Below are 47,165 nucleotides of genomic sequence, written 5' to 3' on the forward strand. Positions count from 1 at the left end.
GGGGGGGGGGGGGGCGCGGGGGCGGCCCCCGCAACAAAACCCCAAAATGGGGGCGGGGGGGGGGGGGTCTTGGTGGGGGGGGGGGGGGGGCGGGGGGGGGGGGGCCGGGGGCGCCCCGCCACACCTCAGTTCTGATGGACCGTCACATGTCGGTCACGGCCGTCAGCGCGGCCATCTGCTGCACCGCGACCGGATCGGCCGCGCCGCTGTAGACCCGCACCTCGTCGATCGCGCCGGCGAAGTACTCGCTCGCCCCGCGCAGCGAACGGCCCACCTGGAGACCGCCGGTGGCGGACCACAGGGTGTTGTCCGTGCCGTAGGCGCCGGCGACGAGCTGGCCCTCGACGTAGAGGCGGATCGAGTTGGCGAAGGCGTCGTAGACGACCGCGAGGTGCTGGCCGGAGCCGCCGGTGTCGGGGAGTTCCTGGTCGTCGGTGAAGGTGACGACCGAGGGGGCGGCCACGTCCGTCTTGGCCACCGCCAGCTCCCACTGCCCGGTGGTCGCCTGGTAGCGGACCTGGACGCGGTTGGCGTTGGCGCCCGGCAGGGACAGCACCGTCTGCGACTTCTCCGGGTCCAGCGAGGTGAGCTGGGCGCGGGCGGTCACGGTGAAGCTGCCGGCGCCGGTGACCGGGGCGGTGGCGGTGGACGCGTAGTCGCCGTCGCCGTCCAGGACGAGGTTGCCGTCGCCGACCAGGGCGGCGGTGTCGAACAGCGGGTCGGCCGGGCGGTAGATGGAGGCGTTGCCCGCGAGGGTCAGCGCCTGGCCGCCGCCGGTCTCGGCCACCGAGCCGTTGGTGGCCTGGTCCAGCTGCCAGTAGGCCTTGCGCACCGGCATGATCGTCATCAGCTCGGCGACCTGGGCCGCCGGCAGGACCCGGTCGAAGACGCGGATCTCGGCGAGGTCACCGGTGAAGTGGTCGCGGTAGCCGCTCTTGGCCGTCGAGCGGCCGATCTGCAGCGGTCCGTACGACTTCCAGGTGGAGCGCCGGGTGGCCGATCCCTTCAGGTCCTTGTTGATGTAGAGCTGGAGCTGGGGGCCGCCGCTCTTCTGCGCGTCGTACACGCCGGTCAGCAGGACCCACTGGTCCTTGACCACGGTGATGCCGGTGGAGACGGCCTTCCACTCGCCGAGCGAGTCCACGTCGTTGACCGGGACGGAGAACTTCCAGGTCTTCGCGGTGGCGTCGTAGCCGAGGGTGAAGCCGGGCTCGCCGGTGCCGTCCTGGCTGACGACCGTCATGTCCTTGTCCAGGGCGGTGGGCCGCACCCACGCGCTGACGCTGAAGCTCTTGGCGGTGTCCAGCACCGTCTCGCCGGCGTCGAGGTAGGACTCGGCACTGCCGTCGAAGCGGGCCGCCTTGTCGACCTTGCCGCCGGGGCCGTCCGCGCCGAAGGCGACGGCGGTGCCGGCGGTCGCCGAGAACTCGCCGCTCTCGTCGTGCGCCTCGGTGTCACCGGCCTGGTCGGCGAGGTTCCACTGGGCGACGACCGGCTTGCCCTCGCTCACCAGGAAGTCGTACGGCGTGCTGCTGGCGTGCGCCGCCTTGTCGATGGCGACCACTTCCAGCACCTGGCGTCCGGACCGGGTCGGCATCCACTGGAGGGAGACCGAACCGCCCGGCGAGGCCGGGGTGAGGGTGGTCATCGCCGCGCCGTTGAAGGAGTACTGGTACTTGACGACGTCGTTGTCCGGGATGGAGTCGTTCGGGTTCGGCGAGAAGGTGAAGGTGCCGTAGGTGCCCACGCCGTCGTGGTAGACGGTGTCGGACGGGTACTGCTTGGACAGCACGAGCGGCTTGCCGGGCCAGGTCTTGTCGTAGACGAACTCGCAGCGCTGCGGGGTGTCGCCCTCCGAGCTCCACGGGCCGTAGCCGTCACCGTCGTACGCCCGCGCGCTCCAGTAGATGGGGGTGTTCTGCGGGATGATCGACTTGACGGTGTGCTCGAACTTCGTGCTGGTCGTCGGGGAGAGCCAGTCCCGGGTGGTGTAGGTGTAGGAGCCGGGCGTGGCCCCGCCCCACTCCACCTTGAACTCGACCTTCACCTTGTCGGTCTGGCCGTTGCCGTGGTCCGGGTCGCTGGCGATGGCCCGGAGCTTCGGCGGCACGTCGGTGGTGGGACGGCTCGCGCCCCACTTGCACACCCCGCCCGGGTCCGAGGACATGTCCGAGGTCTTGATCTGCCGCGGCAGGTTGTTGTACTTGATCGACAGGTAGGCGTTGCCGCAGATCCGCTTCCACTCCGCGAAGCGGGACTCGTCGGCCGCGCGCAGGCCCAGCGTCATCGCGTTCCAGCCGCCCGCGGCGGCCGTCTTGACCTCGGTGGTCAGCTCGCCGGTCGCGCCGCTCTCGAAGTGCAGGTTGGCCTGGCTGGAGCAGGAGGTCGGGGAGATCGCCTTGTCGACGGTCTGGAGGTAGTCGTCCCAGTCGTCCGAGGTGTTGGACCAGTTGCTGGACGAGGTGAGGCTGTAGTTGGCGCCGCCGATCCGGTAGAGCTGGATGGGTTCGGCGGTCGGGGAGGCACTGTAGATGTGCTCGACACGGGCGGAGAAGGTCGCGCCCAGGATCTGCTTCCCCTTGTAGAAGGAGAGCGGCATCGTGAACATGACGCGCCGGGTGCCGACACCGTTGCAGGAGACCGGGTTGTAGTCGGTGGGGCACTTGCCGACGCCCGCGCTGCCCGAGTACTTCCAGTCCTGCTCACTGGGCATCCCGGACATGACGCCGGTCCAGGAGGTGCGCGAGGTGGTGCGCTGGATCGGGTCGATGACGACGGGGAAGACGGTGTCCTCGCCCTTGAGGAGCTTCTGGTCGGGGACCAGGCTCAGCTTGTCCTTGCCGACCTCGACGCCCAGCGGGGCGACGCGGCCACCGCCGCCGGGGCCTTCGAGGGCGGGCTCGGGGGCGGCCTGCGGGCCGGGGGCGGCGGTGGGAGTCGCGGCAGCGGTGGCAGCGGTGGAGGAGGCTGCCGAAGCGGCCGCCGCCGCGCCCGCCGTCGCCGACCTCAGCGCCTTGGCGACCGCCTTCGGGCCCTGCTTGCGCGCCGCGCTCTCCTTGACGGCCGCCGAGTCCCACATGGCCGGCTTCCCGGCCTGGAAGACGGTGCCGCCGACGACGGCGTCCTCGGCGAGGATGGCTCCGGTGGCGTCCTCCGCGACCTTCAGGCCGTCGGTGGTCATGCCGAGGTCGAGCCGGGCCAGCCGGGGGTCGGCCGCGGCCTCGGGCGTCTTGACGACGATCAGGTGGCCGAAGCCGTCCGCCTCCGCCCGTACGGTGAGGTCGACGCCGGGCAGCACCTCGGCGTAGGTGGCGGTGTCGCCGTCGACGCGGGGCGCGGGCAGCTTGCCGTACGGCCAGGTCAGGGCGAACTCGCGGCCCGCGCGCCGCATCGTGACGAAGGGCTTGCCCGCCTGTCCGGCGGAGAAGGCCAGGTCGACGGTGGCGGCCTTCGGACCCCAGGTGCCGTCGGCGTGCCTGACGAGCGTGGGGTCGACGGAGACCCACTTGCCGCCCTGGACGGTGCGGACGGGCTCGGTGTACTCGCGGGCGGTGAAGGTGCCGTCGGGCTCGGCGAAGATCTCCCTGCGCTCGGTGCGCATCCCGACGACCTCGGCCCGCTTGCCGCTGTCCTTCGCGGAGGCCATGGCCTGCTGCTCGGTGACCAGCGGCTGGTCGGCCGAGACGGGGGCGGGGCCCCGGTCCGGTCCGCCGCCGTTCGGGAGCGCCGCGGCGCCGGCCACCACGGCGCCGGTGACGGCCGCCGCGACGGCGGCGCGCAGCGCGAGGCCGCGCCGTATCGGTCTGGGTCTTTCTGCGGACACGCGTCCACTCTCCCGTCGGTTCATGTCTGTCTGGGAAGTCGAGGGGCCGCGGGCACGGGTTGGGCGCGCCGGACCCTCGGTCCGCGGGCCGTCACCGGAGCGTCGCCACGAGAGGGGACGCCGTCTCCCCGGGCCCGGCATCTGCGCGCCGGCCCGTTGACACGGGAGGCCGTGCGCGGTTCGTCGAGGTGGGTGGTGACGCGGTGGCCGGCCGGTTCCGGGCCGGCCACCGCGCGGGCGTCGTCAGCGGACGGTCGTCCCGAACGCCACGCCGGTCGCGGGCAGGCCGCCCTCGCCCGGCTTGATCGTCACCGTCGGTGCGCCGCCGGACGCCACGTTCCACGGGAAGCCGTGGACCGCGCGGGCCTCGGCGGGGCCGTAGGGCATGCCGACGTAGAGCAGCGCGGGGGTGGCGGCCAGCGAGAGGCCGGCGAGCTGGCGCGGGGCCGGGGTGCCCGGAATGCCGTAGCCGGGGTCGATCCACTGGTCGGAGGCGCCGGGCGCGCCGACCAGCGGGACGATCTGGACGCCGCCCTTCTCCGGGTGCTCCTCGGACGACTCCTCACCCGGCACGCCGATGGCGAGGCGGGTGGTGGTGGCCGTGGAGGTGGCGTTCGGCGAGGTGTTGACGGCGGCGAGCCGCTTGCCGAAGAAGTCGCCGGCCTCGGCCTCCTGGTCCACGTCGGCGGTGTTCTGGTCGATCCAGGCGACCTCCGTGAAGGTGCCGGTGGCCGTCAGCCGGAAGACCTGGACGGCCCCCGCGTCGACGGTCGTCGACAGGTCCTCGCCGGGGACGCCGACCGCGAGCAGCGACTCGGTGGTGGAGGTGGCGCCGGAGGGCCGGTAGGGGACCATGGCGAGCGCGGAGCCGAACTGGTCTCCGACCTCCTCGGCGCCGCTGATCGCGTCCTGGTCCTGGGCCAGTCCCCCGAGCGGCTTGGGGTAGCCGGAGGTGAGCGTGTGGTTGAACCAGGCGACACCGCCGGCGAAGGTGGTGGTGTCGAGCGCCTCACCGGGTGTGCCGACGGCGAAGTGCGTCGGGGTCGCGGCGAGCGCGGAGCCGAAGCGGTCGTCCTTCTCCGCCACGCCCGCCACGGCGCCGGCGGCCTCGGTGTCCTGGTGGGTGAAGGTGGCCGTCAGGGCGGTGCCGCCCACGTAGTAGAAGCCGCCCGCGTCCTCGACGGTGCCGATGGACTCGCCCGGGTCGCCGATCAGCAGGTACGGCGTGCCGGCCGAGGTCTTGCCGGCCGCGAGCGCGTAGCCGACCCAGTCCTCGGCCTCCGGGGCTCCGCCCAGTGGCTTGTCGGTGCCCTGGTACAGCTCCTTCACGGCCTTGCCGCCGGCGTTGAGGCCGCTCGTGGAGCCGTAGACGATGTGCACGAACCCGGAGTCGGGCGCGGTGCCGATGTCCTCGTAGGGGGCGCCGATCACCAGGTCGCTGCACCCGTCGAGGTCGGCGTCGTAGACGGCCAGCGCGTAGCCGTACTGGTCGCCGGCCTCGGGCGCGCCCGGCACGTCGTCGGGCGCCTGCGAGAGGGTGAGTGTGCCCTTTCCGCCGCCGTAGACGACGTGCACCTCACCCGCCTCGGGCACCCCGTTGACGGTCGCCTCCGGATCGGCGATCGCCGTGTCGCGGACGCCGTCGCCGTTGAAGTCCGAGTCGACACCCGAGGGACACGCGACCGCGGCCGCGGCCGGTGTGCCACCGGCGCCGAGACCCCAGGCCAGCAGTGCCCCCGTCATGACCGCGGCAGCGCTGTGCCGCCATCTTCTTCCCCCGGTTAACACAGCCCTGCCCCCATAGATAAAGAGACTTTAAGTAAAACGCCACCGGATCATCGCTTCGAGTGACGTGCTCATGCAATAGGTCACTTGATCACCAGAACATGACAAGAATCACAGGAAAAACACACCGGCTTCACGGCTCCGGCCTGTGCGGGGACCACGGCCGGCCGCCCCTGCGGGGGACGGGCCGATCCCCGTATGCTCGCCCGGACGTCAGACACCGGAAGGCATCGAAGTGAACTACAGGGTCCAGCCCAGCGCTCAGGTCGACGACACCGCCGAGATCGGCGCCGGCAGCAGCGTCTGGGATCTGGCGCAGGTCCGCGAGGGCGCCCGCCTCGGCGAGGGCTGCGTGATCGGCCGCGGCGCCTACGTCGGCACGGGCGTACGCATGGGCGACAACTGCAAGCTCCAGAACTACGCACTGGTGTACGAACCGGCCGAACTGGGCGACGGTGTCTTCATCGGCCCCGCCGTGGTCCTCACCAACGACCACAACCCCCGTTCCGTGGACCCCGAGGGCAAGCAGAAGCGCGGCGGCGACTGGGAGGCCGTCGGCGTGAAGATCGCCGACGGCGCCTCCATCGGCGCCCGGTCGGTGTGCGTCGCCCCGATCGAGATCGGCCGCTGGGCCATGGTCGCGGCCGGTGCCGTCGTCACCAAGGACGTCCCCGACTTCGCGCTGGTCGTCGGCGTCCCGGCCCGTCGGATCGGCTGGGTCGGCCACGAGGGCGTCCGGCTGGTCCCGCGCGAGGACCGGCCCGGCGTGTGGGAGTGCCCGAAGTCCGGCCGCCTGTACCGGGAAACGGCCGAGGGGACACTCACCGAGTCGGAGTGAGCCGAGCAGCACCAGGAGGGTGGGAACCGGCCCGGGGCACCCCGGGCCGCCCGGTCCTCCAGCCCGTGACGGCCCCCGGACCACGCGGCGGGGCGCCCAGGACACACAACGAGGACGACACATGTCTCAGACCGACGTCAAGGTTCCGGCACCGCAGGACGCGGCCGGCACCGAGGACGCGCCCGAGCCCGCGCCGCCCGCGCCCGCACGGGCCCCGCGGCTCTACGCACTGGACGCGCTGCGCGTCGTGGCGGCGCTCTCCGTGCTGCTCTTCCACTTCACCGGCGTGGACGCGGCGACCAAGGCCAACTGGGGCATCAACCCGAAGGCACTGTTCCCGTCGATCTTCCCGTACACCTCCTACGGCTCGTACGGCGTCCAGCTGTTCTTCATCATCAGCGGCTTCGTCATCTGCCTGTCCGCCTGGGGCCGCACCCCGGGCCAGTTCGTCCAGGCCCGCTTCCTGCGCCTCTTCCCCGCCTACTGGTTCTCGGTCGTCGTCGCCGTCCTGGTCTGGCGCGGGCTGCCCGACGGCGAGCGCAAGGCGCCGAGCTTCAGCGAGTCGCTGACCAACCTCACCATGGTCCAGGCGCCGCTCTCCGCCCGGCACCTGGTCGGCGCCTACTGGACGCTGTGGGTGGAACTCACCTTCTACCTCATCTTCCTGGTGGTGCTCTGGAAGGGGCTGGACTACGTCCGGGTCTCCGTCTTCTGCTGGCTGTGGCTGCTCGCGAGCGTCCTGGTGCAGAAGGAGGAGATCCCGCTGGTCGGCATCTTCGCCCAGCCGCTGAACACCGCGCTGTTCGTCTCCGGCATCGCGATGTACCTGATGTACCGGTTCGGCCCCGACCTCAAGCTGTGGGGCCTGCTCGCCGCGGGCTGGCTGGTCATGCAGGGCGACCTCATCCAGCACGCCGACCACGTGCGCGACGACCAGGGCATGGACCGCTCGCCGTACGTCGCCCTCGCCCTGGTCACCGTCTTCTACCTGATCGTCCTCGCCGTCGCCCTGCACAAGTTCGACCGGCTCGAATGGAAGTGGCTGACCACGGCCGGCGCCCTGGTGTACCCGCTCTACCTGCTCCACGAGGAACTGGGCTGGGCCATGATCCGCAAGCTGTACGGCGGCGGCCACCTGGGCGCGTGGGCCACGCTGGCCACCACCACGGCCGTGCTGGTCGTGCTGGCGTGGCTCGTCCACCGGTTCGTGGAGAAGCCGTCCCAGCGGTGGCTGCGCAACCGCCTGGCCAAGGAGTCAGGCCGGCACACGGCTGCGGCGCGCAACTGATCCGGAAACGACAAAGGGCCCGGCGCCACCTGCTGGTGGCGCCGGGCCCTCTCGTCGTTCCGAGGATCCGGACGGGTCCGGCCGGACGTGTCAGCCGCCGATGACGACCCGCCGGACGCCCTTCCAGGCCTGCGGGTCGGTCGTACGGCGACCGTCGACGAGGACCGTGACGTCCGGCAGGTCGGCCGGCGTCAGGGAGCGGTACTCGGCGTGGTCGGCCTGCAGGATCGCGGCCGTGACCTTCTCGCCCGCGTGCGGGGTGAGACCGTGCGCCGCGAGCTCCTCGGCCGTGTACATCGGGTCCGAGACGAACGGGACGGCGCCGCGCGCCTTCAGCGCCTCGACGGTCGGGAACACGCCCGAGAACGCGGTCTCCTTCACGCCACCGCGGTAGGCGGCGCCCAGCACGAGCACGTTCACCCCGGTCAGGTCGCCGTAGGCGGCGGCCAGCAGGTCCACGGCGTACTCCGGCATCGCCGCGTTCGCCTCACGCGCGGAACGCACGACGGTCGCCGCCGGGTCGTTCCACAGGTACATCCGCGGGTAGATCGGGATGCAGTGGCCGCCGACGGCGATGCCGGGCTGGTGGATGTGGCTGTACGGCTGCGAGTTGCAGGCCTCGATGACCTTCTTGACGTCGATGCCGTTGCTGTCGGCGAAGCGCGCGAACTGGTTCGCCAGACCGATGTTGACGTCCCGGTAGGTGGTCTCGGCGAGCTTGGCCAGCTCGGAGGCCTCCGCGGTGCCCAGGTCCCACACGCCGTTGGCCTGCGGCAGGTCGGCACGCTCGTCGAAGTCGAGGACCTGCTCGTAGAACTCCACACCGCGGGCCGTCGACGCCTCGTCTATGCCGCCGACCAGCTTCGGGTAGCGGCGCAGGTCCGCGAAGACCCGGCCGGTCAGGACGCGCTCCGGGGAGAACACCAGGTGGAAGTCCTCACCCGCGGTCAGGCCGGAGCCCTCGGCCAGCATCGGCGCCCAGCGGGTGCGCGTGGTGCCGACCGGCAGCGTGGTCTCGTACGAGACGAGCGTGCCCGGCTTCAGCCCCTGGGCGATGGCCTTCGTCGCCGAGTCCATCCAGCCGAAGTCCGGCACGCCCTCGGCGTCGACGAACAGCGGCACGACCACGACGACGGCCTCGCTCTCGGCGACCGCGGACGCGGTGTCCGTCGTCGCGCTCAGCAGCCCGGCGTCGACGGCCTGCTTCAGCTTGACGTCGAGGTCGTGCTCACCGGGGAAGGGCTCGACGCCGGCGTTGACCAGCTCGACGACCTTCTCGTTGACGTCCGCGCCGATGACCCGGTGGCCCTTGGACGCGAACTGCACGGCCAGCGGAAGCCCGATCTTGCCGAGCGCTACTACACAGATGTTCATGGACGGTGGCTACTTCCTTCTGGAACCCGTTCGGCTTCAGGAACCGTTCGACTTCGACTTCTTGGAACCGTTCGACTTCGAGCCGACGGAGCGGGACTTCACCTTCCGCGCCAGACGCCCGAGCGCCCGCCGCACCAAAGTCCTCTTCGGGGGATACAGCTGGGCCGTGTCGATCACCACACGCCCCTTGTCGTTCACGATGGCAGACGCGCGGTACGGATCGTCGTCCCGGCCCCATCGCCGGGCGAGCGGCATGGGCAGTCCCGCACCGCGCACCGGGATCTCGTACGTCCGGCCGGCGAGGTCCAGGTACACCCGGACGCCCCGCTTGGCGGTGACGTACTCCAGCGGCACCCGGGCGTGCAGCACGCTGGCCGCGCCGTCCCGGGCCGGCTCCACCCGCATCTCACCGACCGGCGCGGGCAGCGCGTGCCCCGCCTTGAGCCGGCGCGCGCCCGGCTTGTCGGCCGACTTGGGCATGGCGCCCTCGGCGAGCCGCAGCACCGCCCCCGCACCGTCCGGCCGCCCGGTCACGGGTACCCGTACGGACGCCGTGTAGGCGAGCCGGTCGCCCTGCTGCTCCCAGTCGGAGGCGAGCAGCTCGGTGCCCTGGGCCAGGCGGCCCGGGACCGACTCCCCGATCAGCTCGTAGACACGGTCGGGGAGCCCGAGGAGCGGGTCGCGGAAGCCGGGGTAGCGGGCGTAGGCCCGGCCGTCCTCGACGACGAACGGCGGCGCCCCGTGTTCCTGCTCGGCGCTGATCGCCTCGGACAGCGCGTCGACCGCCCCCGCATGGGCCAGGGCGATGCGCACCCGGCGCTTGACGTCCATGGCGTCGCGGATGCCGTCGGTGAAGTAGGTGTCGGCGAGCCGCGCGATACCCGCGCAGAGCTGCCGCTGCAGCTCGCGGTCCAGGCCGGGGAAGTCGTCCTGGACGAGCTTGGCCAGCTCCCAGGTGAAGTGCCGGCGCAGGACGGCGTCGCGCTCGGGGCCCGCCCCGATGAGCCCGGCGGTGAAGTCCATGATCTCCGCGGCGGCCCGCAGCCGCGCCAGGTGGTCGGCGCGGTAGGTGATGTTGCTGGCGTCGCCGCGCTTGACCGCGAAGTAGCAGATGTAGTCGGCCACCACCGAGATCTTCCGGGCGCGCACGCACGCCTCGATGGTGAACGGCTGGTCGCTGCCCACGGGCAGGTGCTCCGGGAAGCGCAGCTTGTGCTTCTCGACGAGGTCCCGGCGGAACAGCTTGGTGTTGGCGAGGGTGAACGGCAGCGCGGAGTCGTACAGGCTGACGTCCGGGTCGTTCTCCTTGTACAGCGCCTGGTGGACGTACCGGCCGTTGGTGCCGACCATCTTGCCGACCACGACGTCCGAATCGTTGCGGTCGGCGCACTTCACCATGCGCTCCAGCGCTTCCTCGCCGAGGTAGTCGTCGGAGCCTATGAAGTACACGTACCGCCCGGTGGCCACCTCCAGCGCCCTGTTGCTGGGCGCGGCCGGGCCACCGGAGTTGGGCTGGTGGAGCACCTTGACGGTGTCCGGGTACAGCGCCGCGAACCGGTCGAGTTCGCGGCCGCTGTCGTCGGTGGAGCCGTCGTCGACGGCGACGATCTCCAGCCGGTCACGCCCGATGCTCTGCCCGACGAGGGAGTTCAGGCACTCCGTCAGGTACGGCATCGTGTTGTAGACGGCGACGACGACAGTGACGTCGGGAACGGCCCCGTTCATGAACCCGCCTTCGAGGATCTGGAGACCAACCGGGTGTACAGCCCGTCCAGCACCTCGGCCTGCGCCTCCCAGGTCCAGGTGTCGAGCAGCCCGGGCTTGTCGTAGGCGGCCGTGTACCTCTCCGGGTCGGCCAGTACGGCCTTGATGGCGCGGGCGAGATCGTCGACGTCCTCGGCCCGGCAGACCTCGCCCTGTCCGGTGGAGCGGGTCACCTCGGACATGGTCCTCACATCGCTGACCACCAGCGGCAGCCGCGCGTGGGAGTACTCGAAGAACTTCGTGATCAGGGCGATCTCGTGGTTCGGCCAGTGGTGGATCGGGATGCAGCCGACGTTCGCCGCGGCCAGGAAGCGGACCACCTGCCAGTGCTTGACGTACGGCACGGCGTGCAGCCGGTCGCCCACCCCGAGTTCCTGCGCACGGCGCAGCAGACCCTGTATGTAGCCGGCGGCCGGTGCCGGGACGACGAACGCCATGTGGACGCCGTCCAGCTTCGGCAGGGCCTCCACCATGTCCCCGAGGCCGCGCTGCGGGCCGGGCGAGCCGCTGTAGACGACCAGCGGGACGTCCGGTCCGATGCCGCACAGGGCGCGCAGGTCCGGCTCCGGCTCGGCGTCGTCGTCGTCGAGCACCGGGTCCCGCTCGACGGGCCGGTCGGGAGCGTTGAGGACCACGGTCGGCTGTTCCTTGAGACCGTGGCGCTCCACCAGCAGGTCGGCCAGGCCCTCGGAGACGGTGACCACGGCGTCGGCGAACGGGGCGTACTCGCTCTCGTGCGCGGTGTTGCCGGGAATCCAGTGGGCGTTGTCCTCCCAGGGGCGCACCCCGGGCAGGAACTCGTGGGCGTCCCACACCAGCTTGACCGACCGGCCGGCGGCACGGGCCCGCACCGCGGCACGGGCGCCGACTCCGAGCATCCGGAAGTCGTTGGCGTGGATGAGATCGGGCTTGAGGGCGTCGATCTCCTTGCCGTAGGTCAGCTCGTAGTCCCACAGCACGGGCTCCAGGCGACGCCAGGCACGCCTGCCCTTGGCCGCCTTCCACAGGGCCGTGAAGGCGCGGTCCACGGGCCCGCGCAGAGCACGGCCCGCCTTCTGCGCCTGGCTGCTCTGGCGGGCCCGGAACTCGATCCACTTCTGCAGGAACCGGGAGACCGGTCCGGCCACCACGAGGCGCAGCTTCTCGACCCGGCGGAACAGCGGGCTGCCCACGGCCTGCGGTGCCACCTTCAGGGCGGCCCGGCGGGCGGCCAGATCCGCACGCCACGCCTTGGCCCACTGCCGGCGGTAGGCGGCCAGCGGCCCCGGCGGGTAGGCGAGCGGACGGCGCAGCGGCGAGCGGTGCCGCTCGGCGTGCCGCTTGGCCAGCGGCGTCTTCAGCGGCAGCAGCCGCACCTCGGCGTCGCCGAGCTTCCAGGTGCGCCCGTTGCCCGAGCGGACGAGGCCGAGGAGCACCACGTCCCAGCCGGCGGCCGCCGCGGACTCCGCGGCCTTCTGCACGCGCGAGTCGCCGTCGACCTTGTTGTCGACCAGCATGACGACCCGGCCCTTGGTCGGGCGGGGCGCGTCGGTGCGCTGCGCTTCCATGAACAGCCTTTCTGAACCGGTCACTTCAGGAAATCGCTCAGGACCTGGGCGGTCCATGTGCCGTCGTGGTAGGTGCGGGCGAACTCGAGGGACTGCCGGCCGATCCGGGCCGTGCCCTCGGGGTCGCCGACGAGGCCTTCCAGCACCTCGCGGAGGGTCTCGGGGGTGGCGCTGACGATGGGCAGGGCGCCGTCCGTGGCGAGCTTCACGCTGTCGCTGATGTAGGCGACGACGGGCTTGCCTGCCGCCATCGCCTCCACGGCGAAGGTGCCGTAACTACCGGTGGTGAACTGGTCGAGCACGAGGTCGCAGCTCTGCACCAGCTCGCGCATCTCGGCCCACGGGATGCCCTCGGCGAGCCGGAACTCGATGACGCCCTTGTCGTGCAGCTCGGTGAGGACCGGCATGATCCGGTCGGTGCCCTTGGTCCACCGCTTCGACGGGGCGTGCAGCACCAGCGGCCGCTTGCGCTCCATGACCGGGCGGTCGGTGGCCCACTTGTCGATGTCCACGACCAGCGGCAGCCACTTCGCCGTCGGGAGGTCCTCCAGGAGGTCGGGCGTGGTGACGTAGAGCGGCAGTCCGGCCTCGGCCGCGATCCGCTTGTTCACCTCGGCCTTGGCCTGGAGCTTCTTCGCGATGCCGTCGGGGGCGTCGTGGAACAGCGAGAAGGGGTGGCGCGCCATGTGGTGGGCGGGGTGGCGGATCTCGCTGCCGTGGGCGAGCAGCGCCACCTTGATCCTGGCCTGCTTCAGGGCGTCCAGGTCACCGGCGATGCTGGTGCCGTTGAGGTGCCCGAACACGGGCATGAAGGCGTCGACCAGCAGATGGGTGAAGCGGCCGATGACCCGCTCCATCTGCTGGACCTGCACGTCGAGGTCGCGCAGCCGGTCCGCGTCCACGTACACGTCGGCCGGGTAGTCGAAGGACTCCGGCCGCTTGTTCATGACGACCTCGGCGGACACGTCCGGGTTGCGGCGCGTGACAGCCTGCGCGAACGCGGCGCCCTGGCCCGCGTAGTTGGCGGGGCCGAGGCCGAGGCGGACCCGGGTGTCGCGGAGCTTGCGCCACAGCGGACGGCCGTCGGCGTCGGTGTTGTCCGCCGTCCGTACCGCCTCCGGGGTCTCCTGGACCGTCCAGGACACGTCGGGCCGGGGGCCCGGCGGGGTCTTCCTCGACAGCTCCCGGTACAGCTGCAGCAGCTTGCCGCTCTGCGCCTCCCAGGACAGGTCGGTGAGGACGTCCTCGGTGATCGCGTCGGCGAGCTTGCCGCGGTTCTCCATGGCCCGCGCGGCGGCTTCGGCGAACGTCTTGGGGTCGTCCCACGTCCACACCTCGCCGAGGCCGTGCTGCTCCACGTACGCCTTGATGACCTTGACGTCGCTGGTGACCAGCGGCAGCCCGGCCTGGAGGTACTCGGAGACCTTCGTCGGCAGCGACACCTCGCAGTTGGGGACGCGCCGGAAGGGGGTGAGGCCGAGGTCGGCGGAGGAGAGGTAGTCGGCGACCTCGTGCTGCGGCACGTACGGCACCAGGTGGATCCGGTCGCGCACGCCCAGCGTCTCGGCCCGCGTGAGGAGTTGCTCCAGAAGGGGCGTCATCCGGCCGTGCACGAGGGCGAGATGGAAGCCGGGCAGTTGCGGCAGACCGTCGATGACGGCGTCCACGCCGCGCTCCGGACCGATCCAGCCCGAGTAGACCATCAGCGGGACCTCGGGACCCAGACCGCAGGCCGCACGCACCGACGAGGCGGCCGTGCCGCCCCCGATCACCTCACGGACCGGCGCGTTGCCGACCACCAGCGGCGCCTTCGCCAGCCCGTGGTCGTTCTTCAGCAGTTCCGCCATCTGGCTGGAGACGGTGACGACGGCGTCGGCCCGGCCGATGAACTCGGCCTCCACCGCGGGCAGCGCGTACGCCTGGCGGGGGTGCGGCCACTCCACGCCCTTGACGTACTCGTGCGCGTCGTACAGCCAGGCGCACTTGCGGCCCCGGGCGCGCAGCCGGGCGGCGCTGAGGGCGGCCGTCGCGATCATCGTCACGTCGTTGGCGTGGATGACGTCCGGCTCGAGTTCCTCGATCACCGGGCCGAAGGCGAGGTCGAGGTCGACCACCTGCGGCCAGTCGATCCGCCAGTCCCTGGCCAGGTCGTCCTTGGACTTGCGCCGCTGCTCCCACTTGAACGCCTGCACCCGGAGCCGGTGGACCGACCGGCGCGCCCGGAGCACCGCCTTGATCGACGTACGGCGCGGAGCGCTCGCCCAGTTGCTCTCGGCCGACTTCTGCCGGACCCAGGCCCGGTACTCCGCGGTGTAACGGTTCAGAGCCGCCTGGTCCGGAAGATGGAACTGGGTGGCCGCGGCCCGCAGGGAGCGCTCCCTGCGCACCTTCACACCGCGCAGGTAGTCCGAACTCACCGGCACCCGGATGACGTCGATCGGTCCCATCTTCGACCGCTGGACACGCTTGGTGTCGCTCCGGCCGATCAGGGTGACGTCCCAGCCGTCTCGGGCCGCGGCGACGGCTGTCTTCTGGACACGGGAGTCACCCGTGATGCCGTTGGCGACGATCACTGCGATCCTCGGCCTGCGGGCAGGGGATTCCATTACGTACTTCCTCCGGGGGTACAGGAGCGCGGCCCCCCCTGTTCCAGGGGGGGCCGGCGGGTGGCAGTGGCGCGCACCGGAAGCTACCGGGCAGCCACGTGCTCGACCGGGTCGATATGGACGGTACCGCCGTTGGTCGCCGAAGCGAGAACCGCCGCCGCGACCTCCACGGTACGCATGCCCTGCCGCAGGGTGCAGATGTCGGCGGGCTCGCCGAGCACCGCGTCCCGGAACAGCTCGTGCTCCACCTGGAGCGGCTCGCGCTTCGGGATGGCGTAGCGGATCATGTCGCCCTCGGAGACACCGCGGAAGGCCTGCAGGGCCTCCCACTCGGTGGTCACCGCCGCGTTGGAGTGGAAGGTCAGGTCGGCGGTGAGGGTGTCGGCGATGAAGCAGCCGCGCTCTCCGGTGACCGAGGTGAACCGCTCCTTGAGCGGGCTCAGCCAGTTGACCAGGTGGTTGACCATGGTGCCGTCGTCCAGGCGGCCGACCGCGGAGACCATGTCCTCGTGCTCACGGCCGCTCTTGGAGACGGTGTGCGCGGCGATGGACACGTACTGACGGCCCGTCACCCAGCCGGTGAGGTCGATGTCGTGCGTGGCCAGGTCCTTGACCACGCCGACGTCGGCGATGCGGTGCGGGAACGGGCCCTGGCGGCGGGTGACGACCTGGTAGACGTCACCCAGTTCGCCGGCCTCCAGACGGGCGCGCAGCGAGCGCAGTGCCGGGTTGCACCGCTCGATGTGACCCACGCCGGCCACCAGGCCGCGCGACTCGAAGGCCTCGACGAGCCGGCGGGCGCCCTCGACGGTGTCGGCGACCGGCTTCTCGATCAGCGCGCAGACGCCGGCCCCGGCGAGCGCCAGACCGACCTCCTCGTGCAGATGGGTGGGGCAGGCCACGACCGCGTAGTCCACCCCGAGGGCGATCAGCTCCTCGACCGTGTTCAGGACCGGCGCACCCTGCGCGGCACCGAACTTGTCGCCCATCGGGTCGACGACGCCGACGAAGTCGACGCCGTCCAGGCCCGCCAGGACACGGGCGTGGTGACGCCCCATCGAGCCGAGGCCGACGAGTCCGGCCCGCAGAGGCTTGGTCACAGCTGCTCTCCCAGCGCGTTCACGGCGGTCACGATGCGCTCCAGGTCCTGCGCCGACAGCGCGGGGTGGACGGGCAGCGAGACGACCTCGGCGGCCGCGCGCTCCGTCTCCGGCAGGTCCCAGGAACGGCCCGCCTTCTGGTCCGGCTCCCAGTACGGCTTGAGCCGGTGGATCGGGGTCGGGTAGTAGACCGCGTTGCCGATGCCGGCCTCGGTCAGCTTGGCCATGGCGGCCTCGCGGTCACCCTGGATGCGCACCGTGTACTGGTGGTACACGTGGCGCGCGCCCTCGGCGACCTCGGGAGCCACCACGTTCGGCGCGGTGATGTGCTCGGTGAGGTAGGTGGCGTTGGCGATGCGCTGCTCGGTCCAGCCGCCGAGCTTGGCGCGCTGCACGCGGCCGATCGCGGCGGACACGTCCGTCATCCGCACGTTGGCGCCGACGATCTCGTTGGCGTACCGCTGCTCCATGCCCTGGTTGCGCAGCAGGCGCAGGGTGCGCGCGACCTCCGCGTCAGCCGTGGAGATCATGCCGCCCTCGAGGCTGTGCATGTTCTTGGTCGGGTAGAAGCTGAAGGTGCCCGCGGAGCCGAACGCACCGACCGGCGTGCCGTGCAGCGCGGCCGAGTGGGCCTGGCAGGCGTCCTCGACGACGGCGAGCCCGTGCGCTTGCGCGATCGCCATGATCCGGTCCATCGCGGCCGGGTGGCCGTAGAGGTGGACGGGCATGACGGCGGCGGTGCGCGGGGTGATCGCCGCCTCGAAGGCGGCCGGGTCCAGACAGAAGGTGTCGGCCTCGATGTCGGCGAAGACCACGTCCGCGCCCACCAGACGCACCGCGTTGGCGGAAGCGGCGAACGAGAACGAGGGGACGACGACCTCGTCGCCCGGACCGATGCCGAGAGCCAGCAGCGTCAGGTGCAGCGCCGAGGTGCCGGAGTTGACGGCCACACAGTGGCGCCCGTCGACCAGCTCCGAGAACTCCTCCTCGAAGGCGGCCACCTCGGGCCCCTGGACGACGCGGCCGCTGCGCAGCACGCGGACCGCGGCCTCGATCTCCTCCTCGCCGATCACAGGCTTGGCGGCCGGTATGAACTCATGGGCGTCGGTCATCGACATCCCCTCCTCTACGGCGACCTCAAAGGCGCGTCGTGCTTCGTCGGGAAGGGGCCGCGTCGAGATCAGCACGGCCGCATCCCTGGGTGTTCACCGCTGCCTGTGGGCGGGCGAACGGCTTGTACACAGGACCCCGCCCCCCGAGGGTTCCTTGCGGGAATACAGCCGTATCCGAGCCGGAGGGCCGGAGGTGCTGGTCGGCTGCGGTCACGGCGGGCATGACTGTCGCCACCGGGACCACGGTTCACGTTACCAGCACGGAGACGGCGATTTTCCCCAGGGTTACCACAGAGAAACCTGTCCTTGAGGTCCACTTCGTCACAAGCGAGAGACAGGTTAGCCCGCGCACGAACGCCGGGCGACGCGGCACGACAGGAGCGGCGGCGGGCACCACCCGGTTGCCACCGGGCGTCACCCGCCGCCGCTGTCCGGCCGGCCGCGGGGCCGGCGGGACGGTCAGTCCTCCGTGGTGGCCGAGACGGACGGCACGGCCTGCTGCGCCGCCGCGGTCGTCGTCTTCGACGCCGCCGACTTCGCCGCCTTCTTGGCCGTCGTCTTCTTGGCCACCGTCTTCTTCGCGGCCGTCTTCTTCGCGACGGTCTTCTTGGTGGCGGCCTTCTTGGCCGTGGCCTTCTTCGCCGTCTTGCGGGCGGCCGTCTTCTTGGCCGGGGCGCCCTCCTCCGACTCCTCGACGGCCTCCGCCGGAGCCTCGGCCGAAACCTCCGCCGGAGCCTCGACCGGGGCCGCCGTGGGAACGTCCACCGAGGCCTCCGCCGCAGCCGACGGCACGACCACGACGGCCGCCTCCTCGGGCGCGGTGGGCGCGGTGGCCTTGCGCACGGCGCGGCGCCGCGGACGGGCCGGGGGCGCGCTCCCGACGACCGGCTCGGCCACGGGCTCCGCGGCCGGCTCGGTGACGGACTCGGCCTGCTCCTCGGCCTGCTCCTCGGTCCGCTCCGCCGGAACCTGCGCGGGCGCCGGCTCGGCGACCGTCACGACGGCGGCTTCCGCTCCGGCGGGCGAACCTGCCGGCGCGGACACCTTGCGCGTGGCCCGCCGACGCGTACGGCCCTTGGGCGCCGCCTCCTCGACGGCGGGTGCCTCCTCGACGGCGGGTGCCTCGGCCACGGCGGCCTCGACCACCGGGTCCTCGACGGCCGTCGGCGCGGCGTGCGCGACGGCGGCCTCGGCCGGCTGCACCGGGCGCTCGGCCTCCGCCTCGGCGGTCACGTCCTGCGCCGTGGGCGCCTCCGCGACCGGCTCGGAAACAGCCCCCCGCTTCGGCGCGCCGCTCCTCGGCGCACCCGCGGGAGCCGAGGCCCGGCGGCTCGACCGGCGACGGCCACGACCGCGGCCGGCGGCGGCCTCCGCCTCGGCGACGCTGCTGTACAGCTCCTCGTCGGGCTCGAACTCGGGCACCTCCAGGGCGACCGGCTCGGCCACCTCGGCGGCGACCTCGGCCGCGCTCTCGGTCTCCTCGCAGGAGCTCACCACGGTCTCGGCGCCGACGGTCTCGTGCTCGTGCTCGTGGGCGTCGCCGCCCCGACCGCGCTTCTTGCTCCGCTTGCCGCCGCCACCGACGGCGGCCGGCTGGTCGAGGTGGACGATCACACCGCGGCCGTTGCAGTGGACGCAGGTCTCGGAGAACGACTCCAGCAGGCCCTGGCCGACCCGCTTGCGGGTCATCTGCACCAGACCCAGCGAGGTCACCTCGGCGACCTGGTGCTTGGTGCGGTCCCGGCCCAGGCACTCCAGCAGGCGCCGCAGCACCAGGTCCCGGTTGGACTCCAGCACCATGTCGATGAAGTCGATCACGATGATGCCGCCGAGGTCGCGCAGCCTGAGCTGACGCACGATCTCCTCGGCCGCCTCCAGGTTGTTCCTGGTGACCGTCTCCTCGAGGTTGCCGCCCTGACCGGTGAACTTGCCGGTGTTGACGTCGACGACGATCATCGCCTCGGTCCGGTCGATCACCAGCGAACCGCCGCTGGGCAGCCAGACCTTGCGGTCCAGCGCCTTGGCGAGCTGCTCGTCGATCCGGTAGGTGGCGAAGACGTCGACCTCGGAGGTCCACTTCGACAGCCGGTCGGCCAGGTCCGGAGCGACGTGGGAGACGTAGCCGTGGATGGTCGACCAGGCCTCGTCGCCACTGACGACGACCTTGGTGAAGTCCTCGTTGAAGATGTCGCGCACGACCCGGACGGTCATGTCCGGCTCGCCGTACAGCAGCGTCGGGGCGTTGCCGCTCTTGGCCTTCTTCTGGATGTCCTCCCACTGCGACTGGAGCCGCTCGACGTCACGGCGCAGCTCGTCCTCGCTCGCGCCCTCGGCGGCGGTGCGCACGATGACGCCCGCGTCCTCGGGGACGATCTTCTTGAGGATGCTCTTCAGCCGGGCCCGCTCGGTGTCGGGCAGCTTGCGGCTGATGCCGGTCATCGAACCCTCGGGCACGTACACGAGGTAGCGGCCCGGCAGGGAGACCTGGCTGGTCAGACGGGCACCCTTGTGGCCGATCGGGTCCTTGGTGACCTGGGTGAGGACCGGCTGGCCGGACTTCAGGGCGGACTCGATGCGGCGCGGCCCGTTGGCCATGCCCAGCGCCTCGAAGTTGACCTCGCCCGCGTACAGGACGGCGTTGCGGCCCTTGCCGATGTCGATGAAGGCGGCCTCCATCGACGGCAGCACGTTCTGGACCTTGCCCAGGTACACGTTGCCGACGTAGGAAGTGGCCTGCTCCTTGTTGACGTAGTGCTCGACGAGCACGCCGTCCTCCAGCACGCCGATCTGCGTGCGGTCGCCGTGCTGGCGGACGACCATCACGCGCTCGACGGCCTCGCGGCGGGCCAGGAACTCGGCCTCGGTGATGATCGGGACGCGGCGGCGGCCCTGCTCACGGCCCTCGCGGCGGCGCTGCTTCTTCGCCTCCAGACGGGTCGAGCCCTTGATGGACTGGACCTCGTCGGACGGCTCGCCGGCCTTGCGCGGCTCGCGGACCTTGACGACGGTGCGCTCCGGATCGCCGGCGCCCGGCTCGGCGTCGGTCGAGGAGTCCCCGGCACGGCGGCGACGACGGCGGCGACGGCGGCTGCCCGCGGTGGAGCCCGTCTCGTCGTCGGCGGGGCCCTCCTCGGCGTCCTCGTCCTCCTGCTCGACGGTGTCCTCGGCGTCCTGCGCGGCCTGCTCGGCGGCCGGCTCCTCGGCGTCGACGTCACTGGAGTCGCCCTCGGCGCTGTCACCGCGACGGCGGCGACGGCCACCCCGGCGGCGACGGCGGCGCGACGCGCCCTCGTCGGTGTCGTCGTCACCCTCGGCGGCCTCGTCGGCCTCCTCCGGCTCCGCCTCGTCCTCGGCGGCGGGCTCGGCGACGAGCTCGGCGGCCCTGACCGGCTCTGCGGGCTCCTCGGCGGGACCGGCGGCCCGGCGCCTGCGGCGGCGCCGCGACCCGGCCTGCTCCTCCACAAGCTCCTCGGCGGCCTCGACCGGCGCCACGGGCTCCTCGACGGGCTCCTCCACCTCGGCGCCGGCAGCAGCGGCCTCGGCGGCGGCGCGCTCGGGCGTCTGGAAGCGCGGCTCGGTGAACACGGGCGCCTGGAACACGGCGACCGCGGGACGGGCGGGACGACGTGGGGCGTCCTCCTCACCGGCCGGACGCGGGGGCGCGGAGAACCCGACGGCGGCCTTGCGGGTGACGCGCCGGCGCCCACGGCGGGGGCCGGCCTCCTCCTCGGCCTGCGGCGCGGGCGCCTCGGGCGCCTCGGGCGCCTTCGCCTCCACGACGACGGGCTCGGTGGGCTCGACGGGCTCGGTGGGAGCCTCGGCCTGCTCCGGCGCCTCGGCGGGCGCGGCGGCGGCACGGGCGGCCCGGCGGCGCGTACGGCCCTTGGGCGCCGCCTCCTCGGCGGCGGGCGCCTCTGCGGGCTCGGCCTGCTCGGCCACGGCGGGCGCCTCGGCGACCTGGGCGGCGGTCCCGGTGACCTCGGTGGCCTCGGCCTCCTGCGGAGCACCGGTGGGCGCCGTCGCCCGGCGCGTGGCCCTGCGGCGGCTCCGCCCGGCGGGCGCGGCCTCGGCGGGCTCCTCAGCCGTCACGGCGGCCTCGGCCGCCTCGGGGACCACGCTCCCGGGTGCCACCGTGGTGGTCTCCGGGGTCTCGGTCTGCTCCACGGCGGCGGGTGCCGTCACGGTGCGGGTGGCCCGGCGGCGGGTGCGGCGCGGTGCGGGTTCCTCGGCGGGGGCCTGCTCCGCGGCGACGGCCTCGGCCGGCTCCACCGGCGCGGCGGCGGTCGCAGGCACCACGGTCTCGGCGGCCTCGGCCGCGGCGGAGGCACCGGCCGGAGTACCGGCGGGCGCGGACGCCCGGCGGGTGGCACGACGGCGCGGACGGGCGGCGGGCACAGCCTCCTCGGCGGGCGCGGCGGCCCCGACGGCGGTGTCGGCCGTCGGCTCTTCCTCGGTGTCCTCCGCGGCCAGGTCGGCGGCGGTCTCGGCGGCCGCCGCGGTCGGCTCGACGGTCTCGGCGGAGGCCTCGGCGGCGCCGGCCGGCGGGCCCGCCGGCCGGGAGGCGGCACGGCGCCGGCGACGCGGCGGCAGGGTGTCGCTCGGGGTGTTCGCTGCGGAGTCCGGAACGGACTCTGTGGATTCGGTCGGTTCGAGCATGCGGGCGTATCTCCCGTCAGGCTCCCGGGCGCCGCGCTGGTCCGGTGCCGATCACGGTGGATCGGTCGCCGTTGACGTCCGCGGCTCGCGCTGTGCGCGGTGCCGCCGTCCGGGGCGCGGGCGCCGCACGGGAGCTCTCTAGTGTCCTGTCTCGCCGGTTCCGTACACCGAATGTGCACGGCCTGGCGAAAGTCTTGTGGTCGGTGCGCTGCCCGACCCAGGTGGCTCCCGAGTGCGAGGGCTGCGCTACGACGTGCGTCCCTGTGCGGAACCTTCCTTACGCCGGCGCCTTCGCGGCGGCAGTCACATCGGCCGTTGTCAGGGCCTCGGCTGCCTCGCGGTCGGGCGCGAGCGGGTCGGTCACCGCGCCGGTCTCTTCATCGAACAGCCCCTGCGCCAGCCTGGTCACCCCTGCGGGGACCGGCGGCGCGAGGTCGGCCACGGCGCGAAGACCGGACAGGACGTCGTCGGGTCGAACGGCAGGCGTCACGTGCCGAACAACCAGCCGCAGTATCGCACAGGGCTGGTCCGTCGGCCTATCGGCCTGTGGATCCAGTGCTTCGAGGTGCACGACGGCGGAGCGGGCGTCGAAGGTGCGGACGCCGTTCTTCATCAGCCGCTGGACCTCGACGGTGTCGGCCGCGACGAAGGCGGCCACCGCGCGGTCGGCTTCCGCGGGCTCCACGCCGGGCAGGCGCATCTCCCACACGGAGGCCGTGAGCCTGTCGGCGAGCCCGGACGTACGGGCCTCGACCGCGTCGACGATGTCGAGCCCGGTGGGCAACGACTCGTCGAGCAGCTCACGCAGCTTCTGCGGATCCCGCGCCTCGGTGAGCGCGATCTCCAGGTACTCCGCCTCGCTGCCCGTGCCGGTGGGTGCGGCATTGGCGTACGACACCTTCGGGTGCGGCGTGAACCCCGCCGAGTACGCCATCGGCACCTCGGCACGGCGCAACGCGCGCTCGAAGGCACGCTGGAAGTCACGGTGGCTGGTGAACCGGAGGCGGCCGCGCTTGGTGTAGCGCAGGCGGATGCGCTGCACCGCGGGTGCGGGCGGCGGGCCTTCGGGCTGTCGCTTGCCCAGTGTCGTTCAGTCCTTCGTGAGAGCGGTCGTACTGCTATCAAGAGTACGTGTCCCGCGCCCGGAAGGTTCCCTCCGGGCCACGGGCTCCGGCTGCCGGGGCCCGCCGAACAGCAGCCGTCGCACGTCGGCGCGTGCCTGCCGCACGGACGCGCGGGCGGCTTCCAGGGCCTGCCGTCCGGTGCGGCCCACGGCACGCGCGGCCTCGGCGGCGGGCCGCAGCACGACGTCGCGGACGAGGTGCCCGACCGGCGTCAGCACGCTGCGGTACACCCGGCGCACCGGCTCCACGAAGATCCACCGCAGGAGGGTCCCGAGGATTCGCCCGACGGCGAGCGAGAGGCGGCCGGCGATCCGCCAGGCGTGCCGGAGGGCGTCCCACACCTCCCGTCCGACGACGGCGAGGACACGGCCGACCGGCACGAGGACCCACCGCCACAGGGCCGACGCGGGCAGCGCCACGAGGACGACGAGGGCGCGGACGGCCCAGTACAGGACCCGGCCGATCCCGGTGACGAGCAGGGCGAACAGCCACCACACCCCCCGTACGCACCAGGCGATCGCCCGCCCGGCAGGGGCCAGGACCCGGCCGTACAGCCAACGGGCGGGCAGGGCGACCAGATACCGCGCCAGCCAGGCCAGGGCGGCTCCCAGGCCGATGGCCGCGGGGGTGAGGACGTGCGCGTACAGCCAGGCCAGGGCATGGCCGACGGGGGTGAGGAGGCAGCGGTGGCACCACACCAGCGGGGCGACGACCAGCACCCTCGCCAGCCGGGCCAGCGCCTTGCCGAAGGGGACGGCGACGTACCGCCACAGGCCCGCCAGGGGCAGGACCACGATGACCCTGCCCAGCCACAGCAGGGCCCGGCCGAGCGGACGCAGCAGGGTGCGGTTCAGGAAGCGGCCGGCGACGACGAGCGCGTCCCACGCCATGCGTACCGGCAGGACCAGTACGAGCGCGACGATCCGCACGGGCAGCCTGATCGCGACGACGAGACACCCGTCGGGCTGCCGGGGCACGGGCTGCCGGACGGACGGTTCGCCGGACGGTTTGTCGAGGTCCATACCCACGAGGACGCCACGGCGGCCCGTCCGGATCCCGTGGTCCCCGCCTTGCGCGCCCCGGCTCGGCGCCGCGGCCCGGAAGACCGGCGCCGTCGGCCGCCCGGCACGCCCGCCCACGCACGAGGGCCCGGCCGCACCGTTCGGTGCGGCCGGGCCCTCCCGCGCGCGGTGGCGCTACTTCACGACCGTCAGCGGCAGCAGCTTCTTGCCCGTGGGGCCGATCTGAATTGAAGTGTCCATGGCAGGGCACACGCCGCAGTCGAAGCACGGCGTCCAGCGGCAGTCCTCGACCTCCGTCTCGTCGAGGGCGTCCTGCCAGTCCTCCCAGAGCCAGTCCTTGTCGAGGCCGGAGTCCAGGTGGTCCCAGGGCAGGACCTCCTCGTAGCCGCGCTCGCGGGTGGTGTACCAGTCGACGTCCACGCCGAGGGGGGCCAGGGCCTTGTCGGCGCAGCTCATCCAGCGGTCGTAGGAGAAGTGTTCGCGCCAGCCGTCGAAGCGGCCGCCGTCCTCGTAGACCGCGCGGATGACGGCGCCGATGCGGCGGTCGCCACGGGACAGCAGGCCCTCGACGATGCCGGGCTTGCCGTCGTGGTAGCGGAAGCCGATCGAGCGGCCGTACTTCTTGTCGCCGCGGATCTTGTCGCGGAGCTTCTCCAGGCGGGCGTCCGTCTCCTCGGCGGAGAGCTGCGGCGCCCACTGGAAGGGGGTGTGCGGCTTGGGCACGAAGCCGCCGATGGAGACCGTGCAGCGGATGTCGTTGGCGCCGGAGACCTCGCGGCCCTTCTGGATGACGCGGGTCGCCATGTCGGCGATCTGCAGGACGTCCTCGTCGGTCTCCGTCGGCAGACCGCACATGAAGTACAGCTTCACCTGGCGCCAGCCGTTGCCGTACGCGGTGGCGACGGTGCGGATCAGGTCCTCTTCCGAGACCATCTTGTTGATGACCTTGCGCATGCGCTCGGAGCCGCCCTCGGGGGCGAAGGTGAGGCCGGACCGGCGGCCGTTGCGCGTCAGCTCGTTGGCCAGGTCGACGTTGAAGGCGTCCACGCGGGTCGAGGGCAGGGAGAGGCCGATCTTGTCTTCCTCGTAGCGGTCCGCGAGGCCCTTGGCGACGTCGCCGATCTCGCTGTGGTCCGCGGAGGACAGCGACAGCAGGCCGACCTCCTCGAAGCCGGTCGCCTTCAGGCCCTTCTCCACCATCTCGCCGATGCCGGTGATGGAGCGCTCACGGACCGGGCGGGTGATCATGCCGGCCTGGCAGAAGCGGCAGCCGCGGGTGCAGCCGCGGAAGATCTCCACCGACATGCGCTCGTGCACCGTCTCGGCGAGCGGGACGAGGGGCTGCTTCGGGTACGGCCACTCGTCGAGGTCCATGACCGTGTGCTTCGACACCCGCCACGGAACGCCGGACCGGTTGGGCACGACGCGGGCGATGCGGCCGTCCGGCAGGTACTCGACGTCGTAGAAACGCGGGATGTACACGCCGCCGGTCCTGGCCAGGCGGAGGAGGACCTCCTCGCGGCCGCCCGGCCGGCCCTCGGTCTTCCACTCCCGGATGATCCTCGTCATGTCGAGCACGGCCTGCTCGCCGTCGCCGATGACCGCCGCGTCGATGAAGTCGGCGATCGGCTCGGGGTTGAAGGCCGCGTGGCCGCCGGCCAGCACGATCGGGTCGTCGAGACCGCGGTCCCGGGCCTCCAGCGGGATGCCCGCCAGGTCCAGCGCGGTCAGCATGTTCGTGTAGCCCAGCTCGGTGGAGAAGGACAGGCCGAACACGTCGAAGGCCTTCACCGGGCGGTGGCTGTCCACGGTGAACTGCGGGACGCGGTGCTCGCGCATCAGGGCCTCCAGGTCCGGCCACACGCTGTACGTGCGCTCGGCGAGGACGCCCTCCTGCTCGTTGAGGACCTCGTAGAGGATCATGACGCCCTGGTTGGGGAGCCCGACCTCGTAGGCGTCCGGGTACATCAGCGCCCAGCGGACGTCGCAGGACTCCCAGGGCTTGACCGTGGAGTTGAGTTCGCCGCCGACGTACTGGATCGGCTTCTGCACGTGCGGGAGCAGAGCTTCGAGCTGTGGGAAGACCGACTCGACAGACATCGCGAGGTTACCTTCGTGAGCTGGCTGGGGGCACCCCCGGCCGGAGGGGCTGGGGGAGGGTGACCATCTAGCCTAACCCGCTCACGAGGTGTCCCCGAACGCCGGAAGGGCCCGGTGTCTCAGACCGCCGCCGCCGCGCCGGTCGTCTCCCACGCCTGTGGCAGCGCCGCCTCCGCCGCTTCCGCCCGCCGTTCCTCCCTGCCGTGGAGCAGTCCGTAGGTGAAGGCGCTCTCGTCCGCCGGTGCGGCGCCGCAGGGTGAGGGAGGCGGCGGAGAGCCGCGCGTCGGCGGTGTCGTAGTAGGTGGCGTCCGGTTCGGTGACGCCCTTGTCGGTGACGGCGGCGACCCCGGGGACGCGCGTCAGATCGGGCAGCCCGCCGTCATCGGATTCGTACTTGCGCTCGACCTCGCGTTTCGTCTCCGTGATGACCCGAATCTAGTGGCGGTCGAGCCCGGGACGGCAGGGCCGACCGGGCTCGACCTCCCCCCGCGCGCGGGGCGCGGTGAGTGCCGTGGTGTGCGGGCCGCTCAGGCCGACATGGGCCGCTGGACCCGGATCGACTGCAACAGTCCGACCGCCACCCACACCGCGAACATCGACGTGCCGCCGTAGGACACGAACGGCAGGGGCAGGCCGGTGACCGGCATGATGCCGAGGGTCATGCCGATGTTCTCGAAGGCCTGGAAGGCGAACCAGGCGACTATCCCGGCGGCGACGATCGTGCCGTACAGCTCGGTAGTCTCGCGGGCGATGCGGCAGGCCCGCCACAGGACGACGCCGAGCAGCACGATGATGAGGCCGCCGCCGACGAAGCCGAGTTCCTCGCCGGCGACCGTGAACACGAAGTCCGTCTGCTGTTCGGGCACGAACTGGCCGGTCGTCTGCGAGCCCTCGAACAGCCCGGACCCGGTCAGGCCGCCCGAACCGATGGCGATGCGCGCCTGGTTGGTGTTGTAGCCGACACCGGCGGGGTCGAGGCTGGGGTTGGCGAAGGCCGCGAAGCGGGCGATCTGGTAGTCGTCCAGGATGTGCAGCTGCCAGACGGCGAGCGCACCGGCGGCGCCCGCGCCGAGCAGCCCGAAGACCCACCGGTTGGAGGCGCCGGAGGCCAGCAGTACGCCCAGCACGATGATGACCATGACCATGACCGAACCGAGGTCGGGCATCAGCATGACGATCAGCATCGGTACGGCGGCCAGGCCGAGGGCCTGGAGCACCGTGCGGTGGTCGGGGTAGAGCTTGTCGCCGGCGTCGACCCTGGCCGCCAGCAGCATGGCCATGCCCAGGATGATCGTGATCTTCACGAACTCCGAGGGCTGGAGCGAGAAGCCGCCGCCGAGCTGGATCCAGGAGTGCGCGCCGTTGACGGTGGAGCCGAGCGGGGTGAGCACCAGCAGGATCAGCAGGACCGACAGGCCGTACAGGACCGGTACGGCGTTGCGCAGCGTGCGGTGGCCGAGCCAGACCGTGCCGATCATCAGGGCGAGCCCGATGCCGGTGTTCAGCAGGTGCCGCATCAGGAAGAAGTACGGGTCGCCCTGGTTGATCTCGGTGCGGTTGCGGGTCGCCGAGTACACCAGCAGGGAGCCGATCAGCGACAGCGCGATCGCCGCCAGCAGTATCGGCCAGTCCAGGCGCCGCGCCAGCGAGTCGCGGGCGAAGAGCCGCGTCCAGCCGGCCCGTTCGGGCCCGTACCCGGAGACGGAGAAGCCGTTCGCGCCGGTCATGTGCACTTCCTCCGGCTTCCCCGCCGGCGTCCTCGCCGCCGCGTGTCACGGTTGGTGGCCTCGGGTGAGGCGGTGGTGGCTCCCTGCTGCGTCCCGTCCGGGGCGGGGGTGCCGGTCGCGGTGGCCTTCTGGTAGGTCTGCTGCTCCTTCGCCGGGTCCTTGGAGATCTTCGGGGACGCGATCGTGCCGTCCGTCTTGATCTTCGGCAGGGTCTTCTGCGGGGTGGGCAGCAGCGCGTTCTTCTTGTTGATCACGCCGTCGTCGGAGATGCCGTACAGAGCGTCGTATATGTTCCGCACGGCCGGGCCGGAGGCACCGGATCCCGTACCGCCCTGGGAGATCGTCATGACGATCGAGTAGTCCTTGGTGTACGTGGCGAACCAGGACGTCGTCTGCTTGCCGTAGACCTCGGCGGTACCGGTCTTGGCGTGCATCTCGATCTTGTCCTGCGGCCAGCCGCCGAAGCGCCAGGCCGCCGTACCGCGGGTGGCCACGCCGGCAAGGGCCTCGTCCATCTGGGCCAGGGTCTGCTTGCTGACGGGCAGCTTGCCGTGCGCCTTCGGCTCGATCTCCTGGACCGTCTTGCCGTCGGGGCTGATGATGGCCTTGCCGACCGTCGGGTCGTACAGGGTGCCGCCGTTGGCGATGGCCGCGTAGATGGTGGCCATCTGAATGGGTGTCACCAGGGTGTCGCCCTGGCCGATGGAGTAGTTGATCTCGTCACCGGCGCGCATCTTGTTGCCCTCGAGGCAGTTCTCGTACGCGATCTTCTCGACGTAACTGCCGTCCTTCTTGCCGGTCTTGCACCAGCCGGCCTTGTTGGCGTCCCAGTAGGACTGCTTCCACTCGCGGTCGGGGACGCGACCGCTGACCTCGTTGGGGAGGTCGATGCCGGTCTCCTTGCCGAGGCCGAACTGGTGGGCGGTCTTGTAGAAGTAGTCCTTCGGCTTGCCCTTGGGGTCGATGCCGCCGTCCTTCTGCCACTGCTGGTGGGCGAGGGAGTAGAAGACGGTGTCGCAGGAGACCTCCAGGGCCCGGCCGAGGCTGATCGGGCCGTGGTTCTGGGACTCGAAGTTCTTGAAGACCTGGCCTCCGACCGAGTACGAGCTGGAGCAGTTGTACCGTCCGTCGAACTCGTAGCCCGCCTGGACCGCGGCGGCCGTGGAGACCACCTTGAAGATCGAGCCGGGGGCCGCCTGACCCTGTATGGCCCTGTTGAGCAGCGGGTAGTTGGAGGACTTCCCGGTGAGCTTCTTGTAGTCCTTGGCGGAGATGCCGCCCACCCAGGCGTTCGGGTCGTAGTTCGGGTTGGACGCCATGGCGACCACGCGGCCGGTCTTGGCCTCCATCACGACGACCGCGCCGGCGTCGGCCTTGTAGTTCTCGCCGGTGTTCTTGTCGAACTGCTTGCGGGCTTCCTTCATCGCCTCGTTCAGCTCGTACTCGGCGACTCGCTGGACGCGGGCGTCGATGCTGGTGACGAGGTTGGAGCCGGGCTGTGCCGGGTCGGCCTCGGCCTCGCCGATGACCCGGCCGAGGTTGTCGACCTCGTAGCGGGTGACGCCGGCCTTGCCGCGCAGTTCCTTGTCGTACTGACGCTCCAGCCCGGACCGGCCGACCTGGTCGGAGCGCAGGAAGGGCGAGTCGGTGTCCTGGGCCTTGGTGATCTCCTCGTCGGTGACCGGGGAGAGGTAGCCGAGGACCTGGGCGGTGTTGGCCGCGCCGGGGCTGGTGTAGCGGCGCACGGCCTCGGGTTCGGCGGTGATGCCGGGGAAGTCCTCGGCGCGCTCGCGGATCTGGAGGGCCTGCTTGGGCGTGGCCTCGTCGGTGATGGGGATGGGCTGGTAGGGCGAGCCGTTCCAGCAGGGCTGGGGGGTCTTCGCGTCGCACAGCCGGACCTTCAGCGTGACGTCCTCGGCGGTCATGCCGAGGACGTCGGCGAGCTTGGCCAGGACGGCCTTGCCGTCGTCCTTCTGCTTGAGCAGTTCGGTACGGGAGGCGGAGACGACGAGCCGTGTCTCGTTGTCCGCGAGGGGGACCCCTCGCGCGTCCAGGATGGAGCCGCGCACGGCGGGCTCGACGACCTGCTGGACGTGGTTGCCGGAGGCCTCCTTGGCGTACTCCGCGCCCTCACGGATCTGGAGGTACCACAGCCGGCCGCCGAGGGTGCCGAGGAGGGAGAGGACGAGGATCTGGATCACGACGAGCCGGATCTGGACCCGTGGGGTCCTCCCGGTCTCGGGAATGTTGGTCACTGCGGCTGTCTCCCCCTCTCAGTGCGCGGACGTGTGTGCCCGGATGCGAGTGCCTGTGGATGTGCGTGTACCGGTGGATGTTCGTGTACCGGTGGTGGATGCGGGTGTGCGTGTGCCGGTGGCTGTGCGTACGCATGATGAACGATCAGCCTGTGCGGCCCCGTTCCACCGCGGTGACCCCGTTCGGGTGAACCCGCGGGCCTCACCCGCGCACGGGACGCGACCGGCGCCGTCTCCCGCGTCACCCGTCCTCGACTCCCCCGCGATCACAGCCGCTTGACCCCCTTGATGCGCCCGGCACGGGCCATCCGGGAGCGGGCCGCCTTCATCTTCAGGCCGCCGCGCTGACCGCCGATCCGCAGGCCGGTGCCGGAGGAGAGCCACCCGGAGGAGATGTCGGGCGTCTTGGCGGCGGAGTTGGTCTCGGCGAGCGGGTCGTTGTCCGCGCGCCGGGCCAGGAACATCACGCCCGGCACGACGAAGGGGGCGAGCAGCAGGTCGTACAGGGCCGCCGAGAACAGCAGGCCGGTGAGGCCGACGTGGCGGGCGGCGGTGTCGCCGACGAGGGCACCGACACCGGCGTACAGCAGGGTGGAGCCGATCGCGGCGGCGACCACGACGAGCATCGGAGCGGTGGCCGACTTGATGCGGCCGGTCTCCGGCTTGACGAGCCCGGCCAGGTAGCCGATGACGCACAGCACGAGGGCGTAGCGGCCGGCGGCGTGGTCGGCGGGCGGGGCGAGGTCGGCGAGCAGTCCGGCGCCGAAACCGATGAGGGCGCCGCCGACGTGGCCGTAGACCAGGGCGAGGCCCAGGACGGTGAGGAGGAGCAGGTCGGGGACGGCGCCGGGGAGGTGCAGGCGGGCGAGGACGCTCACCTGGATCACCAGGGCGACGACGATCAGCGGGACGGAGAGCAGGATCCGGTTGACGCGCATGGGGTAGTCAGCTCCTACTGCTCTTCCTGGCCTTCGACGGGTGCGTTCGCGTTCGGGGTGACCGTGACGGTCACCGTCGGCGTGGGGACCGGCTTGGGCTTGGTGGGCAGCACGGTGTCGCGCGGGTCCTTCTTCGGGGCCTCGACGACGACGCCGACGATGTCGAGCTTGGTGAAGCTGACGTACGGCGTGACGTAGAGGGTGCGGGTGAGGTCGCCGCCGGACGGATCGACGCGGGATACCACGCCGACCGGTACGCCGGGTACGAACGGCTTGTCGGCCTGCGAGCCGAAGGTGACCAGACGGTCGCCCTTCTTCACCTCGGCCTTGCCGTTGAGGAGTTCGACGCGCAGCGGGCGGTCGCCCTGCCCGGAGGCGAAGCCCAGTTCGTCGGAGGCCTCCATACGGGTGCCGACGGTGAAGTCGGGGTCGCTGGCGAGCAGGACGGTGGCGGTGTTCGGCCCGACGGTGGTGACCCGCCCGACCAGTCCGTCGCCGTTGAGGACCGTCATGTCGCGTCGGATGCCGTCGTTGGCGCCGACGTCGATGGTGACGGTCCAGGAGAAGCCCTGGGCCGCTCCGATCGCGATGACCTCGGCGCCCTTGATGCCGTACTGGCCGGCGCCGGCGGTCTTGAGGATCTTGTCGAGCTGCGCCAGCCGGCTGCGGTTGCGGTCGTCGCTGCCGAGTTTCGCCTTGAGGGCGGCGTTCTCCTTCTCCAGTGCGGCGAGCCGGTCGTGGCGCTCACCGGAGTCGCGTACGGCGGAGACGGCGTCGCCGACGGGGTCGACCGCCGAGGCCACTCCGTCCTCGATCGGACCGAAGGCCGCGGCCGCGGCCTGCCGGGCACCGTCGACCGGGGAGTCCTCTCCACCGCGGATGTCCACCGTGATCAGCGCGAACGCGACGGCGATCAGCAGCACCAGGAGCAGCCGGCTCTCTCGTGTGTCCCTCACGTGCGGCGGCCGTGCCCTTCCTCATAGGAATGCGGGAATGCGGGATTTCGCTTGGCCCCCAGAAAAATCCGAGGGGCGCGGTATGCGGCGCTTGGGGGCTCTTGGCGATCTTATGCCTCGATATCGACGATCCGCCGCACGAGAGGCGATCATCCCGTACGGCGGAATCGAAGCGTTACGTCATCTGCGCGGTGCCGCGTCCAGAACCTGCTGGAGCGCCTCGAACTCCTCGACGCACTTGCCGGATCCGAGCGCCACACTGTCCAGCGGGTCCTCGGCGATGTGGATGGGCATGCCGGTCTCCCGGCGCAGCCGCTCGTCCAGGCCGCGCAGCAGGGCTCCGCCGCCGGTCAGAACGATTCCGCGGTCCATGATGTCGCCGGACAGCTCCGGCGGACACTTGTCGAGGGTGGTCTTCACGGCGTCGACGATCGCGTTGACGGGTTCCTCGATCGCCTTGCGCACTTCGGCGGCCGAGATGACGACGGTCTTGGGCAGCCCGGAGACGAGGTCCCGGCCGCGGATTTCGGTGTGCTCGTCGGAGTCGAGGTCGTACGCCGAACCGATCGTGATCTTGATCTGCTCGGCCGTCCGCTCACCGAGAAGGAGGCTGTACTCCTTCTTGATGTGCTGGATGATCGCGTTGTCCAGTTCGTCGCCCGCGACGCGGATGGACTGGGCGGTGACGATGCCGCCGAGCGAGATGACCGCGACCTCCGTGGTGCCGCCGCCGATGTCCACCACCATGTTGCCCGTGGCCTCGTGGACCGGCAGGCCGGAACCGATGGCCGCGGCCATGGGCTCCTCGATGATGTGCACCTGCCGGGCGCCGGCCTGGGTCGACGCCTCGATGACGGCGCGGCGCTCGACGCCCGTGATGCCCGAGGGCACACAGACGACGACCCGCGGCCTGGCCAGATACCGCCGCTTGTGGATCTTCAGGATGAAGTAGCGGAGCATCCGCTCGGTGATCTCGAAGTCGGCGATGACACCGTCCTTCAGCGGACGCACGGCGACGATGTTGCCAGGGGTCCGCCCGATCATCTTCTTCGCTTCGGAGCCGACCGCGAGGATGCCACCGGTGTTGGTGTTGATCGCGACGACGGACGGCTCGTTGAGTACGATCCCGCGACCCCTGACGTACACCAGCGTGTTGGCGGTCCCGAGGTCGACAGCCATGTCACGGCCGATGAACGACATTGAGTTCCCCATCAGGATTCGACTGGCCTTCCCATGAGCTCGTGAGGGCTTTTCAGGTCGGCGAGGTGGGTGCTGTGACGTGAAGGCTTACATCGTAGACGCGCCTGCACGAACACTGCGCGAGGGTCTTCGCCATTGTCAGCAGATGCCGCGGCGCCCCGCTTGTGGAGACGGGCCATCGGGGGCACGCGTTCCCCCGATCGGCACGCATATGCCGAGGGACGGCCGAAATCGTACGGCCGTCCCTGGTCAGGTGACGGGGAGAGGTGACGGACTCTCAGAAAAATTTCCGAAACCTCCGCGACCGGCGGGGCCGGGAGCGCCGTCGGGCGGCTCGGACCCACCCGGCCGGCGCGGACCCGCCCGGCCCGGTTCGCCCGGCCCGGCCCGGTTCGCCCGGCCGGCTCGGTTCGCCCGGCCGCTCCCGGCTCAGGCGCGCCCGGGGAAGAAGATCTTCACCTCGCGCTCGGCGGACTCCTCGGAGTCGGAGGCGTGGATCAGGTTCTCGCGGACGATCACGCCGAAGTCGCCCCGGATGGAGCCGGGCGCGGCGGCGATCGGATCGGTCGGACCGGCCAGGGCGCGCACGCCCTCGATGACCCGCTCGCCCTCGACGATCAGGGCGACGACCGGGCCGGAGGCCATGAACTGCACCAGCGGCTCGTAGAAGGGCTTGCCCTTGTGCTCGCCGTAGTGCTGCTCCAGGGTGTCCTGGTCCAGGGTGCGCAGTTCCAGCGCGGTGATCTGCCAGCCGGCCTTGCGCTCGATACGGCTGATGATCTCGCCGGTCAGGCCACGACGGACGGCGTCGGGCTTGAGCAGGACGAGGGTGCGCTGGCTCACGGGATGACTCCTTCTGCTGCCGGTGTGCGGTGGGACGAGATTACAGGGCGTGTCCGAGCCCTTGTCACACAGCGTCAGCGGTGTCCGAGGAGGAGCCGGCGGCCTGCGCGGCGAAGCGCGCCTTCGCCTCGTCGATCTTGCGGCCGTAGTGCACGGACGCCCACCACAGGGCCCCGAAGAGCACGCCGAGGATGAACATCATCGGCACGACGAAGCCGCTGAGGACGAGGGCTACCTGGAGCGCCCAGCCGAGGGCGACTCCCCCGGGCCGGGTGACCACGCCGCACAGCAGCACGCAGAGGAACATGGCGATGCCGCACACCGTCCACACCGTGGACGTGGTGAGGTCGGCGTCCTTCATGGCGACCAGACCGGCGAAGCCGATGATGAAGAACTCGCCGATCAGGGTGGAGGAACAGAGCGTACGCATGGTGTGGGACCTCAGCCCTTCCCCAGGAGCAGCCGGGCTTCCCCGACGGTGATGACGGAACCGGTGACCAGGACGCCGCCGCCGGCGAACTCGCCCTCCTCCTCGGCGAGCGTGATCGCCGCCTCCAGGGCGTCGGGCAGCCGCGGCTCGACCTGGACGCGCTCCTCGCCGAACACCTCGACGGCGATCGCGGCCAGTTCGTCCGCGTCCATGGCGCGGTGGCTGGTGTTCCGGGTGACGACGACCTCGGCGAAGATCGGCTCGAAGGCCTCGAGCAGCCCTCGCACGTTCTTGTCGCCGCTGGCCCCGACCACGCCGATCAGCCGGCTGAAGTCGAAGGCCTCGCCGACCGCCTCGGCGGTGGCGCGGGCGCCGGCCGGGTTGTGGGCGGCGTCGAGCACGACGGTCGGGGACCGCCGGACGACCTCCAGGCGGCCCGGCGCCGACACGGCCGCGAAGGCCTTGCGCACGGTGTCGATGTCCAGCGGCTCGGGCCGCTGGGCGCCCACGCCGAAGAACGCCTCGACGGCGGCGAGGGCCACGGCCGCGTTGTGCGCCTGGTAGGGGCCGTGCAGCGGGAGGTACACGTCGGGGTACTCGCCGCCGACGCCGCGCAGGGTGAGCAGCTGCCCGCCGACGGCGACCTGCCGGGCGACGACCCCGAACTCCAGGCCCTCGCGGGCCACCGTGGCGTCCACCTCGACGGCCTTCTTCAGCAGGACCTGGGCGGCGTCGACGGGCTGCTGGGCGAGGATCACGGTCGCGCCCTGCTTGATGATCCCGCTCTTCTCCGCGGCGATCTCGGCGGGCGTCCCGCCGAGCCGGTCGGTGTGGTCGAGGTCGATGGGGGTGACGACGGCGACGTCGCCGTCGATCACGTTGGTGGCGTCCCAGGAACCACCCATGCCCACTTCCACGACGGCCACGTCCACGGGGGCGTCGGCGAAGGCGGCGTACGCCATGCCGGTGAGCACCTCGAAGAAGGACAGCCGGTACTCCTGGGCCGCGTCGACCATCTCCACGTACGGCTTGATGTCGTGGTAGGTCTCGATGAACCGCTCGGCGGAGACGGGGGCGCCGTCGAGGCTGACGCGCTCGGTGATCGACTGCACGTGCGGCGAGGTGTACCGCCCGGTGCGCAGGTCGAAGGCGCCGAGGAGGGCCTCGATCATGCGGGCGGTGGAGGTCTTGCCGTTCGTCCCCGTGATGTGGATCGAGGGGTACGCCCGCTGCGGTTCGCCCAGGACGTCCATCAGGGCGGCGATCCTGGCGACGGACGGCTCCAGCTTGGTCTCGCCCCAGCGGGTGGCCAGCTCCGCCTCGACCTCGCGCAGGGCCTTGTCGACCTCGGGGTCCGCGGGCCGGGCGGGCACGTCGGACTCGGGCGGACCGCCCAGGGTGCGCAGGGTGCGGCTGCCGGCCTCGATCACCGCGAGGTCCGGGTCGCGGTCGGTCTCGGCCGCGATGATCTCCTCGAAGGAGTCGAGGGCATCGGGCTGGTCGTCGTCTTGGCCGTTGGGGGGGAGCTCGCTCACGGGGCCAGTCTACGGACGCCCACCGACGAAGGTGGGCGAAGGCCCCCGGAGCTGTACGTTCCGGGGGCCTTCGCCCACATACGGGACACGGGGGTGCGGGCGCGGCTACGCCTGCGGCAGCCGGTCCAGCTGGGTGCGGATGCGGGCGATGTCCTCGTCCGCCTTCGCCAGCCGGGCGCGGATCCCGTCCACGACCTTGTCGGGCGCCTTGGCGAGGAACGCCTCGTTGCCGAGCTTGCCCTGGGCCTGGGCCTTCTCCTTCTCGGCGGCGGCCAGGTCCTTCGCCAGCCGCTTGCGCTCCGCGGCCACGTCGATCGTGCCGGACAAGTCGAGGGCGACCGTGGCGCCCGAGACCGGCAGGGTCGCCGTCGCCGAGAAGTCCTCGCCCTCGGGCTGGAGCCGCAGCAGCTGGCGGATGGCCGCCTCGTGCGGGGCGAGCGCGGTGCCGCCCAGCTCCAGGCGGGCCGGGACCCGCTGGCCGGGCTGGAGGCCCTGGTCGGCGCGGAAGCGGCGGACCTCGGTGATGACGGACTGGAGGGTCTCGATCTCGCGTTCGGCGTCGGCGTCGCGGAAGCCGCCCGGCGCGTCGGCGCCGGGAACGGACACGGCCTTCGGCCAGTCGGCGACGACGACGGACTCGCCGCCGGTCAGCGTCGTCCAGAGGGTCTCCGTGACGAACGGGACGACCGGGTGCAGCAGCTTCAGGGTGACGTCGAGGACCTCGCCGAGGACGCGCTTGCTGACCTCGGCCGGTTCGCCGCCCGCCTGGAACGTCGTCTTGGACAGCTCGACGTACCAGTCGAAGACCTCGTCCCACGCGAAGTGGAAGAGGGCGTCGGAGAGCTTGGCGAACTGGAAGTCGTCGTAGAACGCGTCGACTTCGCGGACCACCGAGTTGAGGCGGGACAGGATCCAGCGGTCGGCCGCCGACATCCTCGCGGCGTCCGGCAGCGGGCCCTCGACCGTCGCGCCGTTCATCAGCGCGAAGCGGGTGGCGTTCCAGATCTTGTTGGCGAAGTTGCGGGAGCCCTGGACCCAGTCCTCGCCGATGGGCACGTCGACGCCCGGGTTGGCGCCGCGGGCGAGGGTGAAGCGCAGCGCGTCGGAGCCGTACTTGTCCATCCAGTCCAGCGGGTTGACCGCGTTGCCGAAGGACTTGGACATCTTCTTGCCGAACTGGTCGCGGACCATGCCGTGCAGGGCGATGGTGTGGAACGGCGGGGTGCCGTCCATCGCGTACAGGCCGAACATCATCATCCGGGCGACCCAGAAGAAGAGGATGTCGTAGCCGGTGACCAGGACGGAGTTCGGGTAGAACTTCGCGAGCGACTCGGTCTGTTCGGGCCAGCCGAGGGTGGAGAACGGCCACAGGCCGGAGGAGAACCAGGTGTCGAGGACGTCGGTGTCCTGCTTCCAGCCCTCCACCTCGGTGCCCGGCGGCTGCTCGTCCGGGCCGACGCAGACGACCTCGCCGTCGGGCCCGTACCAGACGGGGATGCGGTGGCCCCACCACAACTGCCGCGAGATGCACCAGTCGTGGAGGTTGTCGACCCAGTCGAAGTACCGCTTCTCCATCTCCTGCGGGTGGATCTTGACGCGGCCGTCGCGGACGGCGTCGCCGGCGGCCTTCGCCAGCGGTCCGACCTTGACCCACCACTGCATCGACAGGCGGGGCTCGATGGTGGTCTTGCAGCGCGAGCAGTGACCGACGCTGTGGACGTACGGCCGCTTCTCGGCGACGATCCGGCCCTCGGCGCGCAGCGCGGCGACGATGGCGGAGCGGGCCTCGAGGCGGTCCAGGCCCTGGAAGGGGCCGTGGGCCGTGATGACGGCGTGCTCGTCCATGACCGTGAGGGAGGGCAGGCCGTGGCGCTGGCCGATCTCGAAGTCGTTCGGGTCGTGGGCCGGGGTGACCTTGACGGCGCCCGTGCCGAACTCGGGGTCGACGTGCTCGTCGGCGACGACGGGGATGGAGCGGTCGGTCAGCGGCAGCCTGATCAGCTTGCCGACCAGGTGCTTGTACCGCTCGTCCCCGGGGTGGACGGCGACGGCCGTGTCACCGAGCATCGTCTCGGCGCGGGTGGTCGCGACGACGATGGTGTCGTCGCCCTCGCCGTACTTCATGGAGACGAGTTCGCCGTCGTCGTCCTGGTACTCGACCTCGATGTCCGAGATGGCGGTGAGGCAGCGCGGGCACCAGTTGATGATGCGCTCGGCGCGGTAGATCAGCTCGTCGTCGAAGAGCCGCTTGAAGATGGTCTGGACGGCCTGGGAGAGGCCCTCGTCCATGGTGAACCGCTCACGCGACCACGCGACACCGTCGCCGAGGCGCCGCATCTGGCCGCTGATCTGCCCGCCGGACTCGCCCTTCCACTGCCAGACGCGCTCGACGAAGGCCTCGCGGCCCAGGTCGTGCCGCGACTTGCCCTCCTTGCCCAGCTCGCGCTCGACGACGTTCTGGGTCGCGATGCCGGCGTGGTCCATGCCGGGCTGCCACAGCGTCTCGAAGCCCTGCATGCGCTTGCGGCGGGTCAGGGCGTCGATGAGGGTGTGCTCGAAGGCGTGGCCGAGGTGCAGGCTGCCCGTGACGTTCGGCGGCGGGATGACGACGGTGAACGGCGGCTTGTCGCTCTTGGCGTCGGCCTCGAAGTAGCCCCGCTCGACCCAGCGCTCGTACAGCGGCGCCTCTACGTCGGCCGGCGCGTACTGGGTCGGCAGTTCGGTCGTGGGCGCTGGGGGCTGCTGCTGAGCGTTCTCGGTCACGGGGCCAGTTTAGGGGTGTCACCGCGCCGTCCCGAAACGCCTTTGTTCTGTAACGGTGGGGGCCCCGCCGCCGTGACCGCACCGGGATTGAGCCAGGATGTGAAAATCGCATAAGCACCTGGAGGGGAACCCCGTCATGAGCTACAACCAGCCGGGCCCGTACGGCGGGCAGCAGCCTCAGCAGCCCGGCCCGTACGGCCAGCCGGGCCCGTACGGCCAGCCGCCGCAGGCCCCCCAGCCCGGCTACGGGTACCCCCAGCAGCCCCCGCAGGCCACCCCGCCCCAGGCACCGCCGTACGGCCAGCCGCCCCAGCAGCCCGGCCCGTACGGCCAGCAGCCGCCCACCACGCCCTACGGCCAGCAGCCCCCCTACGGCCAGCCTCCGTACGGCCAGGCCCCCTACGGCGTCCCCCAGCCGCCCGCCCCGGGCGGCGGCAAGAAGAAGACGGGGCTCATCATCGGCGCGGTCGCGCTCCTCGCGGTCGTAGGCGTGGGCGCGGCCCTCGTCCTGGGCGGCAACTCGGGCTCGGCCGGCCTGGAGGACGACGGCGCCCACAAGCTGACGACGCCGGCGACGGTGCTCGACGAGTACAAGCGGGTCGGCAAGGGCAATCAGGTCAGCGACTCCGACAACGCGAAGGACATGGAGAAGAGCGGCGTCAAGGGTGGCACGGCGGTCCTCGGGCAGTGGTCGACCGCCGACTTCAGCGACTACGACCCCCAGGACCCCTCCACGCTGCCCAGCCAGTCCGAGCTGCTGACCGCCAAGGGCATGACGATGGTGGGCGGTTACGGGGAGATCGCCGACCCGCAGGCGACCCTGGACAAGTTCTTCGCCTCCATCCAGAAGCAGGTCGAGGACAGCTCCACCAGTGACACCGGCGCCATGCAGAACGCGGAGCTGGTCGGCGAGCCGGAGGAGGTCGAGATCGACGGCGCGGTCGCCAAGTGCCAGTCGACGAAGAGCACCAACGCGCTCACCAAGAAGGAGTCGACCGACTGGTTCTGCGCCTGGGCCGACTACAGCACGGTCGCCATGGTCTCGCCGGGCGACAACACCGGTACGGGCGTCGGCAAGGACACCGCGGTCGACCTCACCACGAAGCTGCGCGGGCAGATCCGCGTCAAGGCCTGACGCACCCGCCGCACGACGAAGACGACGAAAGGGCCCCGGTCGCTCGACCGGGGCCCTTCGTACGTCTCGTCCGTCCCTCGCTACGCCGTCTTCTGCTCCCCCGGCCCCCGGCCGCCGCGGGCGTCCCGCGGGATCAGGGTCGGGTTGACGTTGGAGAGGACGACGTCCGCGGTGATGACCACGCGGGCCACGTCCTTGCGGGACGGGACCTCGTACATGACCGCCTGGAGGACCTCCTCCATGATGGCGCGCAGGCCGCGCGCGCCGGTCTGGCGCAGGATGGCCTGGTCGGCGATGGCCTCCAGCGCCTCACGCTCGAAGTCCAGCTCCACACCGTCGAGTTCGAAGAGGCGCTGGTACTGCTTCACCAGCGCGTTGCGCGGCTCGACGAGGATCTGGAGCAGGGCCTCGCGGTCCAGGTTGTGGACCGAGGTGATCACGGGGAGTCGGCCGATGAACTCGGGGATCATGCCGAACTTGACCAGGTCCTCGGGCATGACGTCCTCGAACTGGTCCTTGGCCTCCAGCTCCCGCTTCGAGCGGATCGTCGCGCCGAAGCCGATGCCCTTGGCGCCGGCCCGGGACTCGATGATCTTCTCCAGGCCCGAGAAGGCACCGCCCACGATGAACAGGACGTTCGTCGTGTCGATCTGGATGAACTCCTGGTGCGGGTGCTTGCGGCCGCCCTGCGGCGGGACCGAGGCCGTGGTGCCCTCGAGGATCTTCAGCAGGGCCTGCTGGACGCCCTCGCCCGAGACGTCGCGGGTGATCGAGGGGTTCTCGCTCTTGCGTGCGACCTTGTCGATCTCATCGATGTAGATGATCCCGGTCTCGGCCTTCTTGACGTCGTAGTCCGCGGCCTGGATCAGCTTGAGCAGGATGTTCTCGACGTCCTCGCCCACGTACCCGGCCTCGGTGAGCGCCGTGGCGTCGGCGATCGCGAACGGCACGTTCAGCATGCGCGCCAGGGTCTGCGCGAGGAGGGTCTTGCCGGAGCCCGTGGGGCCCAGCAGGAGGATGTTGGACTTCGCCAGCTCGATGGCGTCCTCGCGGCCCTGGCCGCCGCCGTGCTCACCGGCCTGGACGCGCTTGTAGTGGTTGTACACCGCGACCGACAGGGCCTTCTTGGCCGGCTCCTGGCCCACCACGTAGCCCTCGAGGAACTCGTAGATCTCGCGCGGCTTCGGGAGTTCCTCCCAGCGGACCTCGCTCGTCTCCGCGAGCTCTTCCTCGATGATCTCGTTGCAGAGATCGATGCACTCGTCGCAGATGTACACACCGGGCCCTGCGATGAGCTTCTTGACCTGCTTCTGGCTCTTGCCGCAGAACGAGCACTTGAGCAGATCGCCGCCGTCACCGATGCGTGCCACGGTGTGCTTCCCCTTCGCCTGGGAAACGACTGGACGTCTTTCGAGTCCAGCGTCTCCTGGTGCTGCCTTATGTCGACGGTACCTTGCCGGGCCCCACGTTCGGGCCCCCCTTGGCACGGTTCACTTCCACGTGGACCGTGCCACACCATGCCAAGGGGCGGCAGACGATACTCCTCCGCCCGCGTCAGCGCAGGTCGGCGTTGTTCATCTTGCGGGTCGAGATGATCTGGTCGATCAGGCCGTACGCCAGGGCGTCCTCGGCCGTGAGGATCTTGTCGCGCTCGATGTCCTCGCGGATCTTCTCGATCGGCGTGGTGGAGTGCTTGGCCAGCAGGTCCTCCAGCTGCGCACGCATCCGCAGGATCTCGTTCGCGGCGATCTCCAGGTCGGAGACCTGACCGCGGCCGGTCTCGCTGTACGGCTGGTGGATCAGCACGCGGGCGTTCGGCAGCGCCATGCGCTTGCCGGGCGTGCCGGCGGCCAGCAGGATCGCGGCGGCGGAGGCCGCCTGGCCCATGCAGACCGTCTGGATGTCCGGCTTCACGAACTGCATCGTGTCGTAGATCGCGGTCAGCGCCGTGAAGGAGCCGCCGGGGCTGTTGATGTAGATCGAGATGTCCCGGTCGGGGTCCATCGACTCCAGGCACAGCAGCTGCGCCATGACGTCGTTGGCGGAGGCGTCGTCGATCTGCACGCCGAGGAAGATCACCCGCTCCTCGAAGAGCTTCGCGTACGGGTCGTACTCGCGGATGCCCTGGGAGGTGCGCTCGACGAAGCGCGGGATGACGTAGCGGGACTCGGCGCGGGGGCCGGTGTATTCGGCCTCGGTGCGGGCGTAGAGGCCGCTGCCGGGGAAGTCGTTCACGGTGTCTCCTGGAAAGGGGGCTGGGGCGGTGGGTGGAGGGGGCTGGGAGGGGCGCTGACGGCCTCGGGGGCCGCCGGAGTCCGGCGGAGGCCCCAGGGCCGTGGCACGCCCGTACTAGGCCGCCCCGGTACCGCCACCGCCCGGCATGCCGGCGGCCGTGGGGATGACGTCGTCGATGAGGCCGTACTCCTTGGCCTCGAAGGCGTCGAACCAGCGGTCGCGGTCCGAGTCCCGGGTGATCTGCTCGATGGTCTGGCCCGTGTGCTGGGACGTGAGCTCGGCCATGCGCCTCTTGGTGTGCAGCAGCCGCTCGGCGTGGATCTTGATGTCCGAGGCCGAGCCCGCCAGGCCGGCGGAGGGCTGGTGGATCAGGATCTCGGCGTTCGGCAGCGCGAAGCGCTTGCCGGGCGTACCGGCGCTGAGCAGGAACTGGCCCATCGAGGCCGCGAGGCCCATCGCGATGGTCACCACGTCGTTCTTGATGAACTGCATGGTGTCGTAGATCGCCATGCCGGCCGTGATCGAGCCGCCGGGGCTGTTGATGTAGAGGAAGATGTCCTTGTCCGGGTCGGCGGCAAGGAGCAGCAGCTGTGCGGTGATCTTGTTGGCGATGTCGTCGTCGACCGGCTGGCCGAGGAAGATGATCCGCTCGCCGAGCAGCCGGTTGTAGACCTGGTCGCCGAGGCCACCACCGATGGAAGGCTCGCCGGCGGCGGAGGGCATCAGATTCGTCACGTATCCACCTGCTCGTCTTGTCGACGGCGTCCGGGCCGTCTCACGTGTACTGCCGGGGGCAACGGGGACTCCCCTGCCCTCGTATTCATGGACCCTAACGCGCGGGTCCCTTCGGAGAATCCCGGAGAGGTGAGTGTTCGCCGGGGGCGTAGCCGGGCCGTCGGCGGTGGGGAGCGGGGTCGCGCGCGGATCGTGGACGGGTGCGGGCCGCGCGCCGCCGGTCGCCCGTACGGCTGAGCCGCACCCCGGCGGGGCCCCGCACCCCCTCGGGCAGACGGACGGGCCCCGGGACGAAGTGTCCCGGGGCCCGTCGCACACGCGTCGGAGGCGGCGCGAGGCTCAGGCCTCGGGCTTGTCCTCGGCGGACTCGCCGGTGGCCTCGGCGGACTCCGTGGTGCCCTCGGCGGCCTCGTCGGCCTCGTCCTCGTCGTCCAGGTCGATGATCTCGCCGTTGGTGTCCTTCACCGTGGCGGACTCGACGACCACGGCCAGGGCCTTGCCGCGGGCGACCTCGCCGACGAGGAGCGGAACCTGACCGCCCTCGACGACCGCCTGCGCGAACTGGTCGGGGGACATGCCGGAGGAGGCGGCGCGGCGCATGAGGTGCTCGGTCAGCTCCTCCTGGTTCACGTTCAGCTTCTCGCGCTTGACCAGCTCGTCGAGGACGAACTGGGTCTTGATGCCCTTGACCGCGGCCTCGCGGGTCTCGGTCTCGAACTCCTCGGCGGTCTTGCCCTGGAGCTCCAGGTACTTGTCGAGGGTCAGACCCATCTGGCCGAGCTGGTGGTGCTCCAGGTTGTGCTTGCGGGTGTTGATCTCGTCCTCGAGCAGCTTCTCGGGGACGGGCACCTCGACGAGCTCCAGGAGCTTCTCCAGGACGCGCTCCTGGGCCTGGGTGGCCTGGTCGTACTGCTTCATGTTCGCGAGGCGCTTGCGGCTGTCCGCCCGCAGCTCCTCGAGCGTGTCGAACTCGGAGGCGAGCTGCGCGAACTCGTCGTCCAGCTCGGGCAGTTCGCGGGCGGCGACCTGGGTGACCCTGACGGTGACCTCGGCCTCCTTGCCGGCCGCGGAGCCGCCCTTCAGCTCGGAGGTGAAGGTGGCCTCGCCACCGGCCTCCAGGCCCTTCACGGCGTCGTCGATGCCCTCGAGCAGTTCGCCCGAGCCGATCGTGTAGGAGACGCCGTCGGCGACGCCGTCCTCCAGGACCTCGCCGTCGACCTTGGCCTCGAGGTCGACCGTGACGACGTCGCCGTCCTCGGCGGCGCGCTCGACCGGGGAGGTCGAGGCGAAGCGCTCACGGAGCTGCTCGACGGACTTCTCGACGTCCTCGTCGCTGACCTCGACGGCGTCGACCTCGACCTCGATGGAGGAGAAGTCCTCCGGCAGCTCGAGGGCGGGGCGGATGTCGACCTCGGCGGTGAAGTTCAGCGTCTCGCCGTCCTTCAGCTCCGTGATGTCGACCTCCGGCTGACCGAGGACGTCCAGCTCGGCCCCGTTGACCGCCTCCGTGTAGAACTTCGGAAGCGCGTCGTTGACGGCCTCCTCCAGCACGGCCCCGCGGCCGAACCGCTGGTCGATGATCCGGGCGGGGATCTTGCCCTTGCGGAAGCCCTTCACCGTGACCTGCTGGTTGATCTTCTTGTACGCCGCGTCGAGGCTGTCCTTGAGCTCCTCGAAGGGCACCTCGACAGTGAGCCGAACCCGAGTCGGGTTCAGGGTCTCCACGGCGCTCTTCACGGTTCGGTCTCCTTGTGGCTGACTTCTCGGGTTTCGCCGGAACCTGACAGGTCCGGCGACTCGGCGCCCGGGAGATTTCGAGGCCGGTGGGCCGGGACACACGGGCGCGCAGTCTGCATAGTAGCCGCAGCAGCTGGGGCCGCCCAAAAGACGATCCCCCGGTGCGGCGCCGGCACGATCGCGCGGGACGGCGCGCGCATGACGCAGATGGTCGGGGTGGCGGGATTTGAACCCACGGCCTTCCGCTCCCAAAGCGGACGCGCTACCAAGCTGCGCCACACCCCGTCTGGTGCGACACGTAGGCTACATGCCCGCAGCCCGCCCGGCCGCCGCATTCGCGAGGGTCCGGCGGGCCCCGGGCGCGGCGCGCGAAGAGGGTGTGCGACGAGGGGCGCCGACCCGCTAGGATGCCTGAGGCGCCGCGGTCGGTCGACCTGCGGCCCACGTGTGCGGGCGTAGCTCAATGGTAGAGCCCTAGTCTTCCAAACTAGCTACGCGGGTTCGATTCCCGTCGCCCGCTCTGTACGGCCCGGGGCCGGTCGGAAGTCACCTTCCGTCCGGCCCCGGTGTTTTCGCGGGCCGGACCGGACCTCCCGCCACCGCCCCTCGCGCGGGAACGGCGCGGAAGCCGCTGATCCCGCCCGGAGGCCGCCGGTCCCTTCCGGAAGCCGCCGGTTCCCTAGAAGCTGATCGAGTTGATCGTTTCGGCGAGGGAGTCGAGGAAGCGGTTGATCGACGGCGCCATGCCCGTCGAGGCGAGGAAGAAGCCGAAGAGGATCGCGACGACGGCGGGGCCCGCCTTGATCGACCCGCCTCTGATCAGGACGACCAGGACGATCGCCAACAGCAGCACCACTGACAGTGAAATGGCCACAACTGATCACACACCCTCGGTCGGTCCGCACTCCCGGCCCGGGGACGCGACCCGCGCACCCCGCCAGAGACCATCGTGCCACCAACAGGGCCTTCCTATGCGGCCGCTGACGCATCCTCGGTCACAACCGTGCACGCCCGATCACTTCGCACCGCCCGCAAGAGCCTGCCGTAAGGCAATTCACGGACGCACTCCGCAGACGAATTCACAACTGGCCCGCAGGTAATTCGAATTGCGGGCACACGATCTTCGGCGACACCCCACAGCCGCCCGTTGTGCACCTTTTAGTCGGCATGAATCGTGACATACAAGGCGCCCAAGTAGATGGCCGGTTGGAACCAGTTGGAAATCGTGAGGAATGAGATCGCGATGACGAGGAAGGTTTTACGGACCGCCACGGACAACGCTAGGGTGCCTCAGATGTTCCACGCCGCTTCGTCTCTCGTGCCGAGTCCCAGCTCAACACCGAACGAGAAAGATCAGCACCGATCGTCCCCGGACGGACGGTCGAAGCAGCGTGACGCGTTCTTCGACAACGCCAAGTACCTGGCGATCGTGCTGGTCGCCATCGGCCACTCCTGGGAGCCGCTGAAGGGCGACAGCCGGGTACTTCAAGCCGCCTACCAGTTCGTGTACACGTTCCACATGCCGGCGTTCATCATCGTCTCCGGCTACTTCTCGCGGAGTTTCGACGGCAGTCCGGCCCGGCTGAAGCGCCTGGTGACCGGTGTCGTCGTGCCGTACGTCGTCTTCGAGACCGCCTATCCGCTGTTCAAGCGGGTCGTGGACCACGACACCGAGACGCCCGTCTCCCTCCTCGACCCGTACTACCTGACGTGGTTCCTGTGCGCGCTGTTCATATGGCGGCTGACCACGCCGATCTGGAAGACGATCCGCCATCCGCTGCCGGTGGCCCTGGGCATCGCCCTGCTGGCGTCCGCCGCACCGGGCATCGGCGACGACCTCGACCTCCAGCGCGTCCTGCAGTTCCTGCCCTACTTCGTGCTGGGCCTGTGCCTGCGGCCCGAGCACTTCCGGACGGTGCGCAGCCGGCCGGTGCGGATCGCGGCCGTGCCGGTGTCCGCCTTCGCCCTGGTCTTCTCCTGGTGGGCGGTGCCGCGGATGGACACCGGGTGGCTCTACCACCGCGCCTCCGCCCAGGAGCTGGGCGTGCCGTGGTGGGTGGGGCCCGTCATGCAGCTCGCGCTGTTCGGCTGCTCGCTGCTGCTGACCGCCTGCTTCTTCTCCTGGGTGCCGGGGCGCACGACGTGGTTCACGACGCTCGGCGCGGGCACGCTCTGCGGCTATCTGCTGCACGGCTTCCTGATCAGGGGCGCGGACTACCTCGGCCTGTTCGAGCCCGACTGGCTGCACCGGCCGCTCGGTGAGATCGCCGTCACCGTGGCCGTCGCCGCCGCCGTCACCCTGCTGTGCACCAAGCCCGTCCGGTGGGCGTTCCGGGGTGTGACGGAGCCCAAGATGGACTGGGCGTTCAAGCGGGACGCCGCCGCTCCCGAGCAGGCCCGCGTCCCGGCGCGGCAGCCGGCGCGGGAGCGCGAGAGGGTCGACGCCTAGGGCGTGTTTCGAAAGTGGCGTCGTCTGCCCGAAGGGCAGGCCCGGCGGCGTCCGGTGCGTGCGATCGCAAGGCGGAGGGTCGCCCCGA

30 protein-coding genes, 2 tRNA genes and 1 pseudogene are annotated in these 47,165 nt (G+C 71.1%); 5 read left to right on the forward strand and 28 right to left on the reverse strand.

Annotation, left to right across the window (positions count from 1 at the left end; translation table 11 throughout):
* Positions 1 to 142 precede the first annotated feature (142 nt).
* Together ACIP5W_RS10330 and ACIP5W_RS10335 are read right to left on the reverse strand one after the other, a co-directional pair.
* Positions 143 to 3,823 carry a LamG domain-containing protein gene (locus ACIP5W_RS10330; RefSeq protein WP_401469671.1) on the reverse strand — a complete coding sequence of 1,227 codons (3,681 nt, stop codon included), beginning with the start codon at positions 3,821 to 3,823 and terminating at the stop codon, positions 143 to 145.
* A gap of 243 nt (positions 3,824 to 4,066) precedes the next feature.
* On the reverse strand, positions 4,067 to 5,566 hold the full coding sequence (locus ACIP5W_RS10335) for a VCBS repeat-containing protein (RefSeq protein WP_401469674.1): 1,500 nt from the start codon (positions 5,564 to 5,566) through the stop codon (positions 4,067 to 4,069).
* A 277-nt stretch (positions 5,567 to 5,843) separates the two neighbouring features.
* On the opposite strand from ACIP5W_RS10335, the gene ACIP5W_RS10340 reads away from it, so the two are divergent.
* Positions 5,844 to 6,446, forward strand: a complete 603-nt coding sequence (locus ACIP5W_RS10340) for an acyltransferase (RefSeq protein ID WP_366057503.1) — start codon at positions 5,844 to 5,846, stop codon at positions 6,444 to 6,446.
* Between the two features lie 121 nt (positions 6,447 to 6,567).
* Entirely contained in the window at positions 6,568 to 7,734 is a 1,167-nt protein-coding gene (locus ACIP5W_RS10345) for an acyltransferase family protein (RefSeq protein WP_401469677.1), read from the forward strand.
* 90 nt (positions 7,735 to 7,824) lie between these two features.
* Here ACIP5W_RS10345 and ACIP5W_RS10350 read toward each other — a convergent pair whose 3' ends face one another.
* The 20 genes and pseudogenes from ACIP5W_RS10350 to ACIP5W_RS10445 form a co-directional block, all read right to left on the reverse strand.
* On the reverse strand, positions 7,825 to 9,108 hold the full coding sequence (locus ACIP5W_RS10350) for a nucleotide sugar dehydrogenase (RefSeq protein WP_401469680.1): 1,284 nt from the start codon (positions 9,106 to 9,108) through the stop codon (positions 7,825 to 7,827).
* 36 nt (positions 9,109 to 9,144) lie between these two features.
* Positions 9,145 to 10,833, reverse strand: coding sequence for a glycosyltransferase family 2 protein (locus ACIP5W_RS10355; protein WP_401469683.1), 1,689 nt, complete (start codon positions 10,831 to 10,833; stop codon positions 9,145 to 9,147).
* Positions 10,830 to 12,419 carry a glycosyltransferase family 4 protein gene (locus tag ACIP5W_RS10360; protein ID WP_401469686.1) on the reverse strand — a complete coding sequence of 530 codons (1,590 nt, stop codon included), beginning with the start codon at positions 12,417 to 12,419 and terminating at the stop codon, positions 10,830 to 10,832. The genes ACIP5W_RS10355 and ACIP5W_RS10360 overlap by 4 nt, the downstream gene beginning before the upstream one ends.
* Positions 12,420 to 12,439: 20 nt before the next feature.
* A complete protein-coding gene (locus tag ACIP5W_RS10365; protein WP_401469689.1) occupies positions 12,440 to 15,025 on the reverse strand; it encodes a glycosyltransferase family 4 protein in 2,586 nt (861 codons plus the stop codon).
* A gap of 83 nt (positions 15,026 to 15,108) precedes the next feature.
* Positions 15,109 to 16,125, reverse strand: a complete 1,017-nt coding sequence (locus ACIP5W_RS10370) for a Gfo/Idh/MocA family protein (protein ID WP_382785026.1) — start codon at positions 16,123 to 16,125, stop codon at positions 15,109 to 15,111.
* Entirely contained in the window at positions 16,122 to 17,237 is a 1,116-nt protein-coding gene (locus ACIP5W_RS10375; protein ID WP_401469692.1) for a DegT/DnrJ/EryC1/StrS family aminotransferase, read from the reverse strand. Before ACIP5W_RS10375 ends, ACIP5W_RS10370 begins: the two co-directional genes overlap by 4 nt.
* A 459-nt stretch (positions 17,238 to 17,696) precedes the next feature.
* Positions 17,697 to 21,893: an Rne/Rng family ribonuclease gene (locus ACIP5W_RS10380; protein WP_401469695.1), complete on the reverse strand. Its 4,197-nt coding sequence runs from the start codon at positions 21,891 to 21,893 to the stop codon at positions 17,697 to 17,699.
* 277 nt (positions 21,894 to 22,170) lie between these two features.
* The gene (locus ACIP5W_RS10385) at positions 22,171 to 22,935 is read right to left on the reverse strand and encodes a TIGR03936 family radical SAM-associated protein (RefSeq protein ID WP_401469698.1); all 765 of its coding nucleotides are present in this window, start codon (positions 22,933 to 22,935) and stop codon (positions 22,171 to 22,173) included.
* A gap of 48 nt (positions 22,936 to 22,983) precedes the next feature.
* Positions 22,984 to 24,039 carry a hypothetical protein gene (locus tag ACIP5W_RS10390; RefSeq protein WP_401469701.1) on the reverse strand — a complete coding sequence of 352 codons (1,056 nt, stop codon included), beginning with the start codon at positions 24,037 to 24,039 and terminating at the stop codon, positions 22,984 to 22,986.
* A 174-nt stretch (positions 24,040 to 24,213) separates the two neighbouring features.
* On the reverse strand, positions 24,214 to 26,139 hold the full coding sequence (locus ACIP5W_RS10395; RefSeq protein WP_401469704.1) for a TIGR03960 family B12-binding radical SAM protein: 1,926 nt from the start codon (positions 26,137 to 26,139) through the stop codon (positions 24,214 to 24,216).
* A gap of 213 nt (positions 26,140 to 26,352) precedes the next feature.
* A pseudogene (locus tag ACIP5W_RS10400) lies at positions 26,353 to 26,565 on the reverse strand (CYTH domain-containing protein); the annotation flags it as partial.
* Positions 26,566 to 26,666: 101 nt separating this feature from the next.
* Positions 26,667 to 27,866 carry a rod shape-determining protein RodA gene (gene rodA, locus ACIP5W_RS10405; RefSeq protein WP_401469707.1) on the reverse strand — a complete coding sequence of 400 codons (1,200 nt, stop codon included), beginning with the start codon at positions 27,864 to 27,866 and terminating at the stop codon, positions 26,667 to 26,669.
* Entirely contained in the window at positions 27,863 to 30,121 is a 2,259-nt protein-coding gene (gene mrdA, locus ACIP5W_RS10410) for a penicillin-binding protein 2 (RefSeq protein WP_401469710.1), read from the reverse strand. The genes rodA and mrdA overlap by 4 nt, the downstream gene beginning before the upstream one ends.
* 266 nt (positions 30,122 to 30,387) lie before the next feature.
* Positions 30,388 to 31,059: a rod shape-determining protein MreD gene (mreD, locus tag ACIP5W_RS10415; protein WP_401469713.1), complete on the reverse strand. Its 672-nt coding sequence runs from the start codon at positions 31,057 to 31,059 to the stop codon at positions 30,388 to 30,390.
* Between the two features lie 14 nt (positions 31,060 to 31,073).
* A complete protein-coding gene (gene mreC, locus ACIP5W_RS10420) occupies positions 31,074 to 32,015 on the reverse strand; it encodes a rod shape-determining protein MreC (protein WP_401469716.1) in 942 nt (313 codons plus the stop codon).
* Positions 32,016 to 32,195: 180 nt separating this feature from the next.
* On the reverse strand, positions 32,196 to 33,215 hold the full coding sequence (locus tag ACIP5W_RS10425; protein ID WP_356559757.1) for a rod shape-determining protein: 1,020 nt from the start codon (positions 33,213 to 33,215) through the stop codon (positions 32,196 to 32,198).
* 429 nt (positions 33,216 to 33,644) lie between these two features.
* Complete coding sequence (ndk, locus tag ACIP5W_RS10430) at positions 33,645 to 34,058, reverse strand: nucleoside-diphosphate kinase (RefSeq protein WP_252554622.1); 414 nt, start codon at positions 34,056 to 34,058, stop codon at positions 33,645 to 33,647.
* 64 nt (positions 34,059 to 34,122) lie between these two features.
* Positions 34,123 to 34,488 carry a DUF4233 domain-containing protein gene (locus tag ACIP5W_RS10435; protein ID WP_401469720.1) on the reverse strand — a complete coding sequence of 122 codons (366 nt, stop codon included), beginning with the start codon at positions 34,486 to 34,488 and terminating at the stop codon, positions 34,123 to 34,125.
* A gap of 11 nt (positions 34,489 to 34,499) precedes the next feature.
* Positions 34,500 to 36,023, reverse strand: coding sequence for a bifunctional folylpolyglutamate synthase/dihydrofolate synthase (locus ACIP5W_RS10440; RefSeq protein WP_401469723.1), 1,524 nt, complete (start codon positions 36,021 to 36,023; stop codon positions 34,500 to 34,502).
* A 105-nt stretch (positions 36,024 to 36,128) separates the two neighbouring features.
* On the reverse strand, positions 36,129 to 38,786 hold the full coding sequence (locus ACIP5W_RS10445; protein ID WP_401469726.1) for a valine--tRNA ligase: 2,658 nt from the start codon (positions 38,784 to 38,786) through the stop codon (positions 36,129 to 36,131).
* Positions 38,787 to 38,922: 136 nt separating this feature from the next.
* On the opposite strand from ACIP5W_RS10445, the gene ACIP5W_RS10450 reads away from it, so the two are divergent.
* Entirely contained in the window at positions 38,923 to 39,921 is a 999-nt protein-coding gene (locus ACIP5W_RS10450) for a hypothetical protein (RefSeq protein WP_401469729.1), read from the forward strand.
* An 80-nt stretch (positions 39,922 to 40,001) separates the two neighbouring features.
* Here the strand turns inward: ACIP5W_RS10450 and clpX are convergent, their stop codons facing one another.
* The 5 genes from clpX to ACIP5W_RS10475 form a co-directional block, all read right to left on the reverse strand.
* On the reverse strand, positions 40,002 to 41,291 hold the full coding sequence (clpX, locus tag ACIP5W_RS10455; RefSeq protein ID WP_401469731.1) for an ATP-dependent Clp protease ATP-binding subunit ClpX: 1,290 nt from the start codon (positions 41,289 to 41,291) through the stop codon (positions 40,002 to 40,004).
* A 184-nt stretch (positions 41,292 to 41,475) separates the two neighbouring features.
* Positions 41,476 to 42,156, reverse strand: a complete 681-nt coding sequence (locus ACIP5W_RS10460) for an ATP-dependent Clp protease proteolytic subunit (protein ID WP_401469734.1) — start codon at positions 42,154 to 42,156, stop codon at positions 41,476 to 41,478.
* A 114-nt stretch (positions 42,157 to 42,270) separates the two neighbouring features.
* Complete coding sequence (locus ACIP5W_RS10465; RefSeq protein ID WP_257850214.1) at positions 42,271 to 42,879, reverse strand: ATP-dependent Clp protease proteolytic subunit; 609 nt, start codon at positions 42,877 to 42,879, stop codon at positions 42,271 to 42,273.
* A 351-nt stretch (positions 42,880 to 43,230) separates the two neighbouring features.
* The gene (tig, locus tag ACIP5W_RS10470; RefSeq protein ID WP_401469737.1) at positions 43,231 to 44,628 is read right to left on the reverse strand and encodes a trigger factor; all 1,398 of its coding nucleotides are present in this window, start codon (positions 44,626 to 44,628) and stop codon (positions 43,231 to 43,233) included.
* A gap of 208 nt (positions 44,629 to 44,836) precedes the next feature.
* A tRNA-Pro gene (locus ACIP5W_RS10475) sits at positions 44,837 to 44,913 on the reverse strand.
* A gap of 164 nt (positions 44,914 to 45,077) precedes the next feature.
* On the opposite strand from ACIP5W_RS10475, the gene ACIP5W_RS10480 reads away from it, so the two are divergent.
* Positions 45,078 to 45,148: transfer RNA gene (locus ACIP5W_RS10480), tRNA-Gly, on the forward strand.
* A gap of 159 nt (positions 45,149 to 45,307) precedes the next feature.
* On the opposite strand, the gene ACIP5W_RS10485 is transcribed toward ACIP5W_RS10480, so the two are convergent.
* Positions 45,308 to 45,502: a hypothetical protein gene (locus ACIP5W_RS10485; RefSeq protein ID WP_363088264.1), complete on the reverse strand. Its 195-nt coding sequence runs from the start codon at positions 45,500 to 45,502 to the stop codon at positions 45,308 to 45,310.
* Between the two features lie 420 nt (positions 45,503 to 45,922).
* Here ACIP5W_RS10485 and ACIP5W_RS10490 point away from each other — a divergent pair, with 420 nt between their 5' ends.
* A complete protein-coding gene (locus ACIP5W_RS10490; protein ID WP_401469741.1) occupies positions 45,923 to 47,077 on the forward strand; it encodes an acyltransferase family protein in 1,155 nt (384 codons plus the stop codon).
* Positions 47,078 to 47,165 lie beyond the last annotated feature (88 nt).

This window comes from Streptomyces sp. NPDC088766, assembly GCF_044750845.1.
Lineage (GTDB): Bacteria > Actinomycetota > Actinomycetes > Streptomycetales > Streptomycetaceae > Streptomyces.

Bases quoted from the DNA above. Each gene is read 5' to 3' on its own strand.
- ACIP5W_RS10335 (WP_401469674.1), bottom strand. From the start codon at position 5,566: ATGACGGGGGCACTGCTGGCCTGGGGTCTCGGCGCCGGTGGCACACCG.
- ACIP5W_RS10345 (WP_401469677.1), top strand. From the start codon at position 6,568: ATGTCTCAGACCGACGTCAAGGTTCCGGCACCGCAGGACGCGGCCGGC.
- ACIP5W_RS10350 (WP_401469680.1), bottom strand. From the start codon at position 9,108: ATGAACATCTGTGTAGTAGCGCTCGGCAAGATCGGGCTTCCGCTGGCC.
- ACIP5W_RS10355 (WP_401469683.1), bottom strand. From the start codon at position 10,833: ATGAACGGGGCCGTTCCCGACGTCACTGTCGTCGTCGCCGTCTACAAC.
- ACIP5W_RS10360 (WP_401469686.1), bottom strand. From the start codon at position 12,419: ATGGAAGCGCAGCGCACCGACGCGCCCCGCCCGACCAAGGGCCGGGTC.
- ACIP5W_RS10365 (WP_401469689.1), bottom strand. From the start codon at position 15,025: ATGGAATCCCCTGCCCGCAGGCCGAGGATCGCAGTGATCGTCGCCAAC.
- ACIP5W_RS10375 (WP_401469692.1), bottom strand. From the start codon at position 17,237: ATGACCGACGCCCATGAGTTCATACCGGCCGCCAAGCCTGTGATCGGC.
- ACIP5W_RS10380 (WP_401469695.1), bottom strand. From the start codon at position 21,893: ATGCTCGAACCGACCGAATCCACAGAGTCCGTTCCGGACTCCGCAGCG.
- ACIP5W_RS10390 (WP_401469701.1), bottom strand. From the start codon at position 24,039: ATGGACCTCGACAAACCGTCCGGCGAACCGTCCGTCCGGCAGCCCGTG.
- ACIP5W_RS10395 (WP_401469704.1), bottom strand. From the start codon at position 26,139: ATGTCTGTCGAGTCGGTCTTCCCACAGCTCGAAGCTCTGCTCCCGCAC.
- rodA (WP_401469707.1), bottom strand. From the start codon at position 27,866: ATGACCGGCGCGAACGGCTTCTCCGTCTCCGGGTACGGGCCCGAACGG.
- mreD (WP_401469713.1), bottom strand. From the start codon at position 31,059: ATGCGCGTCAACCGGATCCTGCTCTCCGTCCCGCTGATCGTCGTCGCC.
- ACIP5W_RS10425 (WP_356559757.1), bottom strand. From the start codon at position 33,215: ATGTCGTTCATCGGCCGTGACATGGCTGTCGACCTCGGGACCGCCAAC.
- ACIP5W_RS10435 (WP_401469720.1), bottom strand. From the start codon at position 34,488: ATGCGTACGCTCTGTTCCTCCACCCTGATCGGCGAGTTCTTCATCATC.
- ACIP5W_RS10450 (WP_401469729.1), top strand. From the start codon at position 38,923: ATGAGCTACAACCAGCCGGGCCCGTACGGCGGGCAGCAGCCTCAGCAG.
- ACIP5W_RS10465 (WP_257850214.1), bottom strand. From the start codon at position 42,879: ATGCCCTCCGCCGCCGGCGAGCCTTCCATCGGTGGTGGCCTCGGCGAC.
- ACIP5W_RS10490 (WP_401469741.1), top strand. From the start codon at position 45,923: ATGTTCCACGCCGCTTCGTCTCTCGTGCCGAGTCCCAGCTCAACACCG.